The organism is Paenibacillus sp. EB106-05-06-XG162, from assembly GCF_058791655.1.
In genome coordinates this window covers 1-57,671 of the sequence record NZ_JBYTDT010000013.1, presented here as the reverse complement: position 1 = coordinate 57,671, position 57,671 = coordinate 1, and the positions used below count along the sequence as shown (strand labels likewise).

49 protein-coding genes (1 of these 49 running past the window's edge) are annotated in these 57,671 nt (G+C 38.5%); 9 read left to right on the top strand and 40 right to left on the bottom strand.

What is annotated here, in order from left to right; all coding sequences use genetic code 11:
* The 30 genes from AC3WU2_RS22775 to dnaN all read right to left on the bottom strand — a co-directional run.
* Positions 1–1,784: the start of a fibronectin type III domain-containing protein gene (locus AC3WU2_RS22775; RefSeq protein ID WP_492457286.1), read on the bottom strand. Its footprint begins 2,665 nt before the window's first position; 1,784 of the gene's 4,449 nt are visible here — the first part of the coding sequence; its start codon is at positions 1,782–1,784; the stop codon falls past the left edge of the window.
* 194 nt (positions 1,785–1,978) lie between these two features.
* The gene (locus tag AC3WU2_RS22770; protein ID WP_492457285.1) at positions 1,979–2,728 is read right to left on the bottom strand and encodes a hypothetical protein; all 750 of its coding nucleotides are present in this window, start codon (positions 2,726–2,728) and stop codon (positions 1,979–1,981) included.
* Positions 2,729–3,004: 276 nt separating this feature from the next.
* A complete protein-coding gene (locus tag AC3WU2_RS22765; protein WP_492457284.1) occupies positions 3,005–3,607 on the bottom strand; it encodes a GGDEF domain-containing protein in 603 nt (200 codons plus the stop codon).
* 512 nt (positions 3,608–4,119) lie between these two features.
* Positions 4,120–7,383: a DUF5704 domain-containing protein gene (locus AC3WU2_RS22760; protein WP_492457283.1), complete on the bottom strand. Its 3,264-nt coding sequence runs from the start codon at positions 7,381–7,383 to the stop codon at positions 4,120–4,122.
* A 10-nt stretch (positions 7,384–7,393) separates the two neighbouring features.
* Entirely contained in the window at positions 7,394–8,329 is a 936-nt protein-coding gene (locus tag AC3WU2_RS22755; RefSeq protein ID WP_492457282.1) for a stalk domain-containing protein, read from the bottom strand.
* Positions 8,330–8,419: 90 nt separating this feature from the next.
* A complete protein-coding gene (locus AC3WU2_RS22750; protein WP_492457281.1) occupies positions 8,420–9,391 on the bottom strand; it encodes a hypothetical protein in 972 nt (323 codons plus the stop codon).
* Positions 9,378–9,929: a hypothetical protein gene (locus AC3WU2_RS22745; RefSeq protein WP_492457280.1), complete on the bottom strand. Its 552-nt coding sequence runs from the start codon at positions 9,927–9,929 to the stop codon at positions 9,378–9,380. Before AC3WU2_RS22745 ends, AC3WU2_RS22750 begins: the two co-directional genes overlap by 14 nt.
* A 15-nt stretch (positions 9,930–9,944) precedes the next feature.
* Positions 9,945–10,304, bottom strand: coding sequence for a hypothetical protein (locus AC3WU2_RS22740; RefSeq protein WP_492457279.1), 360 nt, complete (start codon positions 10,302–10,304; stop codon positions 9,945–9,947).
* 69 nt (positions 10,305–10,373) lie between these two features.
* The gene (locus tag AC3WU2_RS22735; RefSeq protein ID WP_492457278.1) at positions 10,374–10,853 is read right to left on the bottom strand and encodes an ABC transporter permease; all 480 of its coding nucleotides are present in this window, start codon (positions 10,851–10,853) and stop codon (positions 10,374–10,376) included.
* Positions 10,854–10,943: 90 nt separating this feature from the next.
* A complete protein-coding gene (locus AC3WU2_RS22730) occupies positions 10,944–13,043 on the bottom strand; it encodes a hypothetical protein (RefSeq protein ID WP_492457277.1) in 2,100 nt (699 codons plus the stop codon).
* Positions 13,027–14,913 (bottom strand): pilus assembly protein CpaF, encoded by a 1,887-nt coding sequence (locus AC3WU2_RS22725; protein ID WP_492457276.1) that lies wholly within the window; start codon positions 14,911–14,913, stop codon positions 13,027–13,029. Before AC3WU2_RS22725 ends, AC3WU2_RS22730 begins: the two co-directional genes overlap by 17 nt.
* Positions 14,914–14,917: 4 nt before the next feature.
* Entirely contained in the window at positions 14,918–15,751 is an 834-nt protein-coding gene (locus tag AC3WU2_RS22720; protein WP_492457275.1) for a CpaE/TadZ family protein, read from the bottom strand.
* Between the two features lie 4 nt (positions 15,752–15,755).
* On the bottom strand, positions 15,756–16,439 hold the full coding sequence (locus tag AC3WU2_RS22715) for a hypothetical protein (RefSeq protein ID WP_492457274.1): 684 nt from the start codon (positions 16,437–16,439) through the stop codon (positions 15,756–15,758).
* Between the two features lie 11 nt (positions 16,440–16,450).
* On the bottom strand, positions 16,451–17,461 hold the full coding sequence (locus tag AC3WU2_RS22710) for an SAF domain-containing protein (RefSeq protein WP_492457386.1): 1,011 nt from the start codon (positions 17,459–17,461) through the stop codon (positions 16,451–16,453).
* A gap of 23 nt (positions 17,462–17,484) precedes the next feature.
* The gene (locus AC3WU2_RS22705; RefSeq protein ID WP_492457273.1) at positions 17,485–18,357 is read right to left on the bottom strand and encodes a hypothetical protein; all 873 of its coding nucleotides are present in this window, start codon (positions 18,355–18,357) and stop codon (positions 17,485–17,487) included.
* Positions 18,358–18,638: 281 nt separating this feature from the next.
* Positions 18,639–20,513, bottom strand: a complete 1,875-nt coding sequence (locus AC3WU2_RS22700; RefSeq protein WP_492457272.1) for an AAA family ATPase — start codon at positions 20,511–20,513, stop codon at positions 18,639–18,641.
* 1,304 nt (positions 20,514–21,817) lie between these two features.
* Positions 21,818–22,123, bottom strand: coding sequence for a zf-HC2 domain-containing protein (locus tag AC3WU2_RS22695; RefSeq protein WP_492457271.1), 306 nt, complete (start codon positions 22,121–22,123; stop codon positions 21,818–21,820).
* 1,750 nt (positions 22,124–23,873) lie between these two features.
* Complete coding sequence (locus AC3WU2_RS22690) at positions 23,874–24,350, bottom strand: hypothetical protein (protein WP_492457270.1); 477 nt, start codon at positions 24,348–24,350, stop codon at positions 23,874–23,876.
* Entirely contained in the window at positions 24,347–24,955 is a 609-nt protein-coding gene (locus AC3WU2_RS22685; RefSeq protein ID WP_492457269.1) for an ABC transporter ATP-binding protein, read from the bottom strand. Before AC3WU2_RS22685 ends, AC3WU2_RS22690 begins: the two co-directional genes overlap by 4 nt.
* The gene (locus AC3WU2_RS22680; protein ID WP_492457268.1) at positions 24,952–26,943 is read right to left on the bottom strand and encodes a DUF1430 domain-containing protein; all 1,992 of its coding nucleotides are present in this window, start codon (positions 26,941–26,943) and stop codon (positions 24,952–24,954) included. The genes AC3WU2_RS22685 and AC3WU2_RS22680 overlap by 4 nt, the downstream gene beginning before the upstream one ends.
* 98 nt (positions 26,944–27,041) lie before the next feature.
* Positions 27,042–27,407 carry a mediterrocin family bacteriocin gene (locus AC3WU2_RS22675; RefSeq protein WP_492457267.1) on the bottom strand — a complete coding sequence of 122 codons (366 nt, stop codon included), beginning with the start codon at positions 27,405–27,407 and terminating at the stop codon, positions 27,042–27,044.
* 538 nt (positions 27,408–27,945) lie between these two features.
* On the bottom strand, positions 27,946–28,068 hold the full coding sequence (locus tag AC3WU2_RS22670) for a hypothetical protein (RefSeq protein WP_492457266.1): 123 nt from the start codon (positions 28,066–28,068) through the stop codon (positions 27,946–27,948).
* Positions 28,069–28,308: 240 nt separating this feature from the next.
* A complete protein-coding gene (locus AC3WU2_RS22665) occupies positions 28,309–28,614 on the bottom strand; it encodes a hypothetical protein (protein WP_492457265.1) in 306 nt (101 codons plus the stop codon).
* Positions 28,615–28,689: 75 nt separating this feature from the next.
* The gene (locus AC3WU2_RS22660) at positions 28,690–28,842 is read right to left on the bottom strand and encodes a hypothetical protein (RefSeq protein WP_492457264.1); all 153 of its coding nucleotides are present in this window, start codon (positions 28,840–28,842) and stop codon (positions 28,690–28,692) included.
* 91 nt (positions 28,843–28,933) lie between these two features.
* The gene (locus tag AC3WU2_RS22655) at positions 28,934–30,328 is read right to left on the bottom strand and encodes a hypothetical protein (protein ID WP_492457263.1); all 1,395 of its coding nucleotides are present in this window, start codon (positions 30,326–30,328) and stop codon (positions 28,934–28,936) included.
* Positions 30,329–30,599: 271 nt separating this feature from the next.
* Positions 30,600–30,818 carry a hypothetical protein gene (locus tag AC3WU2_RS22650; protein ID WP_492457262.1) on the bottom strand — a complete coding sequence of 73 codons (219 nt, stop codon included), beginning with the start codon at positions 30,816–30,818 and terminating at the stop codon, positions 30,600–30,602.
* Complete coding sequence (locus AC3WU2_RS22645; RefSeq protein ID WP_492457261.1) at positions 30,815–31,831, bottom strand: TIR domain-containing protein; 1,017 nt, start codon at positions 31,829–31,831, stop codon at positions 30,815–30,817. The genes AC3WU2_RS22650 and AC3WU2_RS22645 overlap by 4 nt, the downstream gene beginning before the upstream one ends.
* 41 nt (positions 31,832–31,872) lie before the next feature.
* On the bottom strand, positions 31,873–32,184 hold the full coding sequence (locus tag AC3WU2_RS22640; protein WP_492457260.1) for a hypothetical protein: 312 nt from the start codon (positions 32,182–32,184) through the stop codon (positions 31,873–31,875).
* A 15-nt stretch (positions 32,185–32,199) separates the two neighbouring features.
* Positions 32,200–32,385: a hypothetical protein gene (locus AC3WU2_RS22635; protein WP_492457259.1), complete on the bottom strand. Its 186-nt coding sequence runs from the start codon at positions 32,383–32,385 to the stop codon at positions 32,200–32,202.
* 106 nt (positions 32,386–32,491) lie between these two features.
* Positions 32,492–33,652 carry a DNA polymerase III subunit beta gene (gene dnaN, locus AC3WU2_RS22630; RefSeq protein ID WP_492457258.1) on the bottom strand — a complete coding sequence of 387 codons (1,161 nt, stop codon included), beginning with the start codon at positions 33,650–33,652 and terminating at the stop codon, positions 32,492–32,494.
* A 282-nt stretch (positions 33,653–33,934) separates the two neighbouring features.
* On the opposite strand from dnaN, the gene AC3WU2_RS22625 reads away from it, so the two are divergent.
* Positions 33,935–35,221 carry a hypothetical protein gene (locus AC3WU2_RS22625; RefSeq protein ID WP_492457257.1) on the top strand — a complete coding sequence of 429 codons (1,287 nt, stop codon included), beginning with the start codon at positions 33,935–33,937 and terminating at the stop codon, positions 35,219–35,221.
* A 365-nt stretch (positions 35,222–35,586) separates the two neighbouring features.
* Entirely contained in the window at positions 35,587–35,826 is a 240-nt protein-coding gene (locus AC3WU2_RS22620) for a hypothetical protein (RefSeq protein WP_492457256.1), read from the top strand.
* Between the two features lie 453 nt (positions 35,827–36,279).
* Here the strand turns inward: AC3WU2_RS22620 and AC3WU2_RS22615 are convergent, their stop codons facing one another.
* The 9 genes from AC3WU2_RS22615 to AC3WU2_RS22575 form a co-directional block, all read right to left on the bottom strand.
* Complete coding sequence (locus tag AC3WU2_RS22615; protein WP_492457255.1) at positions 36,280–36,738, bottom strand: hypothetical protein; 459 nt, start codon at positions 36,736–36,738, stop codon at positions 36,280–36,282.
* A gap of 539 nt (positions 36,739–37,277) precedes the next feature.
* On the bottom strand, positions 37,278–37,952 hold the full coding sequence (locus AC3WU2_RS22610) for a helix-turn-helix domain-containing protein (RefSeq protein ID WP_492457254.1): 675 nt from the start codon (positions 37,950–37,952) through the stop codon (positions 37,278–37,280).
* Between the two features lie 1,063 nt (positions 37,953–39,015).
* Positions 39,016–40,407 carry a CpaE/TadZ family protein gene (locus tag AC3WU2_RS22605; RefSeq protein ID WP_492457253.1) on the bottom strand — a complete coding sequence of 464 codons (1,392 nt, stop codon included), beginning with the start codon at positions 40,405–40,407 and terminating at the stop codon, positions 39,016–39,018.
* Between the two features lie 31 nt (positions 40,408–40,438).
* Positions 40,439–41,365 (bottom strand): hypothetical protein, encoded by a 927-nt coding sequence (locus AC3WU2_RS22600; protein WP_492457252.1) that lies wholly within the window; start codon positions 41,363–41,365, stop codon positions 40,439–40,441.
* Entirely contained in the window at positions 41,355–42,281 is a 927-nt protein-coding gene (locus AC3WU2_RS22595) for a S1 RNA-binding domain-containing protein (RefSeq protein WP_492457251.1), read from the bottom strand. Before AC3WU2_RS22595 ends, AC3WU2_RS22600 begins: the two co-directional genes overlap by 11 nt.
* Positions 42,282–42,482: 201 nt before the next feature.
* Positions 42,483–43,094: a hypothetical protein gene (locus AC3WU2_RS22590; RefSeq protein WP_492457250.1), complete on the bottom strand. Its 612-nt coding sequence runs from the start codon at positions 43,092–43,094 to the stop codon at positions 42,483–42,485.
* A 332-nt stretch (positions 43,095–43,426) separates the two neighbouring features.
* A complete protein-coding gene (locus AC3WU2_RS22585) occupies positions 43,427–43,831 on the bottom strand; it encodes an S-layer homology domain-containing protein (protein WP_492457249.1) in 405 nt (134 codons plus the stop codon).
* Between the two features lie 240 nt (positions 43,832–44,071).
* Entirely contained in the window at positions 44,072–46,651 is a 2,580-nt protein-coding gene (locus AC3WU2_RS22580; protein ID WP_492457248.1) for a type IV secretory system conjugative DNA transfer family protein, read from the bottom strand.
* Positions 46,652–47,142: 491 nt separating this feature from the next.
* Positions 47,143–48,660 carry a replication-relaxation family protein gene (locus AC3WU2_RS22575; RefSeq protein ID WP_492457247.1) on the bottom strand — a complete coding sequence of 506 codons (1,518 nt, stop codon included), beginning with the start codon at positions 48,658–48,660 and terminating at the stop codon, positions 47,143–47,145.
* Between the two features lie 1,335 nt (positions 48,661–49,995).
* Between AC3WU2_RS22575 and AC3WU2_RS22570 the strand changes: the two genes are divergently transcribed.
* The 4 genes from AC3WU2_RS22570 (at position 49,996) to AC3WU2_RS22555 (ending at position 54,807) form a co-directional block, all read left to right on the top strand.
* On the top strand, positions 49,996–50,400 hold the full coding sequence (locus AC3WU2_RS22570; protein ID WP_492457246.1) for a hypothetical protein: 405 nt from the start codon (positions 49,996–49,998) through the stop codon (positions 50,398–50,400).
* Between the two features lie 15 nt (positions 50,401–50,415).
* Positions 50,416–51,846: an FtsZ/tubulin family protein gene (locus AC3WU2_RS22565; RefSeq protein WP_492457245.1), complete on the top strand. Its 1,431-nt coding sequence runs from the start codon at positions 50,416–50,418 to the stop codon at positions 51,844–51,846.
* Positions 51,847–52,622: 776 nt separating this feature from the next.
* Positions 52,623–53,780, top strand: a complete 1,158-nt coding sequence (locus AC3WU2_RS22560; protein ID WP_492457244.1) for a hypothetical protein — start codon at positions 52,623–52,625, stop codon at positions 53,778–53,780.
* A 739-nt stretch (positions 53,781–54,519) separates the two neighbouring features.
* Positions 54,520–54,807, top strand: coding sequence for a hypothetical protein (locus AC3WU2_RS22555; protein ID WP_492457243.1), 288 nt, complete (start codon positions 54,520–54,522; stop codon positions 54,805–54,807).
* A 122-nt stretch (positions 54,808–54,929) separates the two neighbouring features.
* Here the strand turns inward: AC3WU2_RS22555 and AC3WU2_RS22550 are convergent, their stop codons facing one another.
* Entirely contained in the window at positions 54,930–55,349 is a 420-nt protein-coding gene (locus tag AC3WU2_RS22550) for a hypothetical protein (RefSeq protein ID WP_492457242.1), read from the bottom strand.
* A 688-nt stretch (positions 55,350–56,037) separates the two neighbouring features.
* Here AC3WU2_RS22550 and AC3WU2_RS22545 point away from each other — a divergent pair.
* From AC3WU2_RS22545 to AC3WU2_RS22535, 3 genes are all read left to right on the top strand, one after another.
* Complete coding sequence (locus AC3WU2_RS22545) at positions 56,038–56,340, top strand: hypothetical protein (RefSeq protein ID WP_492457241.1); 303 nt, start codon at positions 56,038–56,040, stop codon at positions 56,338–56,340.
* Between the two features lie 205 nt (positions 56,341–56,545).
* Positions 56,546–56,860 carry a DUF5412 family protein gene (locus AC3WU2_RS22540; RefSeq protein ID WP_492457240.1) on the top strand — a complete coding sequence of 105 codons (315 nt, stop codon included), beginning with the start codon at positions 56,546–56,548 and terminating at the stop codon, positions 56,858–56,860.
* 207 nt (positions 56,861–57,067) lie between these two features.
* The coding region (locus AC3WU2_RS22535; protein WP_492457239.1) for an S-layer homology domain-containing protein at positions 57,068–57,671 on the top strand (604 nt) is incomplete at its 3' end.

Genomic DNA, 57,671 nt, shown 5'->3' with positions numbered 1-57,671 from the left:
TAAGCGTCTGAAGTTTGATTTAATGCATTAGTTTTTGCATTCTTTAACTGTTCAATACTCAGTAATCCTACATATGCAGGAGTAGTGGTATTCAGTGTTTTCTTATCAAGAGTTGTTGGGATAGTTCTTGCATACACATAATTATAGATTTTATAAATGTTACGTTTTAAATAGCTCTTTTCCTCTGCCGTAAAATATGCATTGTAAAAAGTATTGTTCAGATAATACCCGATATTCTTATCATCAGTAGTACTGAAAAGATTGTTGTATTGTAATGTATGGAAACTTCTCTCAGTTGCTTCTGGTTTATCTAAAATCAACAAGTTATCCTCTAGAACTAGCCAGTACTTTCCACCCAACATTACTTTCTCTCCGGCTTTAACACTCTTATTCCCCAAAGACACTTGAGGAGTATCAAGTCTTACAGTCACAGTTTGATTTTTATAGGGTTGACCGTCCTTGAAGGATTCTACAGAATACACATAATTAGTATCCATAGCTATGTTCTTATCTGCATACATATAATAAAATCTATTAACTAGAGATACATCACGATATTCATAATAAGTATTGTTATTATGTAAAGTTACAAGAACTTTCCCATCTTTCTTTAGTGTATAAGTATCTGCACCAGTCACTGTATGCCATTTTACAGTAGCTCCAGATGATGGAGAGGATAAATCAACAGTCAATCCAAGATCTTTTATAAGAGTAATCCCCTTATTAAATAAAGAATCAACATCTACTGTATAGATAGATTTGTTAGTGCTGTTTTGAAAGAGGTATAGATACTTATTTGTAAGTGTCGGCATGTCTCCACCGACAGTATTAATCCCTAAAGAAATTCTCTTTCCAGTTGCCACTTCTTCTACGAATGGAATAGAGTAAGTAACATAGTATAGGTACTTTCCGTCAGGAGATAAATATGCTTTGTAGTTCTTATTAGCGTAACCAGAAGCGAATGCAGAAATTGCTCCCGTCTCTAGATTAACAGAGAAAACTTTAGATCCAGTGATTTGCGTTTTGCTAACTACTACGCTTAATTTGTCAGCAGTTAAGCCCAAATAGGTATAATCTGTTGTTGCCTTATCACCGAACACAGTAGTGTTAGTTCCAAGAGTTTTTGTTACCCCATCCTTGATGTACAGGAACGAGGACGCCCATCTATCATCTACATAGTCCTTATGCGACAATAGTGTTATTAGACCACCATTCGGCAGTGTTTTAAGGTATTTGATACCCGGAGTTGCTACTGGCGCTTTCAGTACATCAGTAGTAGTAAGAGTAGCTAAATCCAGCTTTTTTATAGTATCATAAGTTGGTTTAGCTATAAATGTTATACTACTGTTGTCATAAGCAAATGTAGGGTACGACGGATCAAAGCCAGTCGGTAAATCAAGTTTAGAATTATTCATTGTATCCAGCACATAAAAATAGTTTGCTCCTGAATCCTTAACCAATAACTTTGTCCCGTCTTGACTCATTGAAGCAATAAAAGTACCGTTTGGAAAATCTATGACCCTACCTGTAGCTCCATTTGTGTAAGCAAACTCCCTCGTTTCAGAAGAAGTTACAGTAGAGTTTCCATCCTGTGATACCATGAAGTCATAACTTAGATTACCGCCCTTGTAAAACTCAGTCTGCATAGATTCTGCGGTCGAACTCGCTGTATTACTTACTGCTGCACTTACTTTAGCACTACCTGCAAAACTTGCAAGCATGCTCCCGAACATCAGCATGAATGTTAGAGTCATGCTCAAACTTTTCTTAAACCTTACCTTCAATTTAATTCCTCCCTTTGCATTTTCCCTAAGCAATCCTTTTTTTGACAAAAAAAAGACGCGAACAAGGCTCTAGAGTAGAGCTGTTCGCGTCTTTCGCTTAGGTTTTATAAAATTATCCTTTATTTTAGCATATTGATTGAATTTAGAAAACACCATTCGTCAAATACAATCAAAATTCGACAATTCCTCGATATTTATGTTATTACTGTTAACTGTTTTTTGCTCGATAACATAGTAGAAAATACGTTATAAGAGCCCGAAGAATCCCATTGCCCAGCAACAATTATTAGGCGCTCTTGGTTTGGATAAATAATGTTCTTTATCTTTTTAAATAACTTTTCATTCTCAAATTTTAAAATGAAAGTATACTCCTCACCATTCGTAGAAGCAACCAAAGTGACTTCCATTTTTTTAGCGTCGTAAAACCGTGGCCGTTTGCATTTTGATTCTATTAGTCTCCATCCGAATACACCCTTAGGGTACATGCAGATACTTCTATTATCTAATAGCATTTTACCAATTGTTATTCCGTTATATGTTTCATAATAGTCATAGGCTTTACACATTGAATATATCTGAAGTATGGTACGAGGTGGTTTCGGCATTCCTTTACCAACCCCATGTTCTTCAGGCACCTCTTTTCTAGATTGTGGGTTTTTAGGCATCGTTAATGCTAATAGTGTATTATGAAATTCAAACTTTTCTTCATCATAGTGATTCGGATTAAAACCGTTTGAAGTACCATAGGAACAGCCTACAATATGTTTATGGGAACGGTGTGCCCCAAAATAAGCTGCTGAAACTCCATCAACATTCCTTAAATACATATGGGCATCACATTTATTATTGGGGCAATAATAACGAGTTCCCTTATCTTGCTCTTGAGCTTTCTTTGCATAAAGCACTTCTTTTCTAGCAGCATCCTTATAAACATACATTGCCATAAGCTATTCTCTCCTCATTAATCAAATACGATCACCGATCGAGCAGAAATGGACTTAAGTGAACCCGGTCCAACTTATTTTTGATTCAGCTTCACAAATTACTTGTTTAAAGCATACACCTATTGAAATAGGTTAGTCCGTCAAATCTCTTTTGGCAAGTTTTATACTAGTTGGAGTACACCAAATAAGACTTATCCGCCCCCAATAGGTACGGATAAGTCTTATTCACGAAAGCCTGCCTCTTCAGACCTTATCTTCTCATTTTTAACAATTGAATCAAACAGAGTTACTAATATATTTTGTCACTCTGTTTTTCCCATTTTTCTTGGAACTGTACATTGCATCGTCCGCTTGTTTAATCAACGTTTCGGCCGTTTGACCCGCTTCCCCGACACTGTAGCCAATACTCGCCGTTACATTAGCTTCGAGCTGAATTCTCTGCCGTATTCGCTCGGCCAATCGGTCAACGTTGACACCTTCCTTTACAACTAGTCCGACTATCTCTTCACCACCATAACGGCCACACACACCAATCCCTGGTGTTTGAATCTCATCTTGAATAATACTCGCGACTTTCTTTAGTACAATATCTCCATATGCATGTCCCTTTGTATCATTTAGGTGCTTGAAATTATCGATATCCAGGAATATTACTTTCGCAGCTATTTCCTTCTGAACCGCAAGCTGTACACACTTATAAAAATGTCCTCGATTATACAATCCCGTCAAAACATCAGTGACGGAAACAATAACTGACTCATCAAGCATAGATACAAAGAATTGAATACTACCAATCGTATAGAATGTTATGCTTATACCAAACAAAATGATATATGCCAAGGCTAGACCTTCGTTCTCAACAACGTCGCCAATAACCATTAGGATATTCCCTAACACGTATGACCAAAGCGATGCTTGGAAACTCCAATGAACTCGTACTTTACGAACGATCAAGCACCAAAAACATGTGGTTAATATAACTATAATTGCCCCTATGATACTCCACGATGGTAATAGTATTGTTCCTACTCCTACTACTATTAGAACTCCATAGAAGGTCATTCTGACCCTTCTCGCCATAGGTCGAATTAATTGAATGTATTCGTTCATCAGACCAAGTAACAACAGATCGGAAAGCAACACACTGTACTCCCAGATAGACTTCGAGGTAATGGCGTTCAAAATAAACAAGCATAAGGCGCATAAAGAGAGGCTCAACATTAATATAGGTGATGAATGCCTTCGTTGCTTTTTACGTAATGCAAGCATAGACCAGGCTAATATAATGAACACTGGGACGGATAGTAACCAATAGTTATTAAACATACTGCTCTCCTTTTGAAAAAGCCCCCAATCAGCTAAATGCTAAATCAGGGGCTAATAGAAATATGTTACATGATACCACTTGATGTAAAGTCATCTAGCATTGATTTATTACCATCATAAAACATAACGTCTCCATCCTTCAGCTGGAACGTAACACCATACGGATCTCTTGCGTTATACCGAAATCCTTCCCGCTTCCACTGATTCGTCAATGGGGCGTAGATGTACTGCAGATGAGGGTTGTTCTGATCTCCATCACGTATTGTCTCAATGTTGAAGTTTACGATTAGGAATCCGTCTTTCAAAAAGAACGGCGCCTTATCATTAAAACTTCCTTGTTGGAAGATATTAAAGCCCTTCGGAACAATATACGACTTCGTGGGTACGCTATACTCCCCATACCATTTTTGTTCAGCTGCATGAGCTCTCGGTACACTTACACCATTAGGTACATTCACTGGACCAAAGAAGGTTCGAATAGGATTTGTTAGTGCAATCCCATTGAATCCACCAATAAAGGTTTTTCTTTGTGCAATTTGCAAATATCGTTTGATATACGTAGCGCGGTCACCGAACGTCCCTTGAGTGAGTCCTAAATCGTAGAGCGTTCCGGCTGTACTCGATATTTCACTCTCTGGTACGTTCCGTAATCGTTCATCAAGTGCCATCTCTAATTTGAACTTATCATCTTTGGATCCCACTTTCACAAAGTACTTATCTTTGGAGTGGTAGTACAAATCGACTTCTTGGCGGTTTCGTCCTTTGGAATCTACGAAAAAGAACGTTGGTGTGATCCGAATCCCATCCATCCTATCGTACATATTCCCTTTTGTCTTTAAATCAAATTTGAACTTATATCCTTGTTTGACTACGACATTCGCATGAGCCTGAAGCGGGTTGCTGCCTTTCAAAATTGGTAGAACAAATGGGGTTGTATTCCCCCGCGCTGCTCCATCGATCCCATTCGGCCCGACCCAGTAATAATTGCCTGTATGCTCTTTGCTGCCCTTCTCTTTTCTGAATACTTTCTCCCACAAGTAATCTTCGACATCCGTGACGCGGAAATCATAAACTCGGCCGATAACCTCAACATCAACCGTGTCCGTTGCTACATGATTAGCAAGATTAAGATTGGCATTCACTTGCGTGCTAAAACCTGATGATGGTGCATTTTCTGCGAAGCTCCGGAAGAGCACCGAATAATCACCTTCATCAACCCACACAGGTAGGAAGAAATCAAACGTTTGAGCTGAAACCGGTATGCTATACCATGTCTTTTTAGGAATGAATGTTCCTGTTGATGTCTTAACGTCAAATGGGAACCATACCTCTTTCTGCTTAATGTATTTCTGATAATCTCGGTTGCCATAGCCAGGCTTGGATGTATGCTGCCCTTTTGTTGGCATCACAATAGTAAACGGACGATCCAGAATCAATGCGGACCGCGCCATATTAGGCTTAGTCTTCTGGTTGTGATCCTTATCGTCGCTTACACCGGAGTAAATGACCGTTGGTGTATGTACCGTTACATCGTTAATGCCGGCGATAGGAGCTGATATTGCGTTTCCGCCTTTAATATTACCGCTCATCAGGTCATAATAGATCGTTCCCGAACTCGGTGCGCTCTGCCGATTTAATTTTGATGAATCGATCAGCTGTGAATCCTTGTTAAGAACATTTTTACCGATCATTGTCGGCATTGGGATACTCCCCGGCGGTGGCCCTTTTTCATCATATTTCCCGCCGTTCATGATGGTTGCCCCATTGAAAATTAAGGTGTCGTTGTTGACTTTCACCTTACCTACAGCTTTCTCTGCTATCGCCTTTAAATCAACCTTCGGTGGATCCGGTCTGGTCGTCCCCCCTGTTTTTGTAATCGGAGCAGGGTTTGGTGGATCAACCTTCGGCTTCTCAATGCCAGCCTTTTGTGAGGCCGAATAGGACGGTGGTGTATATTCGCTAGGATTAATCGTAATTTTCCCGCCCGGTAAAGCATAATTGCTCATTTCGGCTTTATCGAGCTTATTTACCTCTAGGTTGTCAATCACCCAGTAGGAATACTTACGCTCTACCGCGACTGTTTCGGACAATGTAACCGTATCTTCTTTCGGCTCACGGGTTTCCGTTGGCTTTCCTTTATCATCAGTACCCTTTGTTACTTCTGTCCATTTTAGAACAATCTCTTGCTTCACCGGGACTTGAAAAGTACATGTTCCGGACATTTCAACGAATTTGTTCTTGAACAAATAGTTAAGACCAACTGTGTTTCCATACAGGTATTCCGATGTCGGGATACCTTGTACAGCATCGAAGCGATATCCTCCATTACTCCCGTGGTCTGCTAGTATTTCACCAGTAGCCCGTGGATCCTGAGTACCGCCAGTTATAGCTTGACCCGGTGTTGGAAGTGAACACCCACCTGTCGGAGGAGGAGGTCCATCAGGTTCATAGTAGAAGTACACGTAATAGTTCGGGAATGAACCGTCATAGGTAAAACCCGGCGGATCCCCGTTCAAAATACTTCCGCCGGAAGGTGGAGCTGTCGTAGATTTCTTATATCCCTTATACACATAATCCGCATTCCCCGGCGTATGAGTGTAATTGTATGGCTTGTCCTTCAACAGCTTCTCTTCCTTATCTTTAAATGGCCCAGTACCGTCTAAGCTTACACCGTTCGTCGTATAGTGCTTTACCACGGATTTCCCTTCTTCTGGTTCGAGCTCGATGATGATTTTAGTTGGGAAGAAATAGCGCCAAGCTTCGGTTTCTTTTCCTAAAACTTGGCCATTATTTCTTTCTTCCTCAACTCGGTCTATTGGCTTTCTAATAGCATCTAATTTACCATCACTAATATATATTGGAGCTACAATTGAATTTGTTCCTATCCCTGGCACTCCTGATGTAATATATTTAACATTATAATTACTTGATGTCGCGTTTTGATAATATTCCATATCATATGTGCTTCCAGAACGAGACTTTTCAAATATTTCTCTACTATATTGACCATTAAAAATGAATTTCTCCGCTTCTACAGACTTTACTTTCCTGTTTTTATTGAAGGTAAAATCATACTCAAAACCATCGATGTATCGCGTATCTCCTGGCATAATCCCGTCAACCCAGTTTTTACGGTTTGTTTTATCTGGTCGATCGTAGCTCCACACATCGAAATACACCATAGCTACAAAATAAAAAATATTAGGATTGACCGGATCCTGAAAGAGCCGATCAACCCCAAATGCATTTGACTTTGCAGGATAAATTGACAATGACGCAAGCAAAATGACAAGAGAGAGCACTGTTTTAATCCATCTCGCGAATCTCATTGGATTCACCTCAGTTGAATGGATTTTCTAGTGCAACTATGTAATTCTTAGGAATTGCTTTTCGAAATGCGATATATTCCGCTGTATTAAAATCATATTTAGTCCAATCTCTATCGGTCATTTTACCGTTGATAAAGACATCAGATCTGCTCTTCACAGGATAATAACTTGTAACGGTGCCATCTTGATGCTTTTCTACTGCACTTGTAACTTCCCCCCGGTCCTTTGCATCAGCATTCTTCTGCAAGAAAATAATTGGATTTCCTACCCCTGTCCGTCGAATAGCAAGAAAATCTGCTTGCTCCTTATATCTCTTGACTCGTTCGATACTGTAAATAATTTCCCCAGTGCTTAACTGCACCGGCAAATCGCTTTCTTTTATTATTTTTATTCCAATATACTTATCCCCATATGGGCCCTCCAGGAGTGTTTTATCGTATTTAAAATAATCCTTGAACTCCTCTATGGGAATTAATTTGAATCTATCATCATCAGTATTTGGTACCTTGTGATCTCCAATCCAGACCCAACTTCCGACTGAATCCCAATCTACGTTTTGTCCAAAATTCTCACTAATAAATCTTAGTGGCACAAAGGTACGGCCGTTTGTCGCAATTGCCCTTGTATCAAGCTTCACAGCTTGGCCATTCACCGTAGCCACATCGCTTCCGATAGTCAATTGAATCGATCTATTATCCCCTTTAAAAGTCACGATTTTAGCAGCGTAATCCACTTTAGCTCCCAACGCTTCACCAACACCGCGGAACGGTACCATTACACGTCCAGATTCGTTGTATGGATCCCCACCTTTAAATACAATCTTCTTACCATTGAACAAAACTGAAATTTTCGGGTTCACTTTACTTTCAGCCATTGCACTACCAGTGGATGCCACTAGAGCAGCTAATACACTAGATAATACTAAAACTTTGAATTTCCTTTTCATTACTCATTCCCCTTTTCTTGGATAATCTTATAACTATATTATACCATATAAATAGTTAGATTGTCTAACCATTTATTCTCTACCACTCTATCAACTTCTGCAGCGTTTTAAGATGAATCCCTCTTTAGCCGCCTCTTTCTGCGAAGAGAATATCTTTTCCGCATTAGATGGAGCGCAGCCGCTAGCGTATGCGTACTTTACTCCATTCTCAGTAATGCCGTAGAAACTACGTCCTTTGAGTACACGAGATCCCCCAAGCGCATAGTTATTATAAACTCCCGTTCCCATCGGCAAGCCTTGAATGAAAGAAATAACTCCAACATCATTGATGCTATTCTGCCATTCTTCATCCGGTATCGTTGGTAGCGTAAACATATAACTGATCCCATTACGTTTAACGGTTTCATTGTGCAAATTGATTACATGAGCAAGTTCTTTCTGTATTAATTGAATAATCGTCTGGCGCCTCACTTTTTCAAAAGTAGATGCATCTGACAGAAGCGGGACACTTACTTCATTCGCGATATCCCGTCTGTATCCACGTTTCCACTCCTTTGTACTTGGCATATAAACGGTCACATAATCATCAAGCGTAAAATGAAGAACATTCCCTGCATCATCGACATAGGTATACGGCTTAGCCGGCTGCATAACATATTTGAAATACGTTTGCCCGGTTACCTGGTACTCCTCTTCCGAATACAGATACAACCCCTCATAACCAATTACACCAACGGCCGGAATGTAGTTCTTGATCATTTCCTGCTTAATGGGATCATCCACCGCGTTCAAATTGATGAACAGAGTATTTAAAAATGTGCTGATGGCCAAGTCAACGTTTAGGCTGAATCGTTTCTCGGAATCATAACCAGAATAATCCTCTGCCTGCTTCACTTTGGACTGCAGAGCGAAAGCTGCGTCATCAACCGCAGAATCGAGCATCATATTGTACTGACTCTCTGTTCGGATATTAAAAGACTGTTCCGTTGCGTGTAATCGGTTAATCCATGTAAAGGGAAACGCAATAAGAACAAAGAATATAACAAACTTAAATGTCTTCATTACGAACAAGCCCTCCATAAGGAATTACGATCTTTGCATTGTTAGTTGATCCGCCGGTTAAAGCATCCATAATAACGGTTGCGGGCGTCTTATTTGTATTGGTCACTGTCATGCTTAAATAATCTCCGATGTTCATTTCAAATCTCCTAGATTTATCGTCAATCGGCTTTCCGTTATTAGGGAACAGGACCGTGAGAATATCATTTGTGGTTTGCAGCTCATAATTCAACAAAACATCATCCTGGAATGAAGCTGGAACCGTTGGATCGAGATATACCGGGTCATATCGTTTTTGGTAATACTCCATTTGAATGTCAAAGCTATTTCCAGTGAGAGAAATTTCATCATAAAAATCGCTATACATTTGAGGGGTAATATACCCCTTATCCCTAGCGGCATCTACAAAGCGATTGACGCTTTTGTATACAAGCATCGATGAAATATCATCTTGCCTTTGGTAGGTATCGGAAATTGGAAATACAAATAGCAGCAGTACGGCTAAAAGGGCCCCAAATACTTTAAGTAAAGGATTTATCACGAACTATTCCCCCTCTCATGTATAAGTAATTTGCTGTATTACCCCATTCGCATCGCGATCAACACGAGGTGAATACAATTTATTCGTTTGAATTCTTGAGACATTAATGTCTTCAACAGGAGTTCCCGAGACATACCTTGCGCCCTCAATTACGATCGGCGCGCCGCCCTTCTCCAAAAGGTAAATAAGAGAAATGATGCTTGCCCCCGATACCTGATATCGCTCAGTTTGTTCAAGAGTTGTAGTGATAGAGCGATCGTGTGCACTATTCACCTCATACGCTTGCTGCAGACCAGATGAGATCATGCGATATGAACCAATAAATAGCTCAAGGGCCACAATAAATATAATGACTGGAAACGAAAGGTCCATCATATGTCGGGCTCTCTCATCCAATTCAATCAACCCCATTTAGAAAAAGGGAGTCTTTCGACTCCCCCTACTTTATTTTTGAGAAAATTCGATTCCGCGAACCATGTTGTTTGGATCGATGACTAGTTTTGATTTAAATTTGCCTGAAGGATTGACATAGTTAATACTACTTTCTAGTAATCCGTTCTGCTGTAACCACTCCGAAGGAGAAGTATTATTTCCAGCCGGGTTTCCGGCGATCTCCCCTTTAGAATCAAAAATACGGCCATAATACAATCCAGTTGAGTTCTTACCTGTTATAACTTTTACCCCAAAATCATCTTGTGTGGAAAATTTTCTAACTGCATTTACCACTTGAGATCCACTTACTTCCGTTCCATCATATACGGTAAAAGCAGTACGAGATAACTCCGTTTGGATGTTCGAAAAACTGCTTTGCGCGGTCTTCGTCGCCTCTTGAGCGGATACGAATAAAACGACTGCGATTGTAATTAATGCGATTGCCAAGAAGATACCTGCTGCCATGACGAGTGCTTTTTGTGCGTTACCCATAAAATAATTGTCTCCTTTAATAGATGTTTTTATTAGAAGCGGGTTACTTGCACCTTTCACAGGTGCTCAATGATACAAGGAACCCGGATCTTAAAGAGTTGAGATTTGATCGAAGTATCCTTGCATCTGAATAAAGCTTGAGTAAACTAGCGGGAATACGAGATATAAAAAGACTAGGACGTACATAGGTGTGAAACCGATCATCTGCCCCCAAGATGATTTAGTGGTAATCATCTGTTCATAATCCTGTTTCCGCTTTTCGTAATAGTAATTGATGTCCGACTCCAGATCGTCGAATGCACGTTTGATAGAGATTTTTTCTACAGCTAGCTGCAGCTTTTCAACAATTCGTACAAAGGGAATAAACGGAGCATCCTCTTTTAATTGCTCCAGCGCTTGAAATGCGCCGGACCTGTAATTCATCAAACATTGCTGAAGTGGTTCTTTGAAGATTTGTGCATACCTCTCCATCCAAACAAGGATCGATTCGACAGACATATGTTCAAATTCCCTGAGGATCACAATAAGTGACAAATACTCGTCGACTTCAAGCTGCATGTCCATCATGCGTAATTTACGTTGAAACATCAGAATCCAAACCGGAATCCAATATAATGAGTATCCAATTAGAATAGCAGCTGCGAGCTGCCACCACTTTAAATAAGTGTTATCCAACTCGATTATCTTCTCGTATATTCGCGCAGAAATTGTATTTACCTCAATCGGGTTCAGATCCAGGGTATTCGCTTGTTGCACAGCACGCTGGATCGTAAGAAGTAGATCATCACGCTCTATCTCAAGCCGTTGAATGTCTGTAATGATTTGCCGGTCGAACGCCGTGTCCGCGTTCGCTTTTTCGAGCTCCTTAGCAGACATTTCACCAAACATCGAAGTCTTTGAAGCTGTAGGCGCATAGAGAATGTTGTGCTTTTTGCTTTCCTGAAGGTAAAAAAGTAAAGACATAACCAACACGAATGCAATGACCGAAAAAATTATTCGACGCAAGTAGAACCACTCGACCGTTAGATTCGAATTCGTTTCCTTAAGCAGCCGTTGGATCGTTTGGTATTCTCTCTTATGGGGGCCAGGGATGAAGCGTATCATTAGACTCCGAATCGGTTTTATCTCAAGCAATTTGCTTTCCCACTTATATTTCTTTTTCTTGGCCCGATAATTCCCCTCATTGTTTTCTTGAAGCTTACGGACCAATACATAGGACAGCAGCGTCACAGCGAAAATCACAATCGTAACGATGATTCCAGGCTGCCCCTCATAAAAACTATTAAGGATCGGAAAACTTCTCCCGGCCCATCGCTTAATTGGAACAATAAAGAACATAGGAATAATCGCAATGGCCGTTAGGCTCCGGAATAAATAATTTAGCTTCTCACGCTTTAGAATCTCTAATCGAATGTCATTATTCATCCGGGTCAAAGCGGAAAGATACATCGAGCCGGTTGTCAGAACGCGATCCCCAAATTGTTTAATCAAGAACGAGAACCCAGCAAACCACTTCAAGAAACGATTAGGTGCCTCCTCGTAATATTGATCTAACTCTTGCTCCGGATAATTACTGGTTAAGATTTCATAAATCTTTTTCCCATGCAGACCCGTTTCATAACTAGAGGACTCTGCTCCCTCAAGAACCGCCTGATCAACCATCCCATGACGATGAAAATGGTGCCTCACATCCCCCGTCAACTCTGGAATCTGTTTAAGGAGTCGGAACTCTATTCGGGAAATGAACGCATCAATAATGAGGGCATTCACAACATACCCCATGATCAAAACCTGAAAAATGGAAATAACGGTCCGATTGATTAGGAGCAGAATGACTCCCGCCGCGATCGTAATCAACAGCGTTGAGAACGTTATTTTCATAGTCTCTTTGCGCATGGTCCGTTCGTCGTATGCGTGGATTGAACGGAGCTTACGACGAATGTTCTGCGTGTAAGTGCGAAGCAATGGAACCTTCATAGCGATAGCGAAAGAAGACACCAAAAACTCGTTTAGCTTTCTTCTCCACCCCCGCTTGTTCCCGACTATTAGCTCCCTCGTAAATTGCTCCAGGTATTCATCCTCAGTGTTTTCACGTCGTCTTGAATAAAACTTGAAAACCACGAACAAGACCAGCGCTAGGAACGCGAAACCACCCGATATTAGAATAAGCAGATCAAGATACTTGCTCATGCTTCGGCCCCCAGTACTTGTTCAGAAAATGACCGAACGCTTGTCTGTCTTGGTCATTCATATGACTAAGCATTTCCTCGCGATTCGCATCGGAGATCGGGTTTCCTACCACATACTCACCATTCCTGAACTCAAGGATGTTGTTTTCGATAAAGCATTTTTTATCACTAGCACGCTTGCTTTCGATTACAGTCGACATAAAAATTGACCATTTCGTATCCATATCCGTCGCGTTTATGAATTCCTCCGGTAAAGGATCTTCGACGAGTGGAACGCATTCCGTGATTCGTTCAATGTATCGCTTTCCATCATTGTCCCGGCGCATATGTATGTCGAAGTTCAGTACGCTTACGACTTGTTCTTCAGCAATTTTTTCATTACTGAAGATTCCAACTTTCAATAACGCATTACGTAAATTTTCGATTAGCGATCGTAGCGTCTTCGCATGATGCGTGAACACTGTAAACAAACTCGCCACTTGAGCCATCTGAATCATCCACGCTGCGACTGGATCCGTTGCAACCTCACCCAGGATATTTACCGTTCCGTCTGTCTTTTTCTGAATATCCAATCCTTCTTGGCCACTTATGTTCTCCGTTTCACGGAACGTTAGAATATTTCGCATCGGATAAATCTTTCGAAGATGCAATTCAAACGCCATCTCCTGAACGCGCAGCGGATAGATCGCTGAGATCTCGCGTACTAACGCCATTAACAACGTTGTTTTTCCTGAACCTTGTGCACCTGTCACCGCGATGATGCGGCAACCTTTGACTAGATACTCAAGGAGCCAGATAGCAAACTCGGCATTCGGATCCTTAATCAATTGTGGTAGCGTGGCATTTGGAACATCAAATTTCCGAACGAAGAACGACCACGATTCCGAAAAGCCTGGGCGAACTACAACGATCCTTGAACCGTCCTTCATTTCATTCACCTTATATGGACTCGTCTCTGATAATTGCCCGGAGTTATTGTAGGTATAGATATTCTGACATACCCGTTTAAGCTCCATCTCACTTCCGAATGACAAAAAGGATAGGTGTATAGATTTACCTTTGTAGAACAGCCATACACTGTCATGGGCTTGCGGTACTCCCCCGACTTGATCCAAGTACAGATCATAATCATCTGCAATCTGACTCATAAATGTACTTGGGAGCCCGGACACACCGCCGGATACACCATCCACAACCTGATCACGTATGTCATCGATCACACTGAACCCTAGGTATAATTGGTAGATGCGCTGTACAACAATCTGCAGCTTATCTTCTAATTTAAGAGGCCGGTACTCTTTCTTAAATATGTCATGGATCTCATTGGACGTGATGATGTAGGATTCGGTCTTTCCGTTCTCGATAACCCTTTTGGGCCTGGCGAGATCATAAGCTTCAATGAGGGTAGACAAGGCTTGATAGCCATACTTTTTCTTATACATGTGAAGCAAAATATCGAACTTGTCCTGCGCGCTCAGTGCACTAGCATGATCAAAACTGATCGAATAGTTGAGATTTTCGTTATTCACCCCGTAGGTTTTAAGCAACAAGTCGAAGATAAATTCCTTCACATAAAGCTTGTCGTTGATATCACCGGTAGAGCAGCCACGCAATGCCCTCTGAAGATCTGCTCGTTTATTTTTACGCCGGTGGTACTCCTCCTCTGAAAGCTCTAGATCACTAAGATTTGCAGTGGTAATTTCATTGAAAACATCTTTTACGAACTGAACCATCGTAGGGATCTTATATTTTTTCTTATCATCATCAATAGGATCCGGAAGTGATTTCCGCTCGGTCAAGCGAAAATACAATAGAATTCCAACAACACACAAAACCAAGAGGACGAAAAATATGTTAATCAATACCGACACGGGTCTACGCTCCTTTTTCTTCTAAGATTTTGGATTGTAGCCCACATTCGCGAAGAATGGCTTTGCTCAGTTTACGTGCCTCGGTTATGAAAGAATAATTTACATCATTCTTTCGCACTTTCATATTCCGAAGGAAGAACTCTTTTACATTATGTTCATTAACCTCATCTGCATATTGCGGACAACGTGGGATCGTGAAAATATTATCCTTTAGGCCGTAGTCCCGAGTGAATTTTTTGACTGAAAACCTCGAATTTGCTTCATAATTCCCCAATACGTAAATGATCTTTTTATTTGCAAAAACTTCAACGTCTTTCATTTCTGAGAAGAACTGATCGACAACGAACATGTTTTGATTGAGATTAACAACAATTACATCCGAATTTCGTAATACCTCATTTGTGAGCTCGTTACGAAAGCCGCTGTTTACATCCACAAAGAGTAAATCATAATGATTCTTTGCAATCTCAAATATGGATGTAACGACTTGGGAGATGTTACTGTAAATCTCTTCACTCGGTTTAGTCGTTCCCATTAAGAGATCAAGCCGGTCTTTATAGACAATGTGGGTATAATCCTTGATAGTATCAGTTGTTAAGCGATTGCTTCGTACAAGTCGCTCTAACGCGTCGATTCCATGATCTGAAAAGGAAATTAAACTCCGATCCGGCTCCTTGTGATCGAAAAACGCTTGTTCAAGCGTTGAGTGTGACCATTGAGTATGCGTAACCAATGTCTTTGCCATGTGTTCGAGCGCGGTCACACAGCTCGCTGCGATCATATTGGACGTTGTACCGGGTTGGCCATGGACCGGTGACCAAAATGCTACTTGTGCCATGTATTTACTTCCTCCTTTGTAGAGCCTTCCAAGATTTCTTCATTAAGCCCCGGTCTAAATCAAAAAGTAAGGTTGCGGCTGCTTGTACTGCAGTAACATATGAATTGGTCAAACGCTTCACTGTAACTTTCATATGAAATGCGTTTTCAATCTTGAGCTGGGCATCCCACTCATCAAACGGAATTAAGTGGACCGGTGAGAGAACGATGGGTAACTGGTTATAAATTTCAGTGATATAGTCCTCGTCAATGCTGCATTCCAATGCGCGGAAAATGAATGATGGCATAGATAATGGTTTATCAGTCGATGTCATTTCTTGTAATAGTTTTAAGTTTCGGAAAACAACATCCTTTTCGAATGTGGATACAAGGAAGTGGATTGCATCAGATAGTTTAGCTTCCTTCAAAAATTCTGGTCGATCTAAATCAATTAGAACAAGATCGTAACCTGACTTATCGACCGCTGCTAAAACATCTTTATAACGACTAAACCCTATAGCAACATCAACACCAAAGTAATCCACAACAGTACATTTCGTTTCCCAACCTTTCGAAACGGTAAATCCTAACCATTGCCTTTCAGTCGCATCAATGACAAGGACCTTTTTATCTGCTTCCTTTAAGAAAGAAGCAAGGTATAAGAGGAAGTCGCTTTTGTCACAGCTCCCTATAAAAACACCTGTTTTCATTTATGACCCTCCTATGGTGTGAAACTTGCATTCTGATTGAAAATATCCTCAGTTGAAGTCGCATTCGCATCACTTTCCACATTATCCGGATTGGTGGTGTTTGTAGTTGGTTTCGTTTCACCCGACGGATCTGCAGCGACATTGGAATTATTAGGTACCGTTTGGTTTAGTGAAGGATTTTGTGTCTGGGAGCCATTCGAAGTATTGTCCTTCCCCTGTGGAGAAATTGGTGTTGGTGTAATTCCCGCTTCTTTTAATTTCTCTAAACGTTCATCAAGCGATTTGCGCATCATCGCAGTTAGTTTTTGCCTAGCTGTAGATAAGAGATCAGGATTGGTCTTCATCAATTCCAGAACAGCATCATTAACCGGATAGTTCACATCTGCTTTTTCCTGATATCCAGGTTCGATATATGATAAGCCGTACAGTTTACCCCCGTTTAGATAGGCGTCTACCATAGCAGATGAGAGTGTAAGAATCTCAGATTCATTCATCTCGAACCAAACTTTCCCTACCTGAAGATCTTTAACCTTTTTCTTGGACATTACGATGTAATCTTGTCCTGTAGGAAAATTGATCCGTACGTCAATGAAATCATTTGTCGTTAACTTTTGTGGTAGATGAATCTCCGTAAATTCGTTGTTCCGTAAATCCATGGATAATTTATCCTTCTCAAAGACCAACGATTCGGTGATCACCGTATTCGGCTTGATTGCTACCTTTGCGATCTTATTAATAATTTCATCAAGGCTGCTTATGGCATCTTCGGATACCATGCTTTTAAAAACTTCAACTGGTTTAAACAATTCCTTGGTGTACTTAGATCCCGCCGCGATATCTTTTTGAGTTACATACACGATAATGCGGGGCTCTTTCTCTTTCTTCTCGTATTCAGCAATGATTCTATTCTTTTGCTTCATGTACTGAGTCTGGTTATAGACCACAACACCAGCACCTATGACGCCTGAGAATACTGCCCCTGCTAATCCCGTGATGATTAAATTTTTCGTGCGTTGGCGCATGATTGACACAAATTTCAACTCCTCTAATCCTCATTAATTCTCTTAAAATACGCAGCCTTCTTCTTTTCCAAAAAGGATATCCGTTTCATCTGAAATGAACTGATTTTATCCAATGCAGCATGCATATCCTTTGATAGCTGGTATGGGTCCGGACAAGATGGAATTCCGATGACATCAAAATCGGAAAGCTCTTTACGAACATCACCTAGTGAAAGATCCAATCCTTCGTTCACACAGATTCGCCAATCTTCGCAATCTGGTTCATATTTCTGAAGAAACTCCATTAAGGTATGTTGCTTCCACTCGGCACTTCTTGATACGACCACGGAAATGTTAGCGCGGAAGAACTGATCATGCATTGATGACTCTTCAAGCTTACCCGTGTCCAAGATCACATAGCTGTACTCATTCATTAACTTGGACATATCATCCGTTTCGAAAGAACGGTAATAGGTCACACCATTAATTACAAATGACGGGCTATTGATGAGATGCTTTGTCCCTTCATAAGCCTTTTCGATGTAACAAAACTCATCCAGGGCATTAGCTTCAACCAAAGCTACCTTGTACTTCTGCTTTACTAAGTGGTTAGCAAGTGCAATGGAGAGATGCGTTGCACCCGCTCCACGATCCACACCAGCAATCGCAATGACCGATGTACCGACATGCCGTTCAATTACCCGCTCTTTTACTTCATGGATGTTCAAATCCACGGAGGCTGATGCTTCTTCAAACCATTTCATTGTTTCCTTAGTGGACGGCATCTTTGATGTGCTATTTAAACCAACAAATCTATTGGTTTTCTTTGATGACTTACGCCGTGAAAGAAGCAAAAAACTAACACATGAAATGATGGCGAACCCACCTAATGCCCAATAAACGATGCTTGATTTCACTATTTTTCTCCTTTCTGAGGAAATAAAAAAAGACGCAAACTCACTCCAAAGGAGTGAATCTGCGTCTTTCGCTAAATTGTTACATTTAATTTGTTGTATACAATATACATTAAAACAATAAAAAACACAATTAGGATGATCAAACTTATAACATAAACTCATCTATCTGGACTTACAATATCACCTTTATACCTGCTTAATGAATTATCCTCTGATGTCGCGGCTGAAGAGAATAAATAAGTTAACGTAGATTAGCGTGAATGCCAGTGCAAAAAGTCCAGCTATCCATTTTGTTCTTTTATAAAGTCATATATTTTCTTAATCAATTTTTGCGCTTCGGTTGAGAGGTCGTTAAAATTCTTAGTATAACTAATAGCACGTTTACAGAATCCCAACTTGTCATTAATCGTACCCGAAGCAGCCCCATACTTCGATTTTCTTGATCTATTTTTTAGATTACTATCAATAAAGGACCCTATATATTCATTTTTATAATCATTCTCTATAAAATTATGCCTAAATTTTAGTTTTGCTACTGAACTTCTCTCATATTCCGAAATTACTTCTAAAAGTACATTTTTACTTATCAAATTTTCAATCTCTCTACAATCTAAGCAATAGTATCGTTTTCCTAATTTCCTTTTCAATTTTCTATGACGTTCATTTTTGACTTCACCATCCTTATCAGTGACGAGGAATAACCTGCTACAAAGTCTGTCAGCATTCATTGTTTTATACGTTTCCTCTTGTGATCTATCTTCATCATCTAAAAATGACCAATGAGTTATATTGCCACCACTATATTCCACAAATGAATAATGCAAATCTTCCTTAAAATGCTCTTTTTCTTTATCTGGTAATGATTTAAAGTATAAACCTAAATAATGCCTAAGATAAAATCTATCAGTGATTCCTTCCACCCATATTGTACAATTCGATAAAAATACAGATGAATTTTTAACACCAATCAATTCAAGAATACTGTTATCTTCATTACTGGTGTTTTCAATGATGAAATTCGCTGTTGCCTCTCTTGCCATTCCCTCATTTTCCAGACGTTTCCTAAATGTATAGATTGAGATTGCATCTACATCTAAAGTAATATCTAAGAAGTGATTTGAGTGAGTTGTTATAAAATATTGAAAATTACTAAAACCCATGAAGGTATCAATTAATTTTCTTTGTAAACCAGGATGTAGATATAACTCCGGTTCTTCAATAAAAACTAATAAATTCTCATCCTTGTTGATAAATAGTGGGAAAGTAAGAATAATAATAGATTGAATACCGTCACCCAGATTATAAATAGGTTGTTCCTTCTCTTTGCCTATTTTGACATTTAGAACATCTGAATTTATTGAAGGTATTAGGGCAACTTGTTGCCCATCAAAAAAAGTATCTCCTAAAAATTTTTGAAAGTCACTGATTTTTTCTCTTGCTTGCAAATCACCTAACAATAGTTCTTTAACTTTTTTATACATTTCGAGCCCAGAAAAAATTAAATCAGAATCCTCTATGTTTGGAAAATAGTCATGTTTTGTTCTTTTGGAATAAAAGTCAACTTCATTATCAAAAGGTCTTAACCCCCGTAACGTTGGTATATACACCTTTTTAAAACTATATTTTCCTGGAGAAGAGCCAACAATCTCCTTAATTTTCTTTGAATAATCTTCTCCAATGGATTTTAGATCATACTTTATATTAGTATGTTGGTCATCACTAAAACCATAGTAACCTCTTGTAGTAACACTTACGTTTGAAATTGAATTAACATTTCTTAAAGTCTCAACACAACGTTGAAACATAGCCAAATAATCAATCTCACTTTTTATATAATTTATTTCGGCTATAGTAGATAGATCAGAAACACAACTCCCATAGTCAACGATACCGAAACGGTTTATTATACTTTGAACATCGCTTTTATAAGAATCAATAAGTGAATTTAACTGAGGAAGGTCGACTCTTGTTGGAACTATAGAATAGGATGGCTGATGAAACAAATTTCTCACAAATCTACTTTTGCCTGAGTTATTTGAACCAATGAACAAATTTATCTTTGAAAGATTGGACAACTGTTTAATCTCAGTTCCATTTAGATGGTATCCCTTGAATGATTCATTATCTACTAACATTTTTTTAATATGATAATCCATTATTTATGCTCCTTCGACAAATCATTCATTCTCGTCTCTAATACATTTTTCCCTCATAAAAATAGAAAGACCGACTACGGTCCTTGGTTGATTGATTGCATAATAGCCTCAATTCATCTATATGCAATCATAGGTATGATCTTCCATAAACTATAACATAATATGTCAGGATGTTTAATAATTCAATATTTTATTCAGGAAAATTGTCATAAATTTCTCCAATTAAAAGCCTCGCATTAGTGCGAGACTTAATAACTTCAATTGATGTTCCCTACCTTATTCATTCAGTGATTGAAAGTAACATAATGCTTTGGTTCTTCACTAGTATTTCTTCATTGGTACAATTCACTCTAACAACATAATCATTCTTATTTGTAATAGTAATTAATTCACCGATTATGTTTTCACCATTAGTGATCTTTATTGTAATTTTTAAATGTTTACCAAAAAAGGTCCTTGTTGTTGCTTCTGCAGCACTCTTAGATGAGTAGTAAAAAGAATAAATAAACAATAGACTCATAGCTAAACAGATTAAAAATAATATACTATCTATTAGATTAACCGTATAACCGTTCATTATGATATAGATATATTGATACACTAAATAGCCAAAAATTATCTCAACAGAAACATATCCAATAAATATTTAAATGATATATCAAATCTTTATATCTTTCTCTCTTTATTCCTAACAAAAGAAAATTCCCAATGAGAGGGAGAAATATAAATAACGCATAGACACTCTTAAAATAGGTATGTGTGGCATAAATATATCCTCCTATCAGTAATATACCGAAGAACAGGAATATATTCTGCCCAATGTACCGCCTTGTTTTAATCATGTTATGTACTTTCTCTATGGTACTAATATTCTGTTCTGTAATCGTTGTTATTATTTTTGATGTTGAATCTATTACTGATTTATTCACTATAAGCACCTCTTTCGATTCTACTTTAACAAACAAATCAAACCTCAGCCATATCGGATGAAAAAATAGACCGGCAAAAATGCCGATCTACTTTTTTAATTCTTTTCTTCATTCCCCGCTGCAACCTCACTCAAATACCTTGCCCACGACCATCCTTTAAACGATTCTAATGAGATTTGCTCATTGTTCCTTCAAGCATACAAAAACCCTCCACGAACTATCGAATGCGCCTCTTGATGTTATTCATTTTCAATATATTGTACCAATATGTAGTATGTTATAAAAATTACGATCGAGGAGTTCGTATATAACCATCTGTTAACTTTGCTCACTACGGCAATTTTTTATCACATCAGCAGATACTTTCATAATCCCTCATTTAAACAGACCTACATAACCTCCAAATAGCAACACGGCACTGAGTAGACCTATGACAAACGCTTTTGCTTTAGAACGTTTCCAATGAGCTGCTATCCCTTTTATTGCTTCTCCCTCACTATAATTTTTTTCAACCACTTCTATCGGCAAGCTTATTGCTACCTTGATTTTGTCCATTTCTAGTCGGCAGCTCTGGCATTCTGCAAGATGTTCTTCAACTAATCTGGCGCTTTCAAAGCTGCACACCTCGTCATAATACAATGGCAGTAAATCTTTAATCGTCTCACACGATATTTTCCCCAATACCTTAATCCTCCTTCAACAGGTCTTGTACTTTTCGTTTGGCTCGGTGGAATGTAACCCTTGACCATCTATCTGTTTACTCAAATATTTGGCTAATCTGGGCAAACAACAATTCTCAAAACACCTTAAAGTAAATACTTCTTTATAAGGCTCCTCTAAACCATGTAATTATTTTACCAATTTTGAAATCCTCTTCCTTATCAATCAGCGATTCTTCGATACTTGTTCTCACTTGCAGCTTCAGTTGTATTATATGCCACATACCGCTTTTGCCTTTCCGAAGGGTTGGAGAAGAACATTGATTTTACATTGGCCCTTAAATTGATGGATGCTGCTTTTTTAATAAAAGTTTCCTGTGTTATCTCTTAAGCGACTGTCCTCTGCAAATAGACAAGACAAACCTGTAAACATCCTTGAAATATTGATTGTATATATTCAAAATCCGTCTTATTCTTACCTCCTCCATATATAAGACTTATCTATAGACGATTCGTTACAAAGTTTATATAAAAATCAAGCCTAAAGCCTTCCTGAAAGTTGATGGAACTCACGAGAATGGCCTTCATTCAATCCACTTTGGGTTTTAAAAAATGAAAATGACCCCCTCAATGAATTGAGCTCGTTAATCGAGATAGTCATTTTGTTTTGGATTTCATTATCCGACCAAAATCTGAATTCAAAAAATAGCCGTCATCATATTTGCAAATCTTTGTTTTCTTCGCTTGATTTATCAAACCCACAATGGCCACATATTGTGGAGTGAATGATCTCATGTGCTTAATCTCCCTCCTATTAAATACTGTACAATTGGGACAATCATTAATTGGTATTTCACTTCGCTGATTTTATGGTCATGTAGTATTCTATTGGTTGCTTCTCAGTTCTCAGTTGAAATATTATATTTAAATGCAAATCTAGGGAAACAAGCGCCTTTCATTTTTCGATTTCACTCCAACTCGGAGTATATTCCTTTCGGGCACCTCTTCTGCAATTTTTAGCCATCCAAAAAAAGAAATCTACGCAGATGTTACCTTATTGAGTATCTAAAACAATGCGTACTCGTTTGTACCAGTTTTTTTGAGGCTGTCTTATGTACTCGCCTAATATATATTTGATCTCATTATGAATTAGCTTAGTAACTGTTTTCAGCTCGTAGTAGATTGGAGGATTAATATCATTTCGATTTCGACGATAAAAATGCTCTAACATTAAAATCACTTTTCTCTAAAAGACATAGTCATATGCATATAGGCATAGAGAATTGAAATCACAGCCATCCTCTTTCCTTAATTCCAGCACCTGCAGTATACAATGATGATGTCCTTGTAGAAGTCTGTTTAAGATGTAGTCTCAATTATTTAAAAAAACTAATCTATCATCAAAGAATTTCTCACGGAAAGTATCTGATCGAAGATCATTTTCTATGAGCATCGATGTTCACGGACGGACGATGCAAAGTTTGCACATGGACTCATTTTTGCGAGATCCCGTCCGATGTGCATCCTACAGATACGGGCCATTTGGAAATTGCCCGCCGGCATGTGATCAAATTTCTTAAACATCAGTCGCGTTTCATGAATCGATAGCCAACCGTCTTCATTTTTACGAATCTGGCGATTTTTTCTTTGTTTTGAAGTGCTTCAGCATGAGCGAGCATGCCAATGTCCACACTCTAGACAAAAAGTCCGCAATATCGCGGACCGCTGCCTAGTAAGATATTTAAAAATAGATGATTACTCTGGAGGAACTATTAAGTTAAACTCCATTGTTTGTTCACTTTATCAAATATTTTTTGAATGCCCTCTTTATTTCTTTGAATAACCTCTACCATTTTTTTATAATCTTTTTCGCTTTCCCCTAGCCGAAGGGCTTTGCCATTGGCATCTACCATTATTTCATAACCACCACTAATGTCTTGTATGCGAACCCCGTATTCATATCCTCCAAACACTTTGGGCCAAATGATTAAAGAAACATTGCCATCAGGTGCAACAGACCCCAAATTACCTGTAAAAAATAAAAAAACCGGTTTTTGAACATTAAAGTTATAGCCATCAGAATCTACAATATGATTTGAACCGAATCTATTCTTTGGAACCGTCTCCGTATAAGGAGCATAATTAACACTTACATAAACAAACCAGGACAAACTCCACACTAGAAAGCCCAATAAAGCAATTCCAACTATAACAATCAAGGCTTTTCTTTGTCTAAACATTGTTTTCATAAGGTGATAATCCGCTCCCCTTTCTTCTTTATTTCTTCGTCATGCGTCACCAAAATTACCGTTTTCCCTTGGTGATGCAGATGCTTAATAATGTCCAATACAGCTTCTGCATTTTTTTTATCAAGTGAGCCAGTTGGTTCATCTGCCAAAATGATCTCGCATTTTTTCACCATTATTCTTGCCAGTGCTACTCGCTGTTGTTCCCCTCCAGATAAGGTATATACTTTTTTATTCAGCTTATCCTTTAAACCAACCATTTCCAAAGCCTGTTCAATGGATACTCCTGATTGACAATCTCTAAGGACGAAATTCAAATTCTCTTTCACCGTCTTATTTTCTACAAATGCAAAATTTTGAAAAAGAAATCCAATTTTATATTTTAAGTACTGAAGTTGGTATTTTCTATTGTGGATATTGAAACTGTCCACAAGAATTTCACCGCTGTCAATAGGTTCAATCGCTCCGATCATATTGAGAAGAGTCGTTTTACCACATCCGCTTACGCCAGAGAAAATAACGAACTCACCATTTTCTATTTTAAACTCCAGATTAGAAAACAAGACTCTACCTTCAAATGATTTCGATACGTTATTGATCTCTATCATAAGTTCCCTCCCTTTAATATTTTTTGTATTTTGGCTTTTTCGAGCTTTCGTATGTAAGTCAAAATAATATAGAGTTCGATTAACAAAACAAATAAACTGCCATAAATAAGATAGTTAAAAATATCCATTTTGAGATAAAATATCACAATCGTTGCCCCGAACACACCTAGAATTGTAGGGATTAATGTGACAAGTAATATTTTTCTGTTTTTTTGCCAAATATTATATCCTAGTATCTTTTTTATAGATAATTCTAAAGCGTTTACTTCATATTCTAAACGAAGTATAGACTTAATGATTACAAATTCTAGAACTAGTATTAATATACTTATTATTATGTTCAAGTACAGAGTTCTCTTCATAATATTCCACTGATATTCATATCTCTCAAGTGCATTCGTTATTTTGTAATGTAGTTTATTATTTTGTGAACTATGTTCAGCAATGTAATTGGCGACCATAGCGGGAGAAAGTTTGTACAATATATCATGAGCATAATCTAAACGGAATGGACTTACGTCTGCCGAGTCAACTCTTTGACTTTGATCCACGTTATTATAAATAATGATTGGACTTTTCATATAATAACTGCCGTTTAATGAAAGTTGATCTATGCATATTAATTTTGGGTTGCCATCATAAAAGAGAATATCAAAGTCATATTGGAATTCATTTTGTTCAATGATTTCCAGACTACTTTTCAACTTATCAATCATATCTGAATCGTTTTTCATGTGGCTAGGTAATATAAAATATAATTCTTTTTGCAGATTAACTTTGCTGAGCTCATCTATACGTTCTTGCAAGTAAGCCAAGCTATTTTGGTTTGCCAACATCACATTGCTGCTCAAAACGCCTGAAGTAACGAGTTGTGTCGCATCAAACTGATTGAAAAACTTGCGGTAAAACTTTTCCGTTACCAGAAATCCTTCATGAAGCTTTGCGATGGAGTGTTGTTCATCCTGATCAGGCATAGAGCCATATGCCAACTCTACATAATAATAGTCAGCACGTTCTTTAAAAAAAGTGCGCTGTTGATAAAACTGTAAGGCTTCAAGAATAACGACAATGTTACTAGAAATAACGGTTAATGCAATGGTGACAGTAACAATTTTTAATCCATAATTCATAATAAGTAACTTTTTTGAGCTTTTTACATTTATCAATGCTTCTTTAATATTGTAGAAATAAAGGTTCATATATAACAGAGCATTAAAAAACAACATTACACTGAAAATTCCGGCAGAAATCTGTAAGTGAAAAAATGTACTAGTATAGTTTTGTAATACAAATAATAGTGCCAAAAACATAATTAAATACATGACAGTATCCAAAACTATATTTCGTAAAACAATGAAACTCGTTCTCTCTCCTAAAGAAATCCGGATAAAGTTCTCCTTTTTCTGTAAGATCACATCATAATAAGATAGAAACAGCATAACGATTGAGATAAGGAGCCAAATCAAAAATATATTTACTGTTCCAGAACTACTATATCCTTCTTGTGGGAAATTCCCTGCATAAACTCCATTCAGATCATCTTTAAATTTAATAATGTTATCCTTATCCCCAATAAGATAATATTGGGATATGCTTGCCAATTCTTCATTCTGTACGAGGTCTTCTAGTTCATAAAAAATGATTTTCTTTGTACCTGATAATAAGCTGGGAAAGCTACTTTCATAAATCTGATAATTCTCCTTGATATATTTATCTGTATCTTTGGTCCCATAAATGCGACGTTCGCTTAATAACATACTTTTCACATCTGATACGACAGTATATAATTTCACTTGGTTTTGTTCGGCAGCTTTTGTTATATCTTGGATCATTTTTTCCTTTGTATTGTTAGGTGATCCATTCAAGAAAAGCGTAGTATTATAGCTGGCTGTTTCAAAATTATCTAAATACAATTGGTAGCTTTCACCGGTAATTAAAAAACCAATTACCATCAAGATGAAACTAATAATGAACTTTATTTTTTTCAATCATTGTACTCTCCTTCAGCAAATATACAGAGATACACAGAGCAGGATGTACTACTCTGTATACCTCTGTATACTCGTGTATGAATAGTTGAATAATTTTAGTAGCTCATCGTATATTGAACCCAACTATTATTATGTGAAACTTCAATTTTAGCCCAGCTCATTTCTGAAGCACTAGCAGAGTTACTACTTGATCCTCCTCTAGTAACGATTGCAGAATGTGCCTTCCAGGAATGATTTGTCCAAACAAAATCCTCGTCAATTGCGAATTTGTTAAATCCGTATTCCATGTACGCATAACCCACTCCAGAACCATCATCTTTTGCAAGCGTCCATGCTGATGTAAAATTTGATGCACCATTTTTAGAGTCATAAAGTGTAGCAGCAGATGCATTGCTAGCTGCCAGTGCCATATACACTAGCAAAGCGGATGTTATGATAGCTTTTGCTTTAAACTTTTTCATACATAAACCCCTTTCATAACCTAAATTGAAATCAAGCCCCAATAACCCCATTTGTGTTTGCTCTGGTTGAATAATTGTCGTGCAATCATCTCCTCTCAAGTTAAAATGAGATTAATTGTCAATAGAAGTCGAAATCTTTGAACCCCTTATCGATACGTAAAATTTACCATAATTAACACAAGGTGTAAAAGAGACCGGGGGCCTATTTAATGTCAGATAATGTCGTTTTTTTGTGCATTTCAATACACAAAACTCTGTTCATAAACAAAAAATACTTTATTTCGCAAGTTTCTGCGCTTTCAGTTTCAATCCACCACGAATCTTGACAATAGGACAAAACACAGGAATGCAAATCAATCCTCCACTTACGACAATGTCCCTGGAATTGTGTCGTTTGCGTACAATGTCTCCACTTTTGTGCGTTTGAGTACGAAGCAAATGTAGGGACATAAAAACTAAAAAGCTTGATTTCTCAAGCTTTCGCCAGTTCAGTTGTGTCCACATTTGTAACAAATATATATCGTTACAGGCCTGGTGATTAATCGCTAAATGGTAGAAAAAAAGCCGCCAACTCGCCGAGGAAGTCGAATCCTTCTTCTCCGGTCCACATGCCCACGATTCGGGTCTTGGTTGGATGTAGGGTTAATTCCAGTCGCTCCATTATCGTTCGCACCAGTTTGTGCGCTTGTTCTGCGTCTTTCTTGGTTTTTCAAACAATAACAAGGTAAGTAGCCCAAGGGAAACACACCCTCAGGCCCTGAAGTATGCACTTTTAAAAAAGAGGAGCGGCTGCAGCGTACGATTTTCACAGTTACTTTCCAAATGAATGGGTTGAAGAAGGTGGAGCCGGAGTGAACGGCGATCGTATTTGTAATTGTGATAGCCTGAATTTGGTTTGCTCCTAGATAAGATCATGTCGACATTTCTGCATTACATCCGCGACTTTAATCTCTCCATCAAAGTCATAGGATAATAATACTTTTTCTGAAGCGGGATCTCCTGGAATGGAGCTTAGTATTGAAGCATAACCATCATCTGTTCTAAGCTCTTCCTCCCCCTCCATCCGAGTACCATGTTCCGCCAAATATATAGACGTAGACACTTCAGCATCATCAATAAGTCGATTAAGATTATGATTCGTTATCGTCTTTTTAACAATGCCTCCATCAGAAATGTAGAAAATGAAAATTTCATCCAATTTATTCATAGCTTCCTCCTGAGACTTCCCCTTTCACCGGGGGGGAAGTTCAAAAAAACACCCCCACGGTAGGGTCAGATTGCCTTAGTAGGTTATCTTAATTGCCACATCATTGCCTATTAAGGTGATGTCTTCAATAAGACATCCAATTCCACTATCCATCGTTACATATACCTCTTTACTATCTGTCTTTGCTTGTAGATCGATTAGCATTTTAATGACTTCATCGATATCCATATGCAGCATCTCCTTTTTGTTCTGAGTCCTCAATTAGCCCTTTCCTCAATTACCCAGATCGGCCTGGTTGTTGTTGAGGAGATCGTTATCCCTACAACGTTACAATCTGAGGTTGGTAACCTTGTATAAAAAGATCGTCTAAACCCTTTGCTATAGACTCTGGCCAAACGGCTATTTTTAAAATGATACCTTGCTCTTTAAAGATGGGCCTGAGCGCTTCTACACAACGAATCACGGCTTCCCCAACAGAATCTTCTTTCGTTTGACTATCAGCATCAAACCCGAGAATAACCGTTTTTGGTTTAAGCGCGAGTGTGGGCTCTAACAATACCCTCCAAGTATTTACCCCGGCTGTTTGAAGATGTAACCGGTTAGTGATATTACTAGCAATGTCTCCTTTTAACGGCCCTTCTCCCCACCATATTGTAGATGTGTCCAGACATTCCTGAATCGGTTGCCCTGGTTTCCACTTAGACAAAATTGATGTAGGGACGGCAGCATGATAAGGTGACGGATTACCGACTGAGGTTCCTTTCAGAACGCCACGTTCTTTGAATACCCCACTGGCGAGCCATTTGTATTTTGCTCCGGGCTTCAATGTAACTTCACCTTGTGGAAGTTTCACCGGCAATTGATTCCTTGTTCCTTCCCAAGCCATTTCACCTGTCTCACGATCGATGATCGTGATGTCATTAAACGATGTTTGACGTACCGTGATATTGCCTTTGGCTGAGATCACTGGAAGAGGGGCATCAAATCGAATCTGATAACCTTGAATCATATTCGTTAATGAGCGAAAAGGTATTAGAAATCCCGCTCCCCCTAGTACATCCCAGAAGGCCTCTTCATCTGCTTTCATATAAGCGAATCCTGGAACCCCATCAAGTTCTCCGATGTCTCGAACGAGCTGCACTACTTGTGTTCTGCGCATTGACTTATTCGCTTCAAGTGTTCGGTATTGCCTTATATGAACATCTTCCGTTTTCATCGCCCGCTCCTGATTAAAATGATCCATATGCCTGCTGCTGAGTGATAATTGATTCATCCAAGCGTGGTATACGTGATTAATTCGGTCATCGGACGCCTTCGGTGTATCCTCGTCTTCATACTTATTTCTTTCAAATGATTTAACCTTGAACTTAGAATCCGGTTCGACAGTTCGCCCGTCTTCATAAACAAGAGGGATACCAGCAATACTCGCAACAGCTTTCACGCACTCAAGAAACACTTCACCTCGCGGCTTAGGTGTCTGATATTGACGGTATGCATAAAAGCTAATCACATCAAATCCTGTTCCGGATCCGCCAAAATCAGTCCACATGTTCTTACTAGGTGTTATGCAAAGTGACGCTGTACGCTCTCCGCCATTCCGGTAGGTAAAATAGTGTTTTCCTTGTTTTTCTAATGTCTCATTCATCGCTTCAGCAAAAGACAGTATATCGATCTCGTAAAGCTTCTTCATCGTTTCCTGTGTTAATCTAGCCATTTTGACCTCTCCTCTATAGAAATAGTTTTTTAAACGCAAAAAAGCCCTATAGAGATAGATAAGGACAGAAAAAATCCTTAATCTAACCCAATAGGGCAAATACTTGATCATCGAGCTCATAAAAGAGCGTAGGGGTAATAATGACCACATTATAACACAGAATCACTCAATATTGAAATGAAAGTTAAGTTAATGAAGCGGGTTCTCCTTCCGGATTCAGAGGAATAAAAAACGAGCTTATAGTATACATAAGCTCGTTATACGGATATATTTATGCGAATGACGGTTTGCTACGATCTACATCACCGCTCACTACCTTAACATATTTTTCATCTTTTCCTTCGACTGTCGGAATCATGAAAATAGCTTTTGTTCTTGAAGCACTTACCTTAGATCGACTTAACACCTTACTTCCAGATGATGCCTTTGTTGTTTGCCAGCTTCCGGAAGATGGACGAGAGACTCCATACCTCTTGTTATTATTATTCATAAGGAATCGCCTCCAATTAGATGATTTAACGTTCTAAGCAAGTCGTTATTAGTGCTTATAATCTCAGTTAATTGCTCTTTACCAATTGACCCTCTTCCGGAAAAATGAACCGAAAGCACATGGTCTGTACCTAAAGGATAGCATAGCACACATACCTCTGCAAGTTCCTGGCGTGTAAAAAAACTCCATTTACCGCTATGATATGCATCTAAAACAAAGATAACTGGCGCTCCTTCAGGCCGTGAAAAATCATAAAATCGTCCTTTTCCTACATTACCTCCAACTTGTTTGATGCCATCATTACCTTGCTTCTGCCAAAATGCTGCACCTGTCACACGAAATCCGTCAGGTAGTAGCATTGAGTTCCTAACAGCCTCGCTTAATGCGCTATACTTTTCCGTGGGGTTTGACATGACATTCCGATTATAGTCCCAGAAAAAATGCAACAAGCTTTGTTTCTTCGCAAGTTCTAACTCTTTTTCGGCTAGAATAGATAACGGGTCCTGAAAATTTCCGGCGTCTGTAATTTCTCTAATAATTTTTCGACACGCTACAGATACAGCTGCTTCGTAATTTGTATCTGTTCTTTTTTGCTCATACCGAAGCAGGTTTATCCCCTGAAGGTCAGATAGAAGATGAAACTCTTTTACAGATTGTCCTTCAATCAGATCATCACGCGTAGTTACGCCATCAGGAACAATAGCAAACACACGTTTAAGTTTCAATTTACCTATAAATAGCCCCATCTCAAATAGGGTATTGTCTCGAGTAATAAAGACATACTTATTTCGATATAATGCGACATCATCTGGTGCAAAAATGAATATACCAAAATCACTTACGTCAAGTGCTTTTTCAAGTGATTCCATTGTATATTCGTTAGGACCAAATGTATCAGTATACCATGGAGTTACTTGAGCAATACGTTGTATCGACGAATGTACAGCATCTGCATAATCTATTGCCTCTCTTGAAGAACCAATGAATACATTAGGCTTAATTGTATCGGACACGGGTAAATCCCCTTCCCTTATAAAATCGTTGTTATATGAATCTATAAGTCTCCATCTTCTTCTCTATCTATTATATGCTCTCCCCATCCTTGCATTGTACATAAATTTCCCAATCCATCTTCCCAAGCATCGGCTATCGGGCATGCTCTAGTCAATTCGGCCGTGATCACTTCATGATTCACCTGATCTACTGGGTAAATTACTCCTAATAACTCATGCTGCAGATTATAGACTTCAAAGAAGTTAAGACCACTTTCATCATGAACCTCTATGATTTCAACGCGTCTAGTAATCCATTTCTGCTCCTCAACCCTCATAGAATTACTGTCATGAAGGACGTTAATTTGTTTCATTCGTAAAGACCCTCCTTATTTTTTTGTTAATCTTACAATGCGCTCAGGAAAGTCAATACGTATCACTTGAAGCTGGTTGTTTATTAGCCATAAACTGAAATTGTTCTCTCTGTAAAAATGGAGGACCTCCATTTGCGTTCCGTTGACCTGGGTTTGAACTACATTTCCATCTGTGAATGTAATACTAATCTGCTGTTTCATGAATTAACTACCTCCAATTTAGCTATTTCTCCAATTATCCTCGACTCAAACAAAAATAGTATGCTTCCTCAAAATGAGGAAACATACTATTTCATTCGTTCACATCTTACTCTTCAGCTAAATAACGTATTGGGATAACAAGTGCCAATGTATCTGGTGCCTCTTCCCCTTCAGGCTTCAGTATGAGCGGCTTATTTCGCTCATTGAAGCAAATACGTACATGAGACGTAGGTATCGCTTTTAATGCTTCCTGTAAAAAAACTAAATCCATTGCAACCAACATATCATCTCCAGTAATGCTACAGTTTAACTCTTCTTGAGCCTTTCCTTTATCGTTATTCAAATTAGAAATCAGCAACGCTTCTTCTTTAGCCCGTAACAATACCCCTTTATTTTTATCACTTACTACAAGTGATACACGATCACAAGCTCTAAGCATTGATTCTTTTTCTACGACAACTTCTATTTCTGCAGAGCCCGGGATGATCTTACTTGTATCCGGAAAGCTGCCTTCTAGAATGCGAGAACTGAAAACGACTCCTGGCAAAATGACTGATAAGGTTGAATGGCGCACGTATACTGTGCAATCTGAAGTTACATTTCTAAGAATATCGCTAATATTCTCACACGAGATTTTATCGATAACCACAAAAAAAGGATTCACTTCTACATCCGGGATATTAAACCGCGATAAGCGGAATCTATCCGTTCCAGTAAAAGTCAAACCCTCTTCAGTACCACTAATTTTTACACCTTGAAGTATCGGTGTTGCTTCATTTGTGCTACAGGCATAACTCGTTGCAACAAGTGCAGCACGTAATTTCTCAGCGGAGATTTTAAAACTGGTAAGTGGCTCGCCGCTGCTTTCAAGTGATGGATACAACTCTGCCTCTAACGTTCCGAGCTTAAATTTACTCATGCCTGACCTTATCTCTATCTGACCGTCGTTAAAACTTAGCTTCACAGTACCTTCTGGTAGCTTCTTTACAATGTTCGCAAGTAATTTGCCTGGAACACAAAATTGGAGATTGTCAACTTCAATAATCTGATTTGCTCCTTTAACAATTGTACGAACACCATCTCCACCGATCATTACCATCTTCCCATCCTTAACTTCAACTTTGATACCTGTAAGAACTGGTACGGTGTCCTTTGTCGCACAAGCAGCGGAAGTCATCAATACCATTTCCTTAAAACGTGAAAAATCATTAATGATTACCTCTCTTTTTGTTGCTTCAGTAACATTTCCTTTAGTTGTTGTTGTCATAATAAACCCTCCAATAGTTTTTTGGTCCATAGAACGCAAAAAATCCTATTAGACTGCAATATCATCATTCAAGTGAACATACGTCACCTGTGATTCATTACAATCCAATAGGATTTAGGTTCTTGGAAACAAGCTCAAAAGTTGAGCATAAGTAATAATCTACGTTTAGTATAGATGAATGTTTCTGCTATGACAAGCGTTAAAACAGGCTAATCCGTGGTTAGATTTTCCTATGCAAATCATGGTAATGTATAGATATCTTTAATCAAAGGAGCGTTAACGATGCAAGACTACTCTTTAGACCTAGCAGCTGAGCGTATTAACCACACGAAGACAAAAGAATATTTTCGTGAGGTTATGAGTTCATATGCGAACGGTAATTATAGATCCGCAGTACTTTCTCTTTATGCTGTCGTGATATCTGATCTTGTATATAAACTTAAAGACCAAGTAGAACGTGAGGATGACCCCGGTGCAAAGAAAATCCTGGAAGATGTCCAGAAAGAAAAAGATAAAGATATCACCTCATCCAAATGGGAGATGACAATAGTCGATAGGGTGTTCGCGGAAACAAAACTGCTAGAAATTTCTGATAGGCATAATATTGATAGTTTAAAGGGCCATCGTAATTTATCCGCACACCCCAATATTCTTGATACGGAAGATAATGTACTATTTACGCCGAATAAAGACACAGTTCGGGCTCATATTCGCAATATGCTTGAAGGGGTTCTCACCAAATCAACAGTTCATACAGCAAAGTTAGTTGATACTATCATTGAGAAAATACCCCAGATCTATGAAGATCTTGACTTAGATGACGATATGTTCAATCGTGCGTTTAAAAACAAGTATTTAGATCATATGAATGAGAAGGCAATTACAAGCTTATTTAAAAAGCTCTGGAAATTCACTTATCTTTTAGAAAACAAAGAATGTGATGAGAATCGAGATGTAAATGCTCTTACAGTTGAATTAATTTTTCGCTTGTATCCTGATCTAGTCATTAAATGTTTAACGGATGATCAAGCGTATTATAGTCGAGTTTCATTTAATAAAAATCCAATAAGTAAAATGATTAATTTTTTCAATTTATCTCCACGTCTATTCAAACTTATTGAAAATGATATGCGTAACAAGATCGAAGCTAAGATCATAATAACTCATGCTCGTTATGTCAGAGCATATTTCCTTAGTTCAAGTCCCGAGGATCACCTTATGAAAGTAAAAGATTACTTAAAATCACAAAATTTTAATTTCATCGCTCTTTATAGATTCAAAGATCTAGCAAAAAATATTAATAGAATCGATGAATATCACAACATGCTCATTACCTATTTTTCAAAAGCAACTAATTACTCAGACACTTATTCCCGATTTAATAAAGTAGAGAAAAATTTAAATGAATTTACCCATGAACAATTGAATAATTTATTAGAAGTAATGAATAGTAACAACCAAATTTATGATGCAAATGGAATATCAGATATGGTAGATGTTATCCAGGAGATTGCGGAGGATAAATTTGGTTCGAAGATTGATTTAGCCCCCTATCCTAATCTATTGTAATTCTATCGATCACCTATACAAAAAGACAAAAGGTTTAACAGCGGATTATTAGTTAAGGTTTCCACGCGCAGACCGCAGGTGTTACTTAGAATCAAGATACACCGCCTAAACAAGATGATCACTGTGGAGTATTTTGCATTCATTCAATGTAACTGTCGTTCTTGACAGTCGAGCTTATGTTCTTCCTTTTTCAACCTCGGATTTTTCTCTTTCGAGCTTTAGTGGAGTTGCTATCACGAGGTGTTCAATACGATAGCGCGATAAATAGCGTAGTAGATAGGTATAAGAGGTACTCAGAAAGTGAGTCTGTGACATTGGTGTCTACGCTAAATAGCAGCTACGATATCGCATTTTTAACCTCGAGGATGGATGATTTATTTAATGCTGTTAATTTACTTTCTGAGCGTATTGATCAAATCGTTGACGATCGGGTAAAAAATGAAGTGGCAGCTGCGACGAGTCAGCTTGGCCAGCGAGTTAATGAACTTCTCGTGGAAGTTAAGTCTGCGAAGACTGCCCAGGAGGAAGTGAATCAGAAGCTTGATAAGATAATATCCCGTGTAGAAACCCACGGCAAACGAAAGAAATTTCTCGGAATTTTTTAATTTCGCGGCCAGCGGCCATGTTATGTCTAACATAAGCTACTAATCGCCGGTATAGCGATATATTGCGCTTGCTTGATAGCGATTATAATTCAGTAATAATGGGGTATTAAAGCGATTATTCGATTCGAGTCGTAGCAGAATGTCGCTATGGTATATAGCAGGAAGTTTTGAATCGCTAGATTGCGTTAGAGGAAATATATCGATGCAGCTAATTGAAATTAAGTTGTGTAGAAATTTGAAGCAAATCGGAGTAATCGAGATATTGTAGTTCCGGCGAAAATGACTGATTTTTCGAATGTTCCACGGCCGGCTAATCGACGCTCACGGTCAAATTTGGCCGAATTCCGGGATCCGAAAGCCAGACATGTTCACAAAATATAGTATTTGATACATATATGTGATCGTTTAAAAACCCCCTTGAAAAAATCAAGGGGGTGGTTTTTAAACGATCAATTATGGAATGTAAATAGTGCCTTCGGACCATGATGATGATACATCATTTAATACGCTTACTTTTAATTTATATGTACCGGCCGGGACATTGTATAAAGTAGTTTGGGTTGAGGCTGGGGCAGGATAAGCACCAGCAATAACATCATATATACCAGAGTCACTCAAAGTGCCATTAGAATTTACTTTCATCAATCGGTACTCGATTTTAGGACTTGTGGATCCTGATGTAGCCCCTTGTCTAATCATTTTTAATTTTAATTCAGATAAATCTGAGCCAATCGCAACAGGATCTGAAATTTTTGAAGTTCCGATATTAGTAAAATTCCATGTTACAGATGTTGAGAACGGTTGGACTTGGATATTTTCGTTGGTTGGTGCCGCAAATGCAGCAGCAGGAATGATTGTTAGAGCTAGGGATACCGCTGCAAGAGTTTTAATTAGATTTTTTTTCAGCTTCAATGTAATTCCCCTACTTTCAAAATGTGATATAAATGTTGGCCAACATTATTCCTGTATATAATATCATTTTTTTCTATAATGTGTAAATAATAGAATATAATAAATATAAATATAAAATATTAACATTGGAGTCTAATCCGGACGCTGTATGCTCAGATCGAGCAGCTGCGGAAGGGAGGATCACGAGCGATGGAGGGATCTTGGTCTTATGGAGGGATTTTGTACTTACTGCGGGAAATCGTATAAGCAAGAGATGGGTAGTGATACTCGGCCGTATTGTGGAGGTATTTTAAATTTATCTTATAATAAATCATATTACGAAATACTATTAATTTTCTTCGCTGTCAACTTATTCGGCTGAAGATGGAAGATTAGCATGCTGCTGTGTGCTAGAAAGATAATTATTTAGAACATGTATTGTTCTGAATAGCACAATAGGACCTGCCTAAAGACACCCCCCCCATAACATCTCTTGAGCGTCTACAGAGAACGAATCGCAAAGCAAAAAAACTCAACATTTTTTAACTCTTCTTGTACCATTAAATGAACCCATAACCTTTGAGTCGAATCCGTTTTACTGCATTTGATATCGTTCCCCGATCCTTACTCAAAATCTTTGCTATTGCCCGCTGGGAGTTACCTTCAAGTAGTAATGCAGCAACATCTTGATCCAACTTTCGTGAATCAACTAACAGATCGTCTAAGCAAATATTATCCATTACTTCATTTTCGAGATTCCAGGTATCCGGATAAAATGTTTCAAATCCAGCTAACAGAGGTAACGCCGTATGTAATGAACGATGCTTATTAGTTTTAGTCATCTGCCTAACCAAATCTCCACCACGTTTTTGAATAGCAAGCTCCAATGTCTCATAGAGATAAAATTCACTGGTCCATGAGTACCTGTAGATTTCACGCCAGGCTACTTCGAAAAAAACACTGATAAAGTCCGATCTATCTAAGCGAAATGAACACCATTTAGATGCAAACATTTGAGCATTTGATTTCAATAGATCTTCTACAATTTTAAATCTCAGTAACGATTCTAATTCTGTGTGCTCTATACTTTGTACACAACGTACCCACTCCTTTTGTAGCCCGCCAATTTTATATTGTAGATGTGTTGGTTTTTTGGATAATCTCGTTTTTTTATTCAGCAAATTCTGTTGTATCGGAGAAATTCTTTTTTGTTTGTAGTAGTCTTTAGCCCTCATAATTAACCACCCCATTTTTTCATAAAAGAACCCCGCCACTTTCAGAGAAAATCACTAATAGAATATAGTCGACACCGAAGGTGGAGACTCACCCCCAGATTAGCTCTAATTCTTTAAATTTATAAAAAAAGAACAAAATAGAAGGACTCCAGCAAAAATCGACCCATCGATAATGAAAAAGAGAAGAAAAAGCCCTTTTTCGCGTTGTTAATGAGCCTTGGATACAACAAAAGCCCGAACCCAAGTTCGAGCTTTTCCCTTTGAATAAGGTCCTTCGATCTTACGATCGGCAGTGTTCACACACAATAGATCCGCTACGTACATGCGCTGGAATCCAACGCGTACCACGGAAATGACCTCGTACCCAGTGAGCACAACGCGGATGTTCCATAACATACGTGCTCTTAGGATAATAGCAAAATAATTGTCTCATGCGGCTTCCTCCTTCTCACCTTTGTAGGATGAAAGAGGTCAGACTTAGGCCTTGGCGTATGTATTTTGCTAATATATCAAACTTTAAATCCATCATGAACAAGATACAAAAATGAAATCTTGGAAAAAAATACTGTTGCATGAAATGACCAAAATCTGATATATTAGCCGTAATAGAATTTTTAGAACCAATGATACATAACCGATTAATTCAGATCGGCAAATCTGAGTTAATCACCAAGAGCTCTAGTCAGCTCTCTTTCAGCTTATACTATTAGTATAAGCTTATTTAACGTGTACGTCAATACAAATACCTCAAAATCCACAACATATCCTGTGGATTTATTTTTTAAATACTATATCTTGTGTTTTTGAGACTTTTAATTAATGTCTTGTGTTCAGTAATAAATATACGAATACAAAATGTATGTTAAGTTATTTGATAAACTCGCCTCATCCAGCAAAGTTCAATCGAAATTGCTATGTTACAAAACGGTTTGACCCTAAGTTTCAAAAAGAACCAAAATACCCCCATTTGGAAATCATGCAGCTATTGGCGTCGCTCCTTTCTGCCCTGTCATGTTGAAGAGCGACTAATATAAACAAAAAAAGAAGGGTAAATACCCTTCTTTTACTTTAATTTCTTCTTCATTTTTGTCCATATTGTTTCTTTCTGTGGCACCTTTCCAAACACCTCTCTTGAATAAATCCGGCTGCACAGGTCCTCCAATGCTGGCTGTAATATCTCCTTATCTTGAGGAAACTTATCACTTAATAGAATTGATTCATTCCCCATCCACATTTCCATAATCGCTGGTACATTCGGAATGTGAGATAAATGATCGACACCATAGGCTTGCGCTAAACCATGCTGAAATTCTTTCTGAAGGCGTTCCGTCGATTTATTAGCAACCACGATCAATTTTTCGGCCAACGGTGAAACGAGAAAATCATTGTATTTTGAACGTTCACGATTAACCCTATGAGTATCATAACCGGTCACAAGTAAAATATGATCAGCCTGTTGCAGCAGTACTTTTTCACGCTCATCTGCGATCCCGCTTCCAATATCAACAAGTAATACCGGATAGGCGCGGGCATGGCCAACAAGATAGGCGTAATTTATCATATCCCAATTATCAAACGATTCATTCTGTTTCCGGAATATATAACCTACCCTATCCTGGATCAGCTCACTTCCCTGCCGAACATGATTATTACTATCCAGTTGTGCATGCCAGCTCACCCATTCTTGTCCAAAGTAGCGCTCAGACTGCATTAAATCATGCCATGTAGCGGGAGAATACGGTGATTCTAATATCCCGGCCTTCAAACCAAACATAGCCATAAATTCAGCGACTATTCGGCATACTGTTGAAGATCCCGCTCCATCGAATGCTGAAGCAACAGCGATTATTTTAGAAGGGACAAGTACCTGTTCGTGAATATAAACAGGTACTTCCTTGGTAACAGTCTCTATGATAGGCTCATTTTCCTTAGGTACTTGAATCTCGATGGTCTTCTTTCCCTTTACCCCCTGCTTAATTATCGATTCAGCTTGTTGTTCCTTAGATTTCTGCACAAATTCTTCTGTGGCCGACTGTACTCTTTCTTGAACGCGGAATCGATCAATGTTCTTATAGAGTGGCGGGTTTTTTAACTGCTCCAGGTATGTTTCTGGTAATGTACCCTCATTAAATATATCGAAGATCGAATAAGTTGTCAGCTTCGTCAAGAAATAGTTTTCTTGTGGTCGGTCACAGAAAAAGATAATTCTTATATCGACAGAGATTCTGCGGATGTCCGCAATTATTTGCTCCCACTCTTCATCGGTTCCTCGCGTACCGATTAAATCATCTGAGATAAATACCATCGTTGCTGATGTCTCCATGACACGAGAAACGATAACATTCCTAGTTGAAACCTTAGATATGACTTGTCCTATCCGGGCTTCTTCTAGATCCCCCTGCAGTAAGGAATCAAAGTCTTCATTTCCTGTACCGAGTATGATTCGATGCTGCATACTTATCTACTCCTTACTGATAATCACATCATCATAAAATATTGAATGGAGTGATTGTTACTTCACCTGCTTGATCACCTTTTTGAACAAATCGAAAAGCTGTCGTAATATTCCCCATATGCTCATCTACGGCAAAAAGGATAGGGAAACGATCCGGCCAGTAATCCAATGATCCAACACATTCACGGATGACTTGCTCGGAACTGCAACTAAATACTACAATGGGCGGCATCGCAGTATCAAACTTGCATGGCAGCTTCTCGTATTTATCCAGGATTTCTTCATAAGATGCTAATCTGTTTTTCAAATTCCGAAGCGGGTGATGGCCCTGGTGTATTCGCTCCAAATACATTCCTATCGGCCCTATCGGCAGATTTAACTTAAGAAGTGCTATTGGGCGATTCTTGACATTTGGCGCCATATAAGGCTCATAACTCATATCTTCAAACACGTTTACTACCCCATGGTCGGATAAATTCAAGAGCATTTCATTGATCGCACAATGTCCTAGTAGCTGCCGCGTCCGTTTACTATTAAAAAACGGATTAATTAAGTCTTGCATCCCCATAACAAATCTCAAATAATTTTGCGCTGCGACACCAATAGTCCAAACGTACTCCCTCGCGTTGTACTCACTCTCTACATAAAATCCATCGAACCATGCGACACGCTGTAAAAAGCGTAAACGGGTTGAAATTTCATGTTCCTTGCTAAACCGATTTCTAAACATCCGGCGTAACTGACGTTCAGTCAATGCTTTATACTTACCAAGTGCGATCGCAATCGCCATATCGTTGTCATTGATCTGCCCCGTTTTTACACGAAACATTGTCATCTCCAAATTTGTATCGGGTCTTCCTTGCCATTTCAGCATGGTGATTTTTAAAGTTGGATCATCATAGGGTACTACACTTCCGTCAATAGATTTCCAAACCGGAAGTGAGTCATTAGTAGCCATAACTACTCATGGAATGAGAAATGGTTGGGTCGATTCGCGTAATACGCGCGCGCCCTTGACGCTTGGCCTTGTCCATATCCCGAATTTGAGCATGGACTTTTAAACCAGCTGGCAGTTGAGAACCATATTGACGGCGGAGACCTGTAGTTAAGAAACCAATAATAACGATTTTTTTAGGCAGCTCCAAGAAATATGCACCATGACCCTTTGCGAATCCAACTATTTTTGCTTCCGTAGTATCATTTTCACTGTAGTATTTCTCAATATCATTCCAAATTTCTTCTAGTTCCTGATTCATTACTGCTTTCCTGGACAAGCGGATTCGGTATTCGAAGTCTACATCTTGTACTTTTGCATTCACAGAAGATTCTACGCCTTCACCGCTATCATCTGTATCCTTGTTAGTTTTTTCGTCTATTTCAGAAATTGAAATGACCTTTGCTGAAATTTCCATTCCGACAGGAATAACTGCAGCTAAATTTGCTGTAAACTTTGTGTCCCACTCATTCGGTGGAATCAAGCATGGGAATCCTTGTACTTCAACAAAAATTAATCCATTTGAAGCAACGCCAGTCACAGTCCCCTTCACAATGTCCCCTTCTTCAACAGTGCGTAAAAAGCGTTTCGTAACCTTCGGGATAGCCTGAACACGACTAACGATAACCCGGCCATCTGATGTAATGTTCTTAACAATAAACGGTACCATGGTGCCAATAAAGCCCGTCAACTTATCAATGGATCTCTTCGTAAATTCTTCTTTACTGCAGTGACACTCGACGTCATTAAACATCACCACGATAACAACGTCTTTTTTACCACCTGGAAGCACCACTGGGCGGATCGTATCAACCTTCCCGATTTGTACGAAACCACGCGTAAGTGATTCCTGTAGAATTCCCATTACAGATTCATTCATTATTGTTCCTCCTTGGTGTTTGAAATAAAAAAAGACGCGAAACCTCTCAGTATAAACTGAGAGATCCGCGTCTTTCGCTTCATCTACATTTAATTACCTACAATATAGCATATGCATGATCTTTCGGTCAATGAAACCACACCCATAAAATGACTACTTTAAACGATTAAAATCATGGGTTTTCAATGGTACCCTCCCCCCTCAATTATCAATCCATTCATTGATTGTTTTCTTAATTTTGGTATTAGAAACCACTGATTTATCCAAAGCATGAGCTAAAACCATGGGCACAGTAATATGCTCCTCTGGACTCCGATAATCCAAGAATCGGCATAAGGATCTCAACTGCTCTCTCCTCTTTGTATCCATTTCACGTTGAATGTATTTGGCCAGTACCGGATACATAATATCTTTACGCTGTAGGGCCGTCTGAATTAATAACGCAGCAGCTGATTGAACAGAACAATCCAAAGCAAAACTTAGAGCTGAGAAGCGTTCATGTTCGAAATCATAAAATCGCATATAAAGCCTCTTTTTCTCACCTGCAGGCGGTTTATATGCCGGGCGGTTTCTATCTCCAAATAAGATATGGTTTTCACTATAAGCAAGATCACGCCTAAAGTACCCTTTCAAAGCATCTACCATCTTGAGTGAGCGGTATCCATCACGACATAATATTTCACCGACAGATTTTAGTGGCAAATCACATATATAACTGATCTGAGCTATTTGATCCATCATCCCCTGATCTAATGGTGCTGCAATGGCCCGCTTCTTATCACTCCTGATTTTTCTCGACCCGTTCTCTCCCATCTTATAATCCCCACCTTTTCGCTCATCGTTACTGAGCAACATTGTTAATGTGTTGCAGACTTATTTATATCTATGTCAGGGGAGGGGAGAGGTATGACTGTTTATAATCATGCCAATAATGAGTAGTAAAGGAGAGGATAATGATGAGTAAAATGACCAATGAAGCTGCTGATCAACTGGTGAAAGAAATACTAGGCACATCCAAAAAACTTGGGCTAAAGATCAGAAAGAAAACAAAAAAATAAATGGTGTCAAAGCCGTCGTATACATTATTGATTACAAAATGAAAAATAAGAGAACCGATATCACGCAGGAGTGATATCGGTTCTTTATTATTCTGCTTCGTTTTTCATAAGTTCCATTAACCGGAATATTAGCGCAGCTGACTCCGCGCGGGTTAGTTTGTTCCGTGGTCTAAATGTTACATCCTCATAACCGATCACTAAATTCATCGCAGATAAGAATGTAACATCATCTTGGGCCCATGAAGCAATATCGGTATGGTCCCCAAAGGAAACATGCTCCTGTGGATTCCCCTGCTTAAAAGTCCTCACTATATTAGCCAGTATCTTGGACGCTTGCTCCCGGGTTATTAATGCATTTGGCGCAAAAACCCCCTTGCCCATTCCATTCACTATTCCGTATTCTGCTGCCGTTGCAATGTCTTTAGCATACCAATCGTTTACTCTAACGTCCTTAAAAATTCCGCCACTGCTACCATTGCTTTGAAGACCCAATAATCGTATCATCATAGACGTAAATTAGACATAAAAAAAGACGCGAAAACGACTCTGTTAAAGAGTGTTTTCGCGTCTTTCGCTTATGAATTTTCAATTACAATAGATATTAGCATAGGTATGAAAATATGGTCAATCTAGTCCAAAATCAAACACACGACTATCTAATGAGTAAATAAATATAATACAAACTAACAAGAACTATTAGAATTAATATTACCCGCTTCTGTTTTTCGTTCATCATTTCCCCTTACTGCGATCTTCAAACAGCCTATTTAGAAACGCATTTGCTTTTTCGTTAATCGCAACTTTCTCAAATTCATTGATTTTTGCTTGACTGGTATGCTCTTGTTTCTTCACAGGTGTGTCATTAATAGTACCATTCTTTACATTTCCCTGAGTCATATCTCGTTCAGGGAGGATAGATTCCGGATGCTCTTTCTGAACAGCCTTTGTCACTGGAGTAGGATTGTATTCGTCAATATTCTGAGGTAGATCATAATTATATCCTTCAGATGGTTCTTCCGGAAGCGGGATCTCCTCATCTGGTAAAGGAATGCACTCTAAACGATCGATCATTACTTGCTCACTATCGGCTAAAAATTCGCTTATTTCAGCCTCAGTCAAAACCGGCACATCACTATTCTCTCCCACGACAATAAAACTCGTACTATTTGATGAATCGGGTATACTTGTTGCTGCAGATGCGTGTGGTTCTGAATTTGAACCATAAGCTTTCATTAATTGTGCGAACCCCATCATACCTTGAGAATTTGAAGAAGCGGGTTGTGCAGCCCCTAGTTGTGTAGCAGCATCATCTTCCATTTGATTTTCTACAGAAATTTTGAATGCTTTAGGGAAAGCAAGGCCACTCGCACGTGGTTTTGGCTTCTCTTGGACAACTTCTTGTTGAACGTCCTCATCGGTTTCCTTTACATTTGACTTTTCAAGAGCGTAGAAACTGTTTTGATTCAGTTTAACAGCATCCTCTCGCATTTGGGAAAGTTGATCTAATTGCTTTTCAATGGTTAATGCAAGTTCCTCCATTGATTGATCAGAATTTTCATCAATCCAATTCATATCAAAGCTTGAGGTTATTTCTAAGTCATTCTGCAACCACATGTCCATAAAATCATTAACTGCATTTGACTTCAACCCGCTCCGCCACTTCTCTTTTTTCCCAAAATCAACAAAATCCCCTTCTGCCTTTATGGCTCGAAGCGTGCTCTTATCCTTGACCATCCGTATATACGAGAACTTGAATTTGTTGAACATAATATCATCGGCACTTACCAATTCCATTTCTTTACGTGTTACGCTTTCAGCGATCGAATAACTAGGAGAGTTCATTCTAGACGGAGACATTGACTCACGTACAGTAAGCTCTTCAATCGTATGCGTTCCAAATATCGGGATCAATTTGTCACAATCATACTGTGCAACACCGCCATATACGATGTAATTCCGAATGGTGCCCATCATCCCGTCTACAAAGCTATCATCGAACTTAATAGAAAATTGTGAAAGCGACTGGCAGGCAACCAACGGTGCGATCTTATATTTACGACCTTGACCAGCAAGTTTGAGAAACGGACTATTCATGTAATCATAGAATTCATCGACATATAGGGATACAAGAGGACGCGTATCTTCGTTCCCTTTACGGCGGAAGACAGCGTTTTGGACACTCATCAAAACCATCTTACCAAATGAATTTGATACGTCACCTAAAAGACCATTATCTGTATTACAGAGGAGAATCCCTCCCTTAGCCATAATTCGGTCCAAATCTACTTCATTATCACCAATAAGTATTCGTGCTAAGTATGGGTTAGTAATTAGATCAGACAATAGGTTCCGTGTCTGCCTTGTAAATTCAGCCTGCTTATCAATGATCTTGACCTTTCCTTTATGAGGCCCCGAGTCAAAACGCATTAGCATTTGTGTTTGACGATCCCGCTCCTCACCTAGCCCGTCAGTATCAAACCATCGGACAGTTCGCTTCACAAGTGTCCAATAGATACGTTTATCCAGATGCATAGCAGCAATTTTTTCTTCATCCGGTACTTTATTGCGCACCTCATCTACCATGTCTTTTACAAAACGTGGATCTTGGTACATATTATCCAGATCCAACAAAGTACAATCGTCTTTATAATAGATTTTCAACAAATAGATGTATTGCTTTAATACTGTCCGACAAGCCTGACGAAAGAATTCATTACTTACTTCACTCATCCCATCCATAACCGCTGTGATGGTTTCAGCAACCTGCTCGATCGGACCCACCATACAATTAAAGCCAGGGGTGTTAGGGTTCGATGGGTCCAGATAGACGATAAACTCTTTGGGTATCCCATGTTCTAGTGCAATCTTAAAAGCTGTATCACACAAGTCCTTAGCAGGTTCAATGATAATTGATCCAATTAATAATTTTCCCCATTCCCTCATGAACTCTGGCGTCATATAACCATGCTTTCTAACTAAATGAGGATATAGATTTATCGATTTTTGCAAATGTTTCATATCCTGCTGAAAGGCCTTGCTGATCTTAAGAGACGTTTTACCGGAACCGGGCGGCCCTATCAATAACGTGCCAAGCTGCCTTGACTCACCCTGTAGCACTAATGGTGTCTTCAATTCAGCGTCGCGGGCTAGTAACAAGTCTGGCATAACTTCGGTACTCTGATCCCCAAAACGGCCAAGAAATCCTATCCGGAATTCGTAATTTTCAAAGGCTTCCCTTAATACTTCATCTTCCCGATACATACCGATTACTTTCGCACATACAAATACAATGTAAATCGTCGGGATTAACATGATGAACACACCTAACATCTTCAAAGATCCGATATTTAAGTGACTAATGTACTTCTCATCCGCGTTGTAATGAAGTCTCAGCAAAAGATCATACGAGATTGGTTTCATATACCCAACAGAAAATGTGTTTAAGATAAGAACGAATGTACCCAAACTAAAAATAATGCATATCATTCTTCGAAATACGGTTTTGTTACTCCACTTGACTCGTGTACTAAATAACCAGGCAGCTGTACAGGAAACAAATGAGTATACGAGAAACCACCATGAAGGTTGACTAGGCGGGGTGTAATACCACCCCATGGAAAACAGATAAGGAGTATGCCTATTCAATTCACCATACGACATATTCATCTGTCCGGTGAGTAACGCAAGTACTTGTCCCGCTCCACTAATACATAGAATGAATACATTAATAAATAACACAATGACTATGAGCTGTGGTCCCTTTTTCCAAAACCACGATTTGAGTTTATCATTCCACAAAGCATTCATAGAGCAATTTCCTCCAACGATCCGTCTTTACTCCGCCGGTTAATGGAGAATGAATAACCTACTGCCTTCCCTTGAACAATATCCTCATATGTCACATATTTTGCATCTAAAATTCCATTTAGCCATATCTCTTCTTCAAGTTCATTTCGAGATGGATAAAGTACGAGGATATTTAAATCCTCATGCGTACTCTTTTTCCAGTTCGAGAGTGCATGTACACGAGCAATCGGATTGACCCATGCTTTTCTTGCAATTAAAACACAATAAAATTCCCGGTTCCCGTCGCGTTGTACTGAAAACATGATATCTAATTTACAGGGCAATCCACCCTTATCGACGAGCTGCTTTAAATGATCTTCTTCAACAAATTGCACGTCTGATCCAAAACACTTTCGCAGACCGTTCCTCAAATCTTCAATGGAGACATAGGATTTCAAATCCATTGTCTTTATATAATCTGCTGATGTGGTCATTGCATTAAATTCATCGCCTTGAATCACTTGGAGCTCGTCGTTTTTCAAATTATCCAATATAGATTCTATTAGGGAACGCCGTACAGTTCTAATTCGAACTGCGTGATGTCTAGCATCCAATGGAATAACAGTTTCTCTGTCCTGCTCATCGTACCGTCCCATCGTTGTGAATACTGTAAGGTTCTTTGGTATCTGACTCATCACATTAACAATGTTTATCCACTTTCTTTTTAAAGCATCAACTGTAGCGGTTTTCGCATCGCATTCTAAATTTATTAATGGGATGAAATGTTCAGAGCAGATTTGTGTATCAATCTCATCACGAGACTTTAATGGAATATGGAGCGGGTTTTCTTTGTAATCCCTTTTCTGCTGGATATACGAAAAATAATGAGTAGGTTCGAATATCAACCAATCAGGCCGATATGCAACCCTTCCATCTACTTCTAAAAAGGGCCATCTTCGCCACTCAGAATGTGGGAAGATTATTCCTTCACTTAAACACTGCTGGATAAGGTGTGTTAGGAACTCTTGCATTTCATAATGATGGTTCGCCTGAGACCGAACAACCAAATCAGAATACAAGTAATGCATTTTAGGAAGTGTCGGCTCATCCTTATGATAGTAAACATCTAATATTTCATTCGCTACAATCATGAGACCTAACGAGGATAAATGGTAATGCAGTTGAACAGCATCACCAAAATTACTTGAGAGATGATTTATCCTTTCACGGTGGACAACCCCTCTTTCATGCATCCTTGATAATATATTGCGTAATGTCCCGAGCGAACAATCAGGAACAGCAATACGTTTTAGCTGACTTGATGTAAGCCGCCGGTGAACATAGAGCGCCATCATGATTTTCACATAATTTTCGTTTCTCAAAGTGAGAGAAATGATTTTATGAATATTCAGTTTTGTTTTCTTCTGAATGGGTTCATCAAAAACCTCTACATCTTCATCTTGGTCCCAAGAGTCAGATTCACTACCAATTTGATCTTCATCTTCATCAAGTAAACGATTTACTTGGTCCAACATAATACACCTCCAACGAAAAAAAGACGCAAGAAAACCCAAAGGGTCTTCAGCGTCTTTCGCCTAATATTTAAGTAATTGAAATAAGTTTAGCACACAATAATGAGAACGTGTAGTGTTATCTGATCAGGTCAAATATACAGTATGGAAAAATTAGAATCCTATTCACCAATTCAAGATGAGCAATATTCTGAGATCAAATTATTAGTTTTGAAGTCTAGTTACCTTCGCTTCTCGAAGTGAAATATTATGAGAAGGCGATTTATAGTTAATTATTGTTTTATATGTTTGAGAATAACGCCTACTATCGCAGACCCCATCCACATCTTATCTTATGAAATCGATAGCGATGATCTATTGTTTTTTATAGTATATATCCTATGAGTTTTGAGTGTGATATCGACACATCGATCCGAATAATACAAATCACTAAATAAATTCATTGTTATATATATATATTAATCATCAAATTTTCCTTTTAAAAACACCTCTAATAAGAATTAAGCATCACTAATTGAGTATTAATTGCCTTACACGTCGCCTCAATTAAATACGAAGATTAAACATTCATTGTTTATCATTCGCATAACCTCTAAGCAACCGCAGCCCGTTGTATGTCACAGTCCAATGCCATTGCCAAATGACTAGGCGATATTTGGGCCTTAGCTTCGTTCCTCTGAGACTCATCAAGTTAAATAGGTGTTTATGGATTCCAGAACCAGGGAGCTGCTCCGTGAGATATCAGTGGATTTTCCAGCTAAATAGCCCCCTACCATCGAAATGCTAATGCGCAAACATAAAAATGCTCGACCGATAACCGATTAGGCGAGCAATTGCTGAAAAAGTCCATTCCACACGTAACACCGGAGCCGGGATCAACGATATCCGAATCAAAAGAAACCTTTAATAGTAACCTTATATAGTAACCATTTAATATTGATGGTAAAATTATATATTAAGTATTGATCAAAAAGCTTATTATTAAAGCGTTTTTTTCGGTTACTAATATAGTTACTAAATCATGTAACTAAAAATAATGTTATAGTCTTTCCCTACCTCAAAAACTAAGTAAAGTCAAAAAAATGACAGAAATTTGTGTGCAAGGGTGAATATTAAGTAATAATTCTCGAGTACGACTAGATTAATTTGGACAATTCCAATAATAGAAGCTATATTAAGATACCATTATAGTTACTATTATAAACCCCTTTATTATCGGGGCTTCTTCCTAAGTTGATAAATGATTTGATATCATGTAAAATAATACATACCAAATCAAGTTACTTAATATAGAAACTAATAAAGGAAACGATATTCTATAAAGAAAGGAGACAAATTTTGAATCAACAACTCGAGCAAATCTATAGGGATGTTTCATTTACTCCAGAACTCACACGAATGTTTACAGATATTATTGAAAGTGAACCGAACCTTAAGAAAGTGTTAGTTTCTATCGCCAAATATAATCGTGAGAATAGAGACAATGAAGTTCATGGCGGAATAACAGTAGTTATTTTAGAAAACCTTATTGTCATTGATCGCAAGGTAAAAGTTAAGTCAGGATTTCAACCGACCAAGACAACAATCAACCGAAAACATGCAGAACGACTTGTAGACAACTTACTGAAAATGAGTCTGTGCTATAAGGTATCTATTGGGACAACAAACCTTATCTACCTCACTGAGCGTGGGCATGAGGTTTTAAAAGAACTCGCTTTAAGAAATCAAAAAAACAATTCATAAAAGGAGTGTTATTCCATGAGCTATTTACATAACAAACCATCGATCGATATCACCATGGTTGGATTCGGACAAGCAGGTACTCGGATTGTAGACCGGCTTGCTTCTTTCAAAGATCTAGATAACCAACCAATCTACAATACACTTGCGCTAAATAGTAATGATGGGGATTTAGAAGAACTTTCACACGTTCCTAAAGAAAACCGTATATCACTTAAACTAGGTGGTTTAGGAAAGAACCCTATCAAAGCAATGTCAATCCTAGAAGAAGATCAAAGCGCTAAGACAACATTACAAGACTTTATTTGCAATAAAGTAAGGCCTACTGATGAACTTGTAATTTTCTTTGCTGGCCTAGGCGGCGGTACTGGAACTTCAACAATCGTTAAAGCAATGGAAGAATTCCATCAATACTTCAACATGAGACTCGTGAAAGAAGAAACTCAAAAAATTCTTGCACAAGTAGGACCGCAAGAATTTAAAGATAATCAAAAGAAATACGTGAACGAGGCATTCCGTAAAGTTCAACCAAAGTTTAAAAAGATTGGTATTGTTGCTACGATACCGGTTCGGAGTGACGGTCCAGACGTGTTAAGACAGGTAAACGAATTTGCTATTCGAATCCGCAAAGCTTCAATGGATCCAACGAAGAGCATTGCCTTCACATGGTTTCCTGATAATCAAGCATTCTATGATGCATTCGTTGAGAATCGTAGTATGTTAAAAGAGAAGACTTATAGAGACTACGCTAATAAAGAGATTGCTGATGCAATTCATGAATTAAACACTGCAACAAATGGCAGCGGAACCTCAGTAATCTTCGACTCAAAAGATTTCAGACGAGTAATGTTGGAACATCAGGGTAACCTTTGTATTAATAGTATCGAAATCCCGCGCCAAGAGATTACCAACTCTACGGATCTAGTGAGATTATTCATGAAATCCATGAATACAAATCGCTTTCACGCACCAATAGCATTCCAAGAAACTAATGAGTTAGGAACTTTAGAACAAAAAAAAGTGCATCATGTCGGTCTTCTAGCCATTATCCCGCCAGAATTAAAAGAACTTGGTAGTTCGTTCCTAGATGATGCAAAAAATGAAATAGCCAATCAAATCCCAATCAATGGAACCATCTTTAACGGATACCTGATTGAAAGAAACAATTTCAAAGTCACTGTCTATACGATCTATAAAACAGAAGCCCTCCCTTCTCGGCTTTCTAATGGCTTATTAAAAGAATATGATGAATTCATGAGCAAACAAAAGGAAATCAAATATGCTGTAGAAGAAATTAAAGAGATAGCAGCGACTAGCGAGGATGAATTTGATATTGATATTTCTCTTGAGGATCTTGGTATTGAGATCGAAATTCCAGATACTAATGAAAAATCAGATGATGATATTATTGATCTCGAAAACATCAATTACGACGAACTTCTAAAATAAAATTTATAAAACCCCATCATGCATGGGGTTTTTGTTATACTTCACGCCGAGATTAATTCTTTACTTTCGATGCCTTAGCGCGCATCTGGCCATTACTTTTACTCAGTCCCTCGATCTGCACGCGGTCTTCCTGTAGAACATCAAACGCACTATAACTTTAACCAGCTATCGAAGCGCAGCAACCGATGTATTCGCACCAGACAGCGAGCTCGGGGCTAAAATAACCTTAAAGCTTACCATATACCCCGGCGCACCCGTTAGATTTTGATCTTGCTAAAAATCAAAATAACTGATTCCCCTTACCTAGGCAACCGATTTCCACTCAACATTAACCCATTTCATTTAATCCCACCAACTTAAAAACGACCTGCCGATACACCACTACTAGTCAACTCGAATCAATTACAAGCTGCAGGAACCCACTCCTTGGCCTCGAAACCACCCTATTAATCTAGTTTAAGACTTTAATTGACCCTTATAGATGCAAATCAATTAAAGCCTATTAGCACTCTTATTGCCCTATTACTAAATTAATCAGAATTAGCGCATTAATTTACCCTATTAGCTCTTTTATAGACTTTAATAGCCCTATAATAGCCCTATTATTAATATATATAAGGTTCATTTAATTATACTTAATCATTACTAATATTTATTACTCACAGTTAATATACATTGATTTCTATAATAGAAACTCATAGATTTTACTTGATAAACCCCAATAAGATTGATTAATATAGATAATAGGGGAAATAGAGGGTAAGGTAGGTGATACAATGGAAAGAATTGATATTTTGGGGCCTGATGATATACGGCGAAGAGAGGAAATGAAAGAAGCGCTGATAACAATTTTCGATGGAAACTCAATCTTATATGATTTATATAAGAATCGAAACTGGCTCGATAAACTCTTTACACCAAATATTCTAGATATGGAGCAGGGTGCTTTGTATTCTGTTGCTCAAGCTGCGGACATAATTGAGGTACCACATTACAATATTAGAAACAAACGAAAAGATTTTGTTGATTATTTGCAGCCTACAATAATGGGCGAGAAACATTTATATGATTACATTGGGGTTTTTAAGTTAAAAATGATCGATGGCTTAACTGGACAAGGTGGGGATTTCAACTTATCTGATATTAAGTCACTCCTTCACGATGGTATGGTTCCAAAAAAAAGGCCACAAGAACAAGCATTGTCCGGTGATCTTATGCGGGATCTATTTTCTAGATTAGAAGCGCGTATGCGCCAATTTGAAGCGGATATTGATATACGAATTAACAGCAAAATTGAAGCAGCAACAGAAAAACTTATTGAAAACCAGCAACTAGCACTACCACAAGCTGAAATTAAAGAAGAGTTAACCAAAGAGATTGCTGAAGTTATCGAGCAGAAATTGAGTTCACAATTTCATGAACAGATATCACTGCTTCAAGAAGAAATAAACCAAACTAATGCAGCATTGCAAATTGATGAACTTCGAGAAGACATGCAAAATAAAGATACAGAAACAAAGAATCTTATTAACACACTCAACGAAACACAACAAATCATTGAGGATGAAAGAACCTCAATTCAAATCAAGGAAAAAGCATTTGCAGCGATCCTTGAAGCAAAATTAAATCACCCAACACTTGCCTACTTGATTAACGGATACGAAAGACACTGCGGGGAATTAATCAAACTAGAAAAAAAGAAGATACGTGAAGAAGAACTCATGAAAATTAAATCCCAAGCATTAGAATTATTCCGTAAAGCAAATGAAGAGAATGTTACAGAGGAAGATAGAGAAAAATGCATTAATGAGCTAAAAACTCTTTCAGAACGAGATCCTTCTATTGAGAATGAGATAAGCATGTATATTATCTCAACATTGTCATTAAAAAGATCTGGTAGAGAGAAGAGAAAGAAGTTCTTAGGTATTTTTTAAAAGAGAGCGCACCGCTCTCTTTTTTTATGATCAAATTAAGGAAGAACTCGTGCAAGACCACGATAGAAATTCCAAATAACATGTTGAAGATCTGTAGCACCAGCCAATCGATCCGCGCCCATAATTTAAACATTCAGGGATGCCCCGATCGAGGAGAAGAGGTTGCCGACAACCGCACAATAGCAGTGTCGTTAGTTCCCAGCAATCGATAGAGGACTAGAGACTCTTTTAGTCCAAATGAGCTGTTAGATGCTCACTCTAGAGATGAGAGAGCAACGCAGAGATCTTGGAAGTTCAAATGTACCGCCGTAGCATTCATGCGACCACGCCGAACACGGCGCTCCCGGAAGAACAACCAGGAGTGCAGGAGCTGCAGCTTCGCCGCGCAGTTGGCCGCCGACGCTAGCGTGCCAATCGCGTCAAACCGGCTTCCGAAAGAACAACCAGGAGTGGGGGAGTTCCAGCTTCGTCGCGCAGTCTTATTTTCCCAGTCTAATGATTTTTTTTCAGTCTAACACTTTATTTTCCCTGAACATGAGGACTGATATTTTTATCTACGCCAGGATGCGTTTGAACGATCGTTTTAGCAATGCATTTGACGTGTGCTGCTGCCCAGATGGAAAACCGAGGAGAAGGGAAGGCGTGGATTTATCCGTTAATACGAACAGCAATCAAATTAGCACTGTGCGTCTGAAGCGCTAAGGCCCTAGAACGAGTGAATGAGACCGAAATAGCGACGATGATGGCTAAACACTCAGATGAGTTAGAAAGGGCTGCAGAAAGAGCAGAGATCGCTCAGGAGAGGGCAGTTCTTGCTGTTCGCCGGGAACTTGAAGAACAATATATTATGGAGCACGCAGAGATAACGAAGCAAATACAAGCAGCAGAGAGCGAGAACAGCGCCGAGATCCGGAAACTATATGCAGAAATAGACAATCTTCATCAACAGCTTGCAACTACACAGATAGCTAAGACTACTTCAAAGATTAACGTTAAAGCACGAGAGGAAGAAGGACACAAACCGTAAGTACCCCATAAGCAAAACTGATTCTCAATTCTATGATCGTAGAAGGATAAGAAAAAGGGGCTGCTTTGAATTTGGAAGCAGACCCTTCTTTAATATTTACCCATCTAACAACAAGCTTGACGTTATGCTCTATTTGATACTTGGTCCAATACTGCTTTCCAAAGCACGCTGACCAGTTCTTCATTTTCATCACCAACAAACGGTTTTTCCGTTACAACAAACCATGAATTTCTAAGTGATTGAATTTGAACGTTTCCCTCGACTTCTAAAAAATCAATTAGGTCAGGAATATTGAATATCGGGAGACAATTCTCATATCGAACAGATTCAAGTATTCCTTCTTTATTTTGATAATAAATGTAATAGCCATCTTTATTATCTTTCATGCGATAACTATCTGTACAAAAAGAATGAACTTCCTCAGAACCCCGAACAACAAATAAATCACCTATGTCTGGATTCCACCAGAGTGATTCAAAAGCTTTAATATCTGGTATTTGATTAGCTTCTTCAACTGTAATATGTCGTCTTATGCGTCTCATGATAATCCCTCCGTAACTCAACCAATTCGACAGTTTGCTTAATTTCCCTGCAAAGAGTTAGATTCTAATAGAGTTGTATAAGAGACAAGCAAGGCGCATGAAACCCAAATGGTTGACCCCGTCGTTCTGTCAGGCTCATCAGCGTCCGTAGACCGCTTAGCTGACTTTGTCTCGTTACCTTCCGCAGTATGCTACAGTATTACGCACGATTGCTGCCGCAGCCACCAAAGGCGATCGAGACGCGGATGCAGGTCGGCGGTGCTCAGGGAATGAGATAAAGTTCTTGTCAGACAGAGTGGTGGTGGATGTCGTGGGAGGAAGGAGGTGTCGGGTGACAAAAACGTAGTAAATTAGTAGCCGCTGATTATGTGGCGAACTTTGTTACATTCCCGATATGATCTCATCGGCAGAAGGCATTGAATAGATGCCATTGTTGTTAAACTAACGGGCTGTTTACTGCAGAAAACCTTCGCCTTGGCTGGATATCTTATGCTATATTTGGAACAATTGAGGCTGTACATGCCAAGAGTAAAAAAAATTTGGCTCATTTTGATAAGTATTTTGTTTTTTCTTTTAACGATTATATTCGCTCCTTTTTTGTTTGTTGAAGTAAGGGAGTTTAGTGATCTTTTCTTTTGTTTTGATCGTCCAATATAGTGACAAAAATCAAGATAGATGGGATGGAAACATGCGTAGAAAATTGAAATTGATGTTTATTCTGCCGAGTATTCAACTTGTTCTGACTACTGTAGCAGTAATTATAGACCAAGGTGTTAATCATGGTCTTGGTGAGGGAGAAAATCAAGTATTAGCTAATCTTGTAAGCAACATTGAGTTTTCAATTAAACTTTTACTTGGGTATGATGATATAGTGAATTACAATTTCAGGCTAATAACAGTTCTATTGGCTACTGGATTTTGGTATTTAACAGGTCTATCGAGTGATAAATTGATGGGAAGAGTGAGAAATCACAAAAGGACATTTAACTAAGGCTGTCTTTTCCCCGCTAACGGGAGGTTAATTAAACAAATAACGGAGGTAATATGAATAGTCTTGTTTAACTGTGTTTGGTCTCATAATTCTTCCCTTGACTGGTTTATTTTTTCTCATCTATTGTGTCAAATTGTTTGTTTTTTTAATAAAAAGGAAAGAGTTTCCCAAAAAACTCCTAACTGTTTCTCTGACAGGAATTATTGTGGTTTTAGCACTATTTCTATATACGCAGTACTTTTTTACATTTGATAACCTTGAGGGTGAATTTTACAAAGGACCTGCGAGTTCTCCCAATGAAAAATATACAGCTAATGCTTACTATATGAACTATGGTGGTGCTGCGGGCGGTGTCGATGTATGGGTAGAAATCACTTACAATGATGAGAATGATAAAATTAAGACTGTTTATTATAGTGATGCAAAAAGTAACTTTTCTATGGAGTGGAAGGATGAGGATACTCTAAAAATCGTAAATGAAGAACCAGAGTATCCAAATTCAAAAGAAGTGTTGAATTGAAGATTGGTAAAGAGATTTATCACGAAAGTGGTTTGGCTTGTCAAAGTTTGTTGATGAAGGATCAGTATGAAACTTGCTATCAAAATTAATGTTGATCGCTCCGTCTGCAGATCCGTAAGAAACATTTAGCAGTGCTAAAGAGGCTGCTGCTAATGGCTACCATCCTTTATCGTGCCTAAATTAGATTAATGAAAAGGTGATGAAATAATGAAAAAAGCGATCACTCTAGGATTAGTTGCTATGTGTCTTTTTACTAGCACATTTCAATACAATAAGGTGTTTGCTTCTGGCTCACAGAAAAATGAAGTGCAAGTTTCTAATGTAACAGAGAAAAATTTAGACACGCTTGATACAGTAGAGACAACTGTGAATAATGCATACGTAAAGTTTAAGGACATTGCTGGAAGCTGGGCCGAATCTACAATTAATCAGGCGGTATCGTTGGGGTTAGTGAAGGGGTACTCAGATGGTGGATATCATCCAAAAGACAATGTTACTCGTGCTGAATTTGCAACTATGCTTTATCGTGCAACAAGTCAAGACAAGAAAACGAACTCATCAATTTATTTTCCGGATATGTCATCTAATTGGGCAATGAATGAGGTCAACACGCTTGTTGATCTGGGATTTATTAATCCAGCAGATTATAAGAAAGGATTTGAACCTAATACTCAAATGACTAGGGCGGAAATGGTTAAGTGGATGACAAGTGGTCTTACTCACGCAAATACTGATTTTTCCACCGCCTTGAAAGATACTGCAAATACAGTCATTCCAGTCACGGAATTTTACAAAGGCGGAATACCTGCTG

Bases quoted from the DNA above. Each gene is read 5' to 3' on its own strand.
- AC3WU2_RS22550 (WP_492457242.1), bottom strand. From the start codon at position 55,349: ATGAGACGCATAAGACGACATATTACAGTTGAAGAAGCTAATCAAATA.
- AC3WU2_RS22555 (WP_492457243.1), top strand. From the start codon at position 54,520: ATGATGGCTAAACACTCAGATGAGTTAGAAAGGGCTGCAGAAAGAGCA.
- AC3WU2_RS22590 (WP_492457250.1), bottom strand. From the start codon at position 43,094: ATGGGAGAGAACGGGTCGAGAAAAATCAGGAGTGATAAGAAGCGGGCC.
- AC3WU2_RS22665 (WP_492457265.1), bottom strand. From the start codon at position 28,614: ATGAATAAATTGGATGAAATTTTCATTTTCTACATTTCTGATGGAGGC.
- AC3WU2_RS22660 (WP_492457264.1), bottom strand. From the start codon at position 28,842: ATGGATATCGATGAAGTCATTAAAATGCTAATCGATCTACAAGCAAAG.
- AC3WU2_RS22730 (WP_492457277.1), bottom strand. From the start codon at position 13,043: ATGAGCAAGTATCTTGATCTGCTTATTCTAATATCGGGTGGTTTCGCG.
- dnaN (WP_492457258.1), bottom strand. From the start codon at position 33,652: ATGACAACAACAACTAAAGGAAATGTTACTGAAGCAACAAAAAGAGAG.
- AC3WU2_RS22620 (WP_492457256.1), top strand. From the start codon at position 35,587: ATGGATGATTTATTTAATGCTGTTAATTTACTTTCTGAGCGTATTGAT.
- AC3WU2_RS22600 (WP_492457252.1), bottom strand. From the start codon at position 41,365: ATGGCTACTAATGACTCACTTCCGGTTTGGAAATCTATTGACGGAAGT.
- AC3WU2_RS22685 (WP_492457269.1), bottom strand. From the start codon at position 24,955: ATGATAGAGATCAATAACGTATCGAAATCATTTGAAGGTAGAGTCTTG.
- AC3WU2_RS22605 (WP_492457253.1), bottom strand. From the start codon at position 40,407: ATGCAGCATCGAATCATACTCGGTACAGGAAATGAAGACTTTGATTCC.
- AC3WU2_RS22670 (WP_492457266.1), bottom strand. From the start codon at position 28,068: ATGGAGCGACTGGAATTAACCCTACATCCAACCAAGACCCGAATCGTG.
- AC3WU2_RS22710 (WP_492457386.1), bottom strand. From the start codon at position 17,461: ATGCGCCAACGCACGAAAAATTTAATCATCACGGGATTAGCAGGGGCA.
- AC3WU2_RS22755 (WP_492457282.1), bottom strand. From the start codon at position 8,329: ATGAAAAGGAAATTCAAAGTTTTAGTATTATCTAGTGTATTAGCTGCT.
- AC3WU2_RS22560 (WP_492457244.1), top strand. From the start codon at position 52,623: ATGGAAAGAATTGATATTTTGGGGCCTGATGATATACGGCGAAGAGAG.
- AC3WU2_RS22610 (WP_492457254.1), bottom strand. From the start codon at position 37,952: ATGAGGGCTAAAGACTACTACAAACAAAAAAGAATTTCTCCGATACAA.
- AC3WU2_RS22625 (WP_492457257.1), top strand. From the start codon at position 33,935: ATGCAAGACTACTCTTTAGACCTAGCAGCTGAGCGTATTAACCACACG.
- AC3WU2_RS22650 (WP_492457262.1), bottom strand. From the start codon at position 30,818: ATGAATAATAATAACAAGAGGTATGGAGTCTCTCGTCCATCTTCCGGA.
- AC3WU2_RS22580 (WP_492457248.1), bottom strand. From the start codon at position 46,651: ATGTTAATCCCGACGATTTACATTGTATTTGTATGTGCGAAAGTAATC.
- AC3WU2_RS22635 (WP_492457259.1), bottom strand. From the start codon at position 32,385: ATGAAACAGCAGATTAGTATTACATTCACAGATGGAAATGTAGTTCAA.
- AC3WU2_RS22595 (WP_492457251.1), bottom strand. From the start codon at position 42,281: ATGAATGAATCTGTAATGGGAATTCTACAGGAATCACTTACGCGTGGT.
- AC3WU2_RS22715 (WP_492457274.1), bottom strand. From the start codon at position 16,439: ATGAAAACAGGTGTTTTTATAGGGAGCTGTGACAAAAGCGACTTCCTC.
- AC3WU2_RS22770 (WP_492457285.1), bottom strand. From the start codon at position 2,728: ATGGCAATGTATGTTTATAAGGATGCTGCTAGAAAAGAAGTGCTTTAT.
- AC3WU2_RS22750 (WP_492457281.1), bottom strand. From the start codon at position 9,391: ATGAAGACATTTAAGTTTGTTATATTCTTTGTTCTTATTGCGTTTCCC.
- AC3WU2_RS22720 (WP_492457275.1), bottom strand. From the start codon at position 15,751: ATGGCACAAGTAGCATTTTGGTCACCGGTCCATGGCCAACCCGGTACA.
- AC3WU2_RS22575 (WP_492457247.1), bottom strand. From the start codon at position 48,660: ATGTTGGACCAAGTAAATCGTTTACTTGATGAAGATGAAGATCAAATT.
- AC3WU2_RS22545 (WP_492457241.1), top strand. From the start codon at position 56,038: ATGCGTAGAAAATTGAAATTGATGTTTATTCTGCCGAGTATTCAACTT.
- AC3WU2_RS22760 (WP_492457283.1), bottom strand. From the start codon at position 7,383: ATGAGATTCGCGAGATGGATTAAAACAGTGCTCTCTCTTGTCATTTTG.
- AC3WU2_RS22565 (WP_492457245.1), top strand. From the start codon at position 50,416: ATGAGCTATTTACATAACAAACCATCGATCGATATCACCATGGTTGGA.
- AC3WU2_RS22640 (WP_492457260.1), bottom strand. From the start codon at position 32,184: ATGAAACAAATTAACGTCCTTCATGACAGTAATTCTATGAGGGTTGAG.
- AC3WU2_RS22675 (WP_492457267.1), bottom strand. From the start codon at position 27,407: ATGAAAAAGTTTAAAGCAAAAGCTATCATAACATCCGCTTTGCTAGTG.
- AC3WU2_RS22700 (WP_492457272.1), bottom strand. From the start codon at position 20,513: ATGGATTATCATATTAAAAAAATGTTAGTAGATAATGAATCATTCAAG.
- AC3WU2_RS22740 (WP_492457279.1), bottom strand. From the start codon at position 10,304: ATGATGGACCTTTCGTTTCCAGTCATTATATTTATTGTGGCCCTTGAG.
- AC3WU2_RS22690 (WP_492457270.1), bottom strand. From the start codon at position 24,350: ATGAAAACAATGTTTAGACAAAGAAAAGCCTTGATTGTTATAGTTGGA.
- AC3WU2_RS22655 (WP_492457263.1), bottom strand. From the start codon at position 30,328: ATGGCTAGATTAACACAGGAAACGATGAAGAAGCTTTACGAGATCGAT.
- AC3WU2_RS22735 (WP_492457278.1), bottom strand. From the start codon at position 10,853: ATGGGTAACGCACAAAAAGCACTCGTCATGGCAGCAGGTATCTTCTTG.
- AC3WU2_RS22765 (WP_492457284.1), bottom strand. From the start codon at position 3,607: ATGGTTATTGGCGACGTTGTTGAGAACGAAGGTCTAGCCTTGGCATAT.